This is a genomic window from Stenotrophomonas maltophilia group sp. Smal12 (assembly GCF_037079935.1).
In the GTDB taxonomy this organism is placed as follows: Bacteria; Pseudomonadota; Gammaproteobacteria; order Xanthomonadales; family Xanthomonadaceae; genus Stenotrophomonas; species Stenotrophomonas sepilia.
In genome coordinates, this window is record NZ_JBAWUK010000008.1 from 52,361 (window position 1) to 110,031 (window position 57,671).

Annotated in this window: 49 protein-coding genes and 1 riboswitch (1 of these 50 cut by a window edge); of the genes, 13 read left to right on the forward strand and 36 right to left on the reverse strand. The window is 67.4% G+C overall.

Annotated elements, in window-relative coordinates:
* Positions 1-175: 175 nt before the first annotated feature.
* The 7 genes from WDC87_RS05330 to rpmB all read right to left on the reverse strand — a co-directional run bounded on the left by WDC87_RS05330 (position 176) and on the right by rpmB (position 6,944).
* A complete protein-coding gene (locus WDC87_RS05330; protein WP_072167797.1) occupies positions 176-502 on the reverse strand; it encodes a low molecular weight protein tyrosine phosphatase family protein in 327 nt (108 codons plus the stop codon).
* 65 nt (positions 503-567) lie between these two features.
* Positions 568-2,760 carry a DNA helicase II gene (uvrD, locus tag WDC87_RS05335; protein WP_252744823.1) on the reverse strand — a complete coding sequence of 731 codons (2,193 nt, stop codon included), beginning with the start codon at positions 2,758-2,760 and terminating at the stop codon, positions 568-570.
* Positions 2,761-2,769: 9 nt separating this feature from the next.
* The gene (locus tag WDC87_RS05340; protein WP_252744824.1) at positions 2,770-4,191 is read right to left on the reverse strand and encodes an FAD/NAD(P)-binding protein; all 1,422 of its coding nucleotides are present in this window, start codon (positions 4,189-4,191) and stop codon (positions 2,770-2,772) included.
* A gap of 45 nt (positions 4,192-4,236) precedes the next feature.
* A complete protein-coding gene (gene cls, locus WDC87_RS05345; protein WP_014648869.1) occupies positions 4,237-5,655 on the reverse strand; it encodes a cardiolipin synthase in 1,419 nt (472 codons plus the stop codon).
* Positions 5,656-5,780: 125 nt separating this feature from the next.
* A complete protein-coding gene (locus WDC87_RS05350) occupies positions 5,781-6,029 on the reverse strand; it encodes a hypothetical protein (RefSeq protein ID WP_227837034.1) in 249 nt (82 codons plus the stop codon).
* A 500-nt stretch (positions 6,030-6,529) separates the two neighbouring features.
* Entirely contained in the window at positions 6,530-6,697 is a 168-nt protein-coding gene (rpmG, locus tag WDC87_RS05355; RefSeq protein WP_169411268.1) for a 50S ribosomal protein L33, read from the reverse strand.
* Between the two features lie 10 nt (positions 6,698-6,707).
* On the reverse strand, positions 6,708-6,944 hold the full coding sequence (gene rpmB, locus WDC87_RS05360; protein WP_005411638.1) for a 50S ribosomal protein L28: 237 nt from the start codon (positions 6,942-6,944) through the stop codon (positions 6,708-6,710).
* A 281-nt stretch (positions 6,945-7,225) separates the two neighbouring features.
* Between rpmB and WDC87_RS05365 the strand changes: the two genes are divergently transcribed.
* Positions 7,226-8,440 carry a glycosyltransferase gene (locus tag WDC87_RS05365; protein ID WP_088497396.1) on the forward strand — a complete coding sequence of 405 codons (1,215 nt, stop codon included), beginning with the start codon at positions 7,226-7,228 and terminating at the stop codon, positions 8,438-8,440.
* 13 nt (positions 8,441-8,453) lie between these two features.
* Here the strand turns inward: WDC87_RS05365 and dnaQ are convergent, their stop codons facing one another.
* Complete coding sequence (dnaQ, locus tag WDC87_RS05370) at positions 8,454-8,963, reverse strand: DNA polymerase III subunit epsilon (protein ID WP_005420353.1); 510 nt, start codon at positions 8,961-8,963, stop codon at positions 8,454-8,456.
* A gap of 165 nt (positions 8,964-9,128) precedes the next feature.
* A complete protein-coding gene (locus tag WDC87_RS05375; protein WP_111008164.1) occupies positions 9,129-10,022 on the reverse strand; it encodes a LysR family transcriptional regulator in 894 nt (297 codons plus the stop codon).
* A gap of 108 nt (positions 10,023-10,130) precedes the next feature.
* Here WDC87_RS05375 and WDC87_RS05380 point away from each other — a divergent pair, with 108 nt between their 5' ends.
* The 5 genes from WDC87_RS05380 (at position 10,131) to WDC87_RS05400 (ending at position 16,758) form a co-directional block, all read left to right on the forward strand.
* Positions 10,131-10,520: a RidA family protein gene (locus WDC87_RS05380; RefSeq protein WP_072167792.1), complete on the forward strand. Its 390-nt coding sequence runs from the start codon at positions 10,131-10,133 to the stop codon at positions 10,518-10,520.
* A 167-nt stretch (positions 10,521-10,687) separates the two neighbouring features.
* Complete coding sequence (locus WDC87_RS05385; protein ID WP_072167791.1) at positions 10,688-11,026, forward strand: hypothetical protein; 339 nt, start codon at positions 10,688-10,690, stop codon at positions 11,024-11,026.
* Between the two features lie 56 nt (positions 11,027-11,082).
* Positions 11,083-12,336 (forward strand): TolC family protein, encoded by a 1,254-nt coding sequence (locus tag WDC87_RS05390; RefSeq protein WP_111008165.1) that lies wholly within the window; start codon positions 11,083-11,085, stop codon positions 12,334-12,336.
* A complete protein-coding gene (locus tag WDC87_RS05395; RefSeq protein ID WP_111008166.1) occupies positions 12,333-13,538 on the forward strand; it encodes an efflux RND transporter periplasmic adaptor subunit in 1,206 nt (401 codons plus the stop codon). The genes WDC87_RS05390 and WDC87_RS05395 overlap by 4 nt, the downstream gene beginning before the upstream one ends.
* A gap of 10 nt (positions 13,539-13,548) precedes the next feature.
* On the forward strand, positions 13,549-16,758 hold the full coding sequence (locus tag WDC87_RS05400) for a CusA/CzcA family heavy metal efflux RND transporter (RefSeq protein WP_252745422.1): 3,210 nt from the start codon (positions 13,549-13,551) through the stop codon (positions 16,756-16,758).
* A 95-nt stretch (positions 16,759-16,853) separates the two neighbouring features.
* Here WDC87_RS05400 and WDC87_RS05405 read toward each other — a convergent pair whose 3' ends face one another.
* From WDC87_RS05405 to WDC87_RS05440, 8 genes are all read right to left on the reverse strand, one after another.
* Entirely contained in the window at positions 16,854-18,626 is a 1,773-nt protein-coding gene (locus WDC87_RS05405; RefSeq protein WP_252745421.1) for a DUF885 family protein, read from the reverse strand.
* 252 nt (positions 18,627-18,878) lie between these two features.
* The gene (locus WDC87_RS05410) at positions 18,879-19,226 is read right to left on the reverse strand and encodes a lipid-A-disaccharide synthase N-terminal domain-containing protein (protein ID WP_049415940.1); all 348 of its coding nucleotides are present in this window, start codon (positions 19,224-19,226) and stop codon (positions 18,879-18,881) included.
* Positions 19,226-19,948: a glycosyltransferase family 2 protein gene (locus WDC87_RS05415; RefSeq protein WP_005420380.1), complete on the reverse strand. Its 723-nt coding sequence runs from the start codon at positions 19,946-19,948 to the stop codon at positions 19,226-19,228. Before WDC87_RS05415 ends, WDC87_RS05410 begins: the two co-directional genes overlap by 1 nt.
* 89 nt (positions 19,949-20,037) lie before the next feature.
* Complete coding sequence (locus WDC87_RS05420; RefSeq protein ID WP_088496653.1) at positions 20,038-21,003, reverse strand: NAD-dependent epimerase/dehydratase family protein; 966 nt, start codon at positions 21,001-21,003, stop codon at positions 20,038-20,040.
* Positions 21,004-21,088: 85 nt separating this feature from the next.
* Positions 21,089-22,012 (reverse strand): ParB/RepB/Spo0J family partition protein, encoded by a 924-nt coding sequence (locus WDC87_RS05425; protein WP_049415931.1) that lies wholly within the window; start codon positions 22,010-22,012, stop codon positions 21,089-21,091.
* Positions 22,012-22,809: a ParA family protein gene (locus WDC87_RS05430; RefSeq protein WP_088496652.1), complete on the reverse strand. Its 798-nt coding sequence runs from the start codon at positions 22,807-22,809 to the stop codon at positions 22,012-22,014. The genes WDC87_RS05425 and WDC87_RS05430 overlap by 1 nt, the downstream gene beginning before the upstream one ends.
* A gap of 113 nt (positions 22,810-22,922) precedes the next feature.
* The gene (gene rsmG / locus WDC87_RS05435) at positions 22,923-23,561 is read right to left on the reverse strand and encodes a 16S rRNA (guanine(527)-N(7))-methyltransferase RsmG (RefSeq protein ID WP_012481632.1); all 639 of its coding nucleotides are present in this window, start codon (positions 23,559-23,561) and stop codon (positions 22,923-22,925) included.
* A 39-nt stretch (positions 23,562-23,600) separates the two neighbouring features.
* On the reverse strand, positions 23,601-24,200 hold the full coding sequence (locus tag WDC87_RS05440) for a 4'-phosphopantetheinyl transferase superfamily protein (protein WP_061480448.1): 600 nt from the start codon (positions 24,198-24,200) through the stop codon (positions 23,601-23,603).
* Positions 24,201-24,284: 84 nt separating this feature from the next.
* Here WDC87_RS05440 and WDC87_RS05445 point away from each other — a divergent pair, with 84 nt between their 5' ends.
* On the forward strand, positions 24,285-24,536 hold the full coding sequence (locus WDC87_RS05445; RefSeq protein WP_005411656.1) for a GlsB/YeaQ/YmgE family stress response membrane protein: 252 nt from the start codon (positions 24,285-24,287) through the stop codon (positions 24,534-24,536).
* A 72-nt stretch (positions 24,537-24,608) separates the two neighbouring features.
* Here WDC87_RS05445 and xth read toward each other — a convergent pair whose 3' ends face one another.
* From xth to WDC87_RS05480, 7 genes are all read right to left on the reverse strand, one after another.
* On the reverse strand, positions 24,609-25,376 hold the full coding sequence (gene xth / locus WDC87_RS05450) for an exodeoxyribonuclease III (RefSeq protein ID WP_151355349.1): 768 nt from the start codon (positions 25,374-25,376) through the stop codon (positions 24,609-24,611).
* 93 nt (positions 25,377-25,469) lie between these two features.
* On the reverse strand, positions 25,470-26,879 hold the full coding sequence (locus tag WDC87_RS05455; RefSeq protein WP_252745420.1) for a coniferyl aldehyde dehydrogenase: 1,410 nt from the start codon (positions 26,877-26,879) through the stop codon (positions 25,470-25,472).
* A gap of 127 nt (positions 26,880-27,006) precedes the next feature.
* On the reverse strand, positions 27,007-27,546 hold the full coding sequence (locus WDC87_RS05460) for a DUF3304 domain-containing protein (RefSeq protein ID WP_088496649.1): 540 nt from the start codon (positions 27,544-27,546) through the stop codon (positions 27,007-27,009).
* A gap of 54 nt (positions 27,547-27,600) precedes the next feature.
* On the reverse strand, positions 27,601-28,095 hold the full coding sequence (locus WDC87_RS05465) for a hypothetical protein (protein ID WP_252745419.1): 495 nt from the start codon (positions 28,093-28,095) through the stop codon (positions 27,601-27,603).
* 306 nt (positions 28,096-28,401) lie between these two features.
* Positions 28,402-28,647 carry a hypothetical protein gene (locus tag WDC87_RS05470; RefSeq protein ID WP_088496647.1) on the reverse strand — a complete coding sequence of 82 codons (246 nt, stop codon included), beginning with the start codon at positions 28,645-28,647 and terminating at the stop codon, positions 28,402-28,404.
* Positions 28,648-28,721: 74 nt separating this feature from the next.
* On the reverse strand, positions 28,722-30,383 hold the full coding sequence (locus WDC87_RS05475; protein ID WP_049412037.1) for an MFS transporter: 1,662 nt from the start codon (positions 30,381-30,383) through the stop codon (positions 28,722-28,724).
* A 127-nt stretch (positions 30,384-30,510) separates the two neighbouring features.
* A complete protein-coding gene (locus tag WDC87_RS05480) occupies positions 30,511-31,938 on the reverse strand; it encodes a DcaP family trimeric outer membrane transporter (RefSeq protein WP_057494015.1) in 1,428 nt (475 codons plus the stop codon).
* A 245-nt stretch (positions 31,939-32,183) separates the two neighbouring features.
* Between WDC87_RS05480 and acs the strand changes: the two genes are divergently transcribed.
* The gene (acs, locus tag WDC87_RS05485; RefSeq protein WP_252744796.1) at positions 32,184-34,127 is read left to right on the forward strand and encodes an acetate--CoA ligase; all 1,944 of its coding nucleotides are present in this window, start codon (positions 32,184-32,186) and stop codon (positions 34,125-34,127) included.
* Positions 34,128-34,207: 80 nt separating this feature from the next.
* A complete protein-coding gene (locus WDC87_RS05490; RefSeq protein ID WP_005420420.1) occupies positions 34,208-34,873 on the forward strand; it encodes a response regulator transcription factor in 666 nt (221 codons plus the stop codon).
* Between the two features lie 102 nt (positions 34,874-34,975).
* Here WDC87_RS05490 and WDC87_RS05495 read toward each other — a convergent pair whose 3' ends face one another.
* The 8 genes from WDC87_RS05495 to glyQ all read right to left on the reverse strand — a co-directional run bounded on the left by WDC87_RS05495 (position 34,976) and on the right by glyQ (position 51,393).
* Positions 34,976-35,431, reverse strand: coding sequence for a transposase (locus WDC87_RS05495; protein ID WP_252744795.1), 456 nt, complete (start codon positions 35,429-35,431; stop codon positions 34,976-34,978).
* A 147-nt stretch (positions 35,432-35,578) separates the two neighbouring features.
* Entirely contained in the window at positions 35,579-36,154 is a 576-nt protein-coding gene (locus WDC87_RS05500) for a manganese efflux pump MntP family protein (RefSeq protein WP_049449888.1), read from the reverse strand.
* Positions 36,155-36,243: 89 nt separating this feature from the next.
* A riboswitch (yybP-ykoY riboswitch) is annotated at positions 36,244-36,333 on the reverse strand.
* A 238-nt stretch (positions 36,334-36,571) separates the two neighbouring features.
* On the reverse strand, positions 36,572-40,030 hold the full coding sequence (locus WDC87_RS05505; RefSeq protein ID WP_252744794.1) for a PAS domain-containing hybrid sensor histidine kinase/response regulator: 3,459 nt from the start codon (positions 40,028-40,030) through the stop codon (positions 36,572-36,574).
* A 135-nt stretch (positions 40,031-40,165) separates the two neighbouring features.
* Entirely contained in the window at positions 40,166-42,313 is a 2,148-nt protein-coding gene (locus WDC87_RS05510) for a S46 family peptidase (RefSeq protein WP_252744793.1), read from the reverse strand.
* A gap of 179 nt (positions 42,314-42,492) precedes the next feature.
* Positions 42,493-46,350: a translocation/assembly module TamB domain-containing protein gene (locus WDC87_RS05515; RefSeq protein WP_252744792.1), complete on the reverse strand. Its 3,858-nt coding sequence runs from the start codon at positions 46,348-46,350 to the stop codon at positions 42,493-42,495.
* A complete protein-coding gene (locus WDC87_RS05520; protein WP_032954656.1) occupies positions 46,347-48,143 on the reverse strand; it encodes an autotransporter assembly complex family protein in 1,797 nt (598 codons plus the stop codon). Before WDC87_RS05520 ends, WDC87_RS05515 begins: the two co-directional genes overlap by 4 nt.
* Positions 48,144-48,318: 175 nt before the next feature.
* A complete protein-coding gene (glyS, locus tag WDC87_RS05525; protein WP_252744791.1) occupies positions 48,319-50,394 on the reverse strand; it encodes a glycine--tRNA ligase subunit beta in 2,076 nt (691 codons plus the stop codon).
* Between the two features lie 87 nt (positions 50,395-50,481).
* A complete protein-coding gene (gene glyQ / locus WDC87_RS05530) occupies positions 50,482-51,393 on the reverse strand; it encodes a glycine--tRNA ligase subunit alpha (RefSeq protein WP_049412007.1) in 912 nt (303 codons plus the stop codon).
* Between the two features lie 83 nt (positions 51,394-51,476).
* On the opposite strand from glyQ, the gene WDC87_RS05535 reads away from it, so the two are divergent.
* The 3 genes from WDC87_RS05535 to WDC87_RS05545 are packed head-to-tail and all read left to right on the forward strand — an operon-like array spanning position 51,477 to position 54,991.
* Complete coding sequence (locus tag WDC87_RS05535; RefSeq protein ID WP_252744790.1) at positions 51,477-53,312, forward strand: GspE/PulE family protein; 1,836 nt, start codon at positions 51,477-51,479, stop codon at positions 53,310-53,312.
* Positions 53,284-54,030: a glutamine amidotransferase gene (locus tag WDC87_RS05540; protein ID WP_072168856.1), complete on the forward strand. Its 747-nt coding sequence runs from the start codon at positions 53,284-53,286 to the stop codon at positions 54,028-54,030. The genes WDC87_RS05535 and WDC87_RS05540 overlap by 29 nt, the downstream gene beginning before the upstream one ends.
* A 49-nt stretch (positions 54,031-54,079) precedes the next feature.
* Positions 54,080-54,991 carry a BPSS1780 family membrane protein gene (locus WDC87_RS05545; protein ID WP_072168855.1) on the forward strand — a complete coding sequence of 304 codons (912 nt, stop codon included), beginning with the start codon at positions 54,080-54,082 and terminating at the stop codon, positions 54,989-54,991.
* 76 nt (positions 54,992-55,067) lie between these two features.
* Here the strand turns inward: WDC87_RS05545 and tatC are convergent, their stop codons facing one another.
* The 4 genes from tatC to WDC87_RS05565 form a co-directional block, all read right to left on the reverse strand.
* Entirely contained in the window at positions 55,068-55,817 is a 750-nt protein-coding gene (tatC, locus tag WDC87_RS05550) for a twin-arginine translocase subunit TatC (RefSeq protein ID WP_005420449.1), read from the reverse strand.
* On the reverse strand, positions 55,814-56,275 hold the full coding sequence (gene tatB, locus WDC87_RS05555) for a Sec-independent protein translocase protein TatB (RefSeq protein ID WP_072168854.1): 462 nt from the start codon (positions 56,273-56,275) through the stop codon (positions 55,814-55,816). The genes tatC and tatB overlap by 4 nt, the downstream gene beginning before the upstream one ends.
* 15 nt (positions 56,276-56,290) lie before the next feature.
* On the reverse strand, positions 56,291-56,518 hold the full coding sequence (tatA, locus tag WDC87_RS05560) for a Sec-independent protein translocase subunit TatA (protein WP_005420453.1): 228 nt from the start codon (positions 56,516-56,518) through the stop codon (positions 56,291-56,293).
* 75 nt (positions 56,519-56,593) lie between these two features.
* Complete coding sequence (locus tag WDC87_RS05565) at positions 56,594-57,487, reverse strand: YSC84-related protein (protein ID WP_061480672.1); 894 nt, start codon at positions 57,485-57,487, stop codon at positions 56,594-56,596.
* Between the two features lie 165 nt (positions 57,488-57,652).
* Between WDC87_RS05565 and hemH the strand changes: the two genes are divergently transcribed.
* Positions 57,653-57,671 carry the beginning of a ferrochelatase gene (gene hemH, locus WDC87_RS05570; protein ID WP_065177801.1) on the forward strand. 944 nt of this gene lie beyond the right edge of the window, so only the first 19 of its 963 coding nucleotides appear in the window; its start codon is at positions 57,653-57,655; its stop codon lies off the right edge, out of view.

A 57,671-nucleotide genomic window follows, 5' to 3' on the forward strand; every position in this document is an offset into this window, starting at 1 on the left:
CCCCCCCCCCCCCCCCCCCCCCCCCCCCCCCCCCCCCCCCCCCCCCCCCCCCCCCCCCCCCCCCCCCCCCCCCCCCCCCCCCCCCCCCCCCCCCCCCCCCCCCCCGTTTTAAACCCGAAAACCCCCAAACCCCATTTTGGGGCGTGGCGGGGGGCCGCGCCTCTACAACAGCCCGTCAGCGCAGGTACGGGGTCACCTTGCGCTTGAGCAGCTCCACCAGCACCGGGTCCATGTACTCGTAGTCATCCGGGATATCCAGGCAGATCACTCGCTTCTCCTTCAGCCACGGCTTGTAGCGGCTGGACAGCCGGTTGCGGTGCGCCTTCTCCATCACGAACACCAGGTCGGCCCACTGCAGCAGCTCGGGGCTGAGCACTTCCTCGGCGTCGGCCAGCAACCCGGCTGAGGCGGTCTCGATGCCCGGCCAATCGGCGAAGACCTGCTCGGCGGTGGGGCTGCGCAGGCGGTTCTGGCTGCAGAGGAAGAGCACGTTGCGGGTCATGAGCGCAGCCTAATCGGGGTCGGATCCCTTTTCCAACGGAAAGGGATCCGACCCCTCGGCGGTGATCAGATCACCGTCAGGTTGGCGTAGGCCATCACCAGCCACTTGCTGCCGGCGTCGGCGAATTCGACCTGCACGCGGGCGTGCGCGCCGCTGCCTTCGTAGTCGGTCACCATGCCTTCGCCGAACTTGGGATGGGTAACCAGCGCGCCGAGCTTGATCGGCGGCGCCTCGATCGAGGCATGACCCATCACTCGGCTGGCGCCCATCGAGGCCGGTCGCGAGACCTGCACCTTGGGGCGCACTTCGTGCAGCAGTTCACGCGGGATCTCGCGCAGGAAGCGCGACGGCAGGCTGTAGTTGTCCTGGCCGTGGATGCGGCGCGATTCGGCATAGCTCAGCACCAGCTTCTGGCGCGCGCGGGTGATGCCGACGTAGGCCAGGCGGCGCTCTTCTTCCAGACGCCCGCTTTCCTCCAGCGAACGTGCGCTGGGGAACAGGCCTTCTTCCAGGCCGGCCAGGAACACCAGCGGGAATTCCAGGCCCTTGGCCGAGTGCAGGGTCATCAGCTGCACACCATCCTCGCCGGCCTGCGCCTGGCCTTCACCGGCCTCCAGCGCGGCATAGGCCAGGAACGCGACCAGCTCGTCCATGTCCTCGCCCACTTCCTCGATGTCGTCGGCGCGGCGCACGAAGCGCGAGGCGACCGAGACCAGTTCGTCGAGGTTGTCGGTGCGCGATTCCGAGTCCAGCGCGTTGCGGCTTTCCTTGCTCCAGTGCTCGCGCAGCTGCGAGCGGGCCAGCGCGTGGTCCACGCGCTCGGCCAGGGTCATGTGCACGGTCTGCGCCTGCAGCTCGTTGACCAGCCCCAGGAAGCCGGCCAGCGCATTGCGCGCGCGTGCGGCCAGCGCGTTGCCCTGGGTGACCAGCATGGTCGCTTCCCACAACGAAATGCCCTGCGCGCGCGCCTCGCGGCGCACTTCGTCCAGCGTGCGGTCGCCGATGCCACGTGTCGGGGTGTTGACCGCGCGCTCGAAGGCGGCGTCATCGTTGCGGTTGGACAGCAGGCGCAGGTAGGCCAGCGCATCCTTGATTTCGGCGCGCTCGAAGAAGCGCATGCCGCCATACACGCGGTACGGCACCTGTTCGCTCAGCAGCGCTTCTTCCAGCGCGCGCGACTGCGCGTTGCTGCGGTAGAGCACGGCCACTTCGGTGTAGCTGCCACCGTCGCGCACCCACTGGCGGGCGCGCTCGACGATGTAGCGCGCCTCGTCCATCTCGTTGTACGCCGCATACAGGTCGATCGGCTCGCCGTCGCCGCTGTCGGTCCACAGCTGCTTGCCGATGCGATCCGGGTTGTGCGCGATCACCGCGTTGGCGGCGCCGAGGATGTTGGCGGTGGAGCGGTAGTTCTGCTCCAGGCGGATGGTCTGTGCGCCCGGGAAGTCGCGCAGGAAGCCCTGCACGTTCTCGACCTTGGCACCGCGCCAGCCGTAGATGGCCTGGTCATCGTCGCCGACCACGAACACGTGGCCGGAATCGCCGGCCAGCACGCGCACGAAGGCGTACTGGATGGCGTTGGTGTCCTGGAACTCGTCCACCAGGATTTCGCGGAAGCGCGCGCGGTAATGCGCCAGCAGGGCCGGGTTGTCGCGCAGCAGTTCATGCGCGCGCAGCAGCAGCTCGGCGAAGTCGACCAGGCCGGCGCGGTCGCAGCGTGCCTGGTACTCGATGTAGGCCTGGCGCATGGTTTCCAGCCACGCATCGTGCGGTTCGGGCTGGATGTGCTGCGGGCGGCGGCCTTCGTCCTTCTGCGCGTTGATCCACCACGCGATCTGCTTGGGCGGGTACTTGCCGTCGTCCAGCTCCAGCGCCTGCACCACGCGCTTGACCAGCCGCAGCTGGTCGTCCGAGTCCATCACCTGGAAGCCTTCTGGCAGCTTGGCGTCCTGCCAGTGCAGGCGCAGCAGGCGGTTGGCCAGTCCGTGGAAGGTACCGATCCACATGCCACGGCTGCCATGGGGCAGCTGGGCGTCGATGCGGTGGCGCATTTCGCCGGCCGCCTTGTTGGTGAAGGTCACCGCGAAAATGCCGTGGGTCGGCACGCCATCGACTTCATGCAGCCAGGCGATGCGGTGGGTGAGTACGCGGGTCTTGCCGGAACCGGCACCGGCCAGCACCAGGTGGTGGCCGGGGGGAGCGGAGACGGCTTCGCGCTGGGCCGGGTTCAGGCCATCAAGCAGGTGGGAGACATCCATGCCTCCATTTTACGGCATCGCCGTCGCGGCTCCTGCGACCACCTGGCTGGCCAGCGCCTGCGCCTGCTGACGCAGTTCAGGCACCGCCAGGCTTTCCCACAGGCTGCCGATGCGCAGGCTGCCGAGCACGCCCAGCCGTGCCTGCGGCTGGCCACCGGCAGCACGCAGGCGGTCGCCCGGCACCGTGCTGTCCAGGCCCAGCCCATGCGGGCCGGGGCGTGCCAGGCCCTCGGCCTGCAGCTGCTGCAGCAACGGATTGCGCAGCGCATTGGCGCGGGTTTCCACGCCGGTGGCGTTGACCACGCCGCCGATCGTCCAGTGCTGTTCATTGCCGTTGGCATCGCGACCCGACAGCCGCAGGGCATCGCCTTCGCGGCCGACGCGTTGCAGGCGGGACCGGTGAATGCGCAGTTGGCCGCTTTCGATCAGCGCCTGCAGCTGTGCGTCGACCTCTTCGGCGATGCGGTGGCGATGCACGTCCCAGTAGCGCACCACATGGCGCAGGAAGCGGCGCTGGTCGGCCGCGTCGAGGCTGCACCACAGCGCCTGTCCATGCGGACGGATGCGGTCCATCACGCCCTGCCACGGCAGCCCGTCGGCCTGCGCCTGGCGAGCGAACCCGCGCAATGCGCGCAGGCGCTGGCGCAGGCGCATCGGCAGCAGCGTGGCCGGGTCGAACGTGGGCAGGCCGCCATGCGCATGCGGCAGCGGCAGCAGGCCATGGCGCGAGATCACGTGCAGCGGGCCGGTGTGGCCGGCGGCAACCAGCGCCAGCACGGTGTCGGCCATGCTCAGGCCGGAGCCGACGATGGCCACGGCCTGCTCACCGGCCAGGGTACGCACGCCGTCGTAGTCCCAGGCCTCGATCACATCATCGGCGGGCAGTGCCTCGGCACCGGCCACCGGCAGCGGCCGCATGCTGTTGCCGGTGGCGAGCACCGCCTGCACGGCGTGCAGCGTCTGGGCATCGCCAAGTGTCAGCCGGTAGCCATGGTCATCCGGCTGCAGGCCCAGCACCGGCTGCGCGATCACCTGCAGCTGCGCCGGGCTGGCCGCAGCGGCCTCCTGCAGGCGCTGCTGCAGGTAGGCCGCAAAGTAGTGGCGGCATACGTAACGCTCGCCCAGCACCTCGCGCGCCTCGCCCGGGTAGGCGTTGGCGGCCATCAGGTAGTCGAGGAAATCGCCGGGCTGGTCGGCAAACGCACTCATCTTCGCCGCCGGCACGTTCAGCAGGTGCTCCGGCCACGGCGTGGCATAGGCGATGCCCTGGGCCAGCTGCGAAGCCGGTTCGAGAATGGCCAACGCCAGTGGCGCCTTGGCTTGGCGCAGTACCTGGATCGCCACCAGCACCCCGGCCGCACCACCACCGATGATTGCCAGGTCCAGTTCGCCATTACGCGATGAATCAGTCATGCGCCGATTGTAGGCCATCGGCGATGACGGGCCGGGTTGCCGAAGCGGGCGATTGCCGCCGCCTCACATCAACGCATCGGCCAGCCGTGCGATGCCTTCGCGGCTGCGCCGCCACGTGGGGCGGCTGCGCCACTGCTGCAGGTCCAGCTGCCGCGACTCACGCAGGTAGCCATCCTCGATCGCACACAGCTGCTGCACCAGCGCGCGGTCGTAGCAGACCAGGCCGATCTCGGCATTCAGCGCGAATGAGCGGATGTCCATGTTGATCGAGCCGAGCACGGCGATGTCCTCGTCCACGCTCATGTGCTTGGCATGCAGGAACTGCGGCTCGTACAGCGCGATGCGCACGCCACAGCGCAGCAGCTCGTCGTAGTAGGCCTCCTGCGCCCACGACGTCAGCCGCTGGTTGTTGCTGGCCGAGAGGATCAGCTGCACCTGCACGCCGGACAAGGCCGCAATGCGCAACGCACTGAGCGTGGCTTCGTCAGGCACGAAATACGGCGTGACCATCACCAGCCGTCGCCGTGCCAGGTGGATCAGCGCCGCCACCGCATCACGCGCGTTGCTGTACGGATAGGCCGGGCCGCTGGGCAGCAGCTGGGTGGCGATGTCGTCGCTGCACTCGGGCACATCGGCGATGACGTCCAGGCGCTGGCCGGTTTCCATGTACCAGTCGCTGGCGAAGACCGCTTCCAGGTGCGCCACTGCCGGGCCACGCACGCGCGCCACCAGCTCGCGGTTCGGGTGGCCGGGCACGAACTGCGGGCCGGCCAGGTTCTGCGAACCGACATAGGCCACTTCGTTGTCGATCACCGCGATCTTGCGATGGTTGCGCAGATCCATACGCCCGCTGCGGCGCCAGCGCAGGCCACCGGGCAGCATCGCGCGTACCTCGATGTCGCGCGCCTGCAGGCGCTTGCGATAGGCGCGCAGGCCGCGCTTGGCACCCACCGCATCCAGCAGCACGCGGCACTGCACGCCCCGTGCAGCCGCACGCTGCAGTGCCTCGACGATAGCCTCGCCGACCGCGTCGTCGAACATCAGGTAGTACAGCAGGTGCACCCGGTCTTCGGCCTGGTCGATGTCGGCGATCAGCGTGTGCAGCGATTCGTCGTAGTCGGTCAGCAGATCGACGGCGTTGCCGTGCACCGGCATGAAATCGCCCTGGCGCTGCACCAGCGGCACGATTTCGGCGCTGGCGGTGTCCGGCTGCGGTGTCCAGCGCAGGCGATGCTGCAGCGCCTGTTCCTCGCGGATGACCTGCGAGGCCTCGGCCTGGCGGCGGATGCGCTCGCGCGACAGCCACGGGTGGCCAAACAGCAGGTACAGCGGCAGGCCCAGCAGCGGCACGAAGCCGACCAGCAGCAGCCAGCTGCGCGCCGCCCCCGGCGTGGTGCGGGTGGGAATCCAGCACAGCGCGACCAGCCGGATCAGCCAGTCGATCAGCAGCAGGTAGGAACCCAGCAACCACTCGAACAGCATCGTGTCGCCCGTCGGAAGGTGATGGGCCATTCTGCCCAGCAGGATTAGTAGAGTCGAGCCATGCTCGACTGCCTTTCGGCCCGACCGCAGAGCAGCCGAGCGTGGGCTCGGCTCTACAGAATGGCTCAGTGCCGCACCGGCACCTCGCACAGCTGGCGTACCGAATCGGCATGGCGGCGGCCGTTGAGCGCCATGCAGGCGATCGCCTGCGCGGCCCGCTCCAGCTGTGCCTTTGGAAGCGGCGACGGCGCACCGTTGGCCAGTGCCAGATGGTGATCGCACAGCAGCAGCGCCATGCCCTCGATGCCTTGCAACATGCGCTGCAGGCGCAGCCAGCCCAGTTCCAGGTCCTGGCGGTGTGATGGGGTGTTCATGCAACCTCCTTCAACGGATCTGGCCACCGGTGAAGGTGGCGGACGATGCGTGGTTGCAATACCGGGGAACAAGCAACGGAAACCAAACCGGCGGGCACGCGGCCCCCACGCACCGCCCGCCATAAGGCAGAGCGGGTCGCCAGCCGCTGCACACGCAGAGACAGCGGCTGGCGAATTTACCGTTACTCGATTCCTCGGGATTGCAAGCCCGACCGCTGCAACCGCAGCGGCTCGCCATCATGGGCACGGCCACGCCCGTCGTTCCAATCGATTTGAACCGTGCGAGGCGCCGGAACCGGTAGGAACAATCACTTATCGCATTCAGCCCTTCGCTCCAGGCATGGTGCCATTGGCGACAGCGTGCGCAGGGACTGCCCAGTGCCGACCAACGGTCGGCACCCACCACGGCAATGCAGGAAGTTCCCACCACCCGAATGCCAGACATGAAAAAACCCGCCACAGAGGCGGGTTTCTTCGCGGGGATCAGCAATCCGTGCGGATTACTTGATCTTGCCTTCCTTGTACAGGACGTGCTTGCGCACGACCGGATCGTACTTCAGGAATTCCATCTTCCCCGGGGTGTTCTTCTTGTTCTTGTCCGTGGTGTAGAAGTGGCCGGTACCGGCCGAGGAAATCATACGGACCTTATCGCGCTTGCCTGCCATGATGCTTTACTCCTCAGACCTTTTCGCCGCGCGCACGCAGCTCAGCCAGAACGGAATCAATGCCGTTCTTGTCGATGGTGCGCAGTGCATGCGCGGAAACACGAAGCTTGACCCAGCGGTTCTCGCTGGCCACCCAGAAACGGCGCTCGTGCAGATTCGGCAGGAAACGACGACGGGTCTTGTTGTTGGCGTGCGAGACGTTGTTACCCGTCTGCACTCGCTTGCCGGAAACCTGGCATACGCGGGACATTGCGCACCTCGATAGTAGTAGTTGTCAGCCCGTAGCCCGGGAGACGGCGGCCTCGATGGTTGCCCACCACACGTCAAGAGAATCAAAGGGTTACGCTGGCGTTGGGCGGCCGGGGACGTGCTCCCGGGGACGCCGCCCGGTAGAAAACCGGACACAGCGAGCCGCGCATTATGCACCGGTTCAAGCACTTGCGCAAGTTACCCACAGGCGGGGACTGAACCGGCAGGACCGGGGGCACTCCGCCAACCGGCATACTGGCCCGGACCACTGCGGAGCTTCCCATGCGGCTGCTGGCCCTGACCTACGGAACCGAAGGCGACACACGTCCCCTGGCCATGCTCTGCCATGGGCTGATCGGCGCGGGCCACGAGGTGACGCTACTGGCCGATGGCGGCACCTTGGGCAGCGCGCAGGCCCTGGATGTGCCCCACGCGGCCCTTGAGGGTGACATCCATGACGACGTGGTCGCCCTGGTCTCGCGTGGCAACGGCGTTGCCGCCGCCAGTACCGGCCTGGCACGGATGGCGCTGCAGCATGTCAGCAGCTGGATGCGCCAAGCCGATGCCGCCGCCGAAGGCTGCGATGCGATTCTGACCGGTGGCCTGGCGGCCTTCGTCGGCATGAGCGTGGGCGAACGCCGCAGGATTCCCGTCATCGGCAGCGGCATGATTCCGCTGACCCCGACGCGGGCCTTCCGCTCTCCGTTCCTGCCACCGGGACGCTCGCCGGGCTGGTTGAACCGCGCCAGCTATGGGCTGGTCAACGGCCTGATCTGGCGCCAGTTCCGCCGGCCGATCAACGCGGCACGCCAGCAGTTGGGGCAATCGCCGCGCCGCGCGCTGTGGTCCGGCCTGCCGATGCTCTATGGCATCTCACCGCAGCTGCTGCCGCTACCGGCGGACTGGCCGGCCGACCACATGGTCTGTGGCCAATGGCGGCTTCCTGATGCGCCCTGGACGCCCCCGGCCGATCTACGGGTCTTCCTTGATGCCGGCCCGCCGCCGGTCTACCTGGGCTTCGGCAGCATGACCGGCTTTGATCGCGAACGCGTGCTGCCGGCCCTGCTGCAGGCGCTGGCGCCACGCCGGGTGCTGCTGTTTCCTGGCTGGGTGGGACTGCCTGCGATGCGCTTGCCCGATTCGGTCTTCGTACTGGGGCCGACCCCACACGAAGCGCTGTTCCCGCGTTGCGCACTCGCCATCCACCACGGTGGCAGCGGCACCACGCATTCGGCCTGCCGGGCCGGCATTCCCTCGCTGGTGATGCCGTTCGCTGCGGATCAGTTCTTCTGGGCCGATCGCCTGTGTCGGTTGGGCGTGGCACCGGCACCGTTGTCACCGAAGCGACTGGATGCAGCAACGCTGGCAGCAGCCATCACCTTCGCAGAAGCCGACGCAGTACGCGCACGCGCGGCGGCCCTGGGCGTGGCGATGAGCGATGAAGACGGGGTGGCCTGTGGCGTGGCGATGATCGAGCGCTGGTTACGGCCGATGTAACAGCGGGCAAGCCTCAGCGCAGGTGCGGAATCACCTGGGCCAGCAGATGGGCATCCTTGAGCGCACCGTGCAGGCCCCGGTTGCCGGGGATGCGCAGGCGCTGCAGCACATCGTCCAACTTGTTGCCCTGGCCGGGCCAGCGCCCGCGCGCCAGCTTCAGGCTGCAGGTGATGCGGCAGTGCTGGGCCAGCGTGCCGGGAATGCCGGCCAGGCGCAGCTCGTTGTCCAGGAAACCCACGTCGAAGGTGGCGTTGTGCGCGACCATCTCGCTGCCGCGCAGGAAGTCCAGCAGTTCAGCGGCCTTGCTGGAGAACAGCGGTTTGCCCACCAGCATTGCATCGCTGATGCCATGCACGCGCTGTGCGCCCCAGTCCACCTTGCGCTGCGGCTGCAGGTAGGTGTGGAACTGGCGGCCGCTGAGCTGGCCGTCGATCAGTTCGACGGCGCCGATTTCGATCACGCGGTGCCCCAGGCGGTGGGAGATGCCGGTGGTTTCGGTGTCCAGTGCGACGATGCGATTCATGCGTGGCGATGTTTCCTGTTGCGTGCCGCGATGATTTTCGCATGCCTGCAGCAGGAAGCCCTCCCTGTAGCCGAACCCGTGCTCGGCTCACGCGCGAAGCGCGGGCCTTGAGCGTTGGAGCGAGAAGCAGCCGAGCGTGGGCTCGGCTCTACAGGTGCGTGTGCATCACCCCAACGCTTCCACCACCCAATCGATGAACACCCGCAGCCGCTGGCTCATGTGCCGGTTCGGCGGGAACATCACATGCATCGGCATGGGTGGAAGCTGCCAGTCCTGCAGCAGCGGCAGCAATTCGCCGCGCGCCACGTGCGGCGCGGCCATGTAGCTGGGCAGCGCGACCACGCCCAGCCCCGCCAGCGCCGCCGCCAGATAGGCGTTGCCGTCGTCGAAACCGACCGTGTAGCGGCCCTGCACCTCGATGCGCTCATCGCCACGTTGCGCGCTGAACACGCGTGCGCGACCACTGCGCGGGCTGAGGAAGCCGACCATGTGGTGGTCCGGCCCTTCCAGCGCGCGCGGGTCGGTCGGCACGCCGAAACGCTTCACATAGCCGGGGCTGGCGTGGAAACCGATCGGCAGCGCCGCCAGCGGCCGCGCGACCAGTGCCGGGTCGGCCGGGGTGCCGCCGCGGATCACGCAGTCGACGTTGTCGGCGATGACGTCGACCTCGCGGTCACTGACGCCGATATCCAGCTGGATCTCCGGGTAGCGCGCCTGAAACTCCGGCAGCGCCGGTACCAGCCGCAGCCGCGCGTAAGGCCCCGGCACATCCACCCGCAGGCGGCCGCGCGGCTGGCTGGCTGCGTCACCCAGCCCGCCCTCCACCTCTTCCAGCTCGGCCAGCAGGCGGGCGATGCGCGGGTAGTAGGCCGCACCGTCGGCGGTGACGCTGACCCGGCGCGTGGTGCGGTTGAGCAGGCGCAGCCGCAGGTGTGCCTCCAGCTGCTGCACCAGCTGGGTGGCCGTGGTGCGGCTGATCTGCAGGGTCTGCGCCGCACGGGTGAAGCTGCCAGTCTCCACCACCCGGGCAAACGCCCGCATCGCCTCGAAACGGTCCATGGCTGGCCGTGATTGTTTGGAATTGGCAATCAATCTAGGCCGATCATCGCGGTTTATCCAGACACCGCTGGCGGGGAGGATGGCGTCCTCTCCCACGGGATCTTCCCCATGTCACAGCGTGATGTCGTTTTCCCCGCCGGCCGCCAGGCCCTGTACGAGCGCAACCGCTACTCGCCGGCGATCCGATCCAACGGTTTCCTGTTCGTCTCCGGCCAGGTCGGCAGCCGCGAGGACGGCTCGCCCGAGCCGGACTTCGAAATGCAGGTGCGCCGCGCCTTCGAGAATCTCAATGTGGTGTTGGCTGCCGCAGGCTGCACGTTCGATGACGTGATCGACGTGACCGTGTTCCTGGTCGATCCGGAGAAGAACTTCGAGAAGGCCTGGGCGATCGTGCCCGAGTACTGGGGCCAGGCGCCGCACCCGACCCTGACCGGCATCGGTGTGACCTGGCTGTACGGGTTCCAGTTCGAGATCAAGGTGATCGCGAAGCTGCCGTGACCCGGGTAGTGCCGGCCGCTGGCCGGCAACGCGGTGGGGTCAGAGCCCTTTCCGGAGGAAAGGGATCCGACCCCGCGCCCGGTCCACCTGAACGGGAGAATCCGACGGATTCCCGAAGCGGCCATTGATATTGTATCCGGCGAAAACCGCTTGCTAGCCTCCCTTCCATGCGCCGGATCACCCGCCAACTGCGTACGTACCTGATGCTGCTGCTGATGGCGGCATTCGTGGTCGTGCCGGTGGCCGACGTGCTGGCCTGCGCGGTCGAACCGCACGACACCACTGCGGTGCACGTGGAAAGCAACACCAACGATGCCGAGGGTGACAGTGACAGCAAGCACGCCGGTGCCTGCAGCCACAACCACTGCCACCACTCGAACCTGAGCCTGCCGGCCAGCAGCCTCGCCGCCTTCGGTGCGCCGCTGCCGGCGCGCTGGATGAATGCCGGCGACGCGGCGACCTATGCGGTCGCCCAGGATGAATTGACGCGTCCCCCCCGGGCGTGAGTTGAGCGCGTCCCGCGATTGCGGGCTCCCGTTTCACTCACAACCGGAATCCCCCTATGTCGATCCTGACACCTCGGTCGCTGCGTGCGGCCGGGCGGGTCGTCGCCGTGTTGCTGGGCCTGGCCCCGGCGGCATCGGTGATGGCGCAAGCCGCCCCTTCCTATGACACCCTGCTTGAACGCCTGGACCAGCTGCCCGGCACCCGCGTCGGCGCGGCGCTGGCCGAGGCCGCCGATGCGCGCGCCGACCAGGCCCGCGCACTACCCAACCCTTCACTCTCCTATTCCGCCGAGAACGCCTGGGGTACCGGCTCCTATGGCGGCATGGGCAGGGCCGATACTGTGCTCACCCTGTCCCAGCCACTGGAGATCTGGGGCCAGCGTGGCGCGCGCGTCCGTGCGGCCCGCGCCGAGGCACAGGCCGCCAACCTGCGTGGTGCCCAAAGCCGCAGCGATGTGGCCAGCCAGCTGGCGGTGGTCTACGCACAGGCGGAAAGTGCACTGCGCCGCTACACCCTGGCCGAAGAGGCACTGAGCCTCACCCGCGATGACGCCAACGCCGTCAACGCGATGGTCAAGCAGGGCCGCGAACCGCAACTGCGCGCGGTGCAGGCGCAGAGCGAAGTGGCCAACGCCAACGCCGCGCTGGATGAAGCGCAGGCCTTCCGCGATGCCGCGCTGGCCCGCCTGGCCGGTGCTGCACTGCTGGATGCGCCGGTGCAGTCGATCGACAACAGCCTGCTCGACCGTGCGCCGCCGCTGCCGCGCGGTGCCACCGATGTAGCACTGGCCGTGCGCATCGCCGAAGCCGAAGCCGATGCGGCGGGCAAACTGGTCGAGGTGGAGCGCAAGCGCGCCCTGCCCGACCTCAGCGTCACCGCCGCGCAGACACGCTTCCGCGAAGGCGGCGAGCGTGCCTACAACCTCGGCGTCAGCATCAGCATCCCGCTGTTCGACCGCAACCGCGGTGGCATCCGCGCCGCCAGTGCCGACCAGCGCGCGGCCGAGGCGCGCCTGGACCAGCAGCGCCGCGACAGCGAGGCGGCACGCCTCTCGGCCGTGGCCGGTTTGAAGGCCGCCGGCAGCCGAACCCGCGCCGCCGATGAAAGCGTGGTCGCCGCCGAAGAGGCGTATCGCCTGGCCCGCATCGGCTTCGACGCCGGACGCATCTCGCAGCTGGAACTGCGCAGCACGCGCAGCGCTCTTATCGCCGCCCGCGCCGCCGCCGTGGATGCGCGCCTGTCGCGCGTCGGCGCGGAAATCGATCTTGCCCGCCTTGAAGGGCGCGCACCCTTTGTGGAGGCCCCATGACTCTCTCCCGTACTTTTCCGCTGATCGGCGGCATGCTGCTGACTGTGCTGCTGGCCGGCTGCGCCGGCAACGCGCAGACGCCTGCCAATGAAGACCCCGCTGCGGCCAAGGCCGACACCGACGATGGCCATGGCCACGCCGCCAGCAGCAAGGAAGCCAAGGCAGAAATCGCGAAGGCGCCTGCTGACGCCGACGAAGGCGTGGTGCAGCTGACGCCCGAGCAGATCAAGGCGTCCGGTATCGAAGTGGTTGCCGTCGGCCGTGGCGGTGGCGGTTCCACCCGCCTCGCCGGTCGGGTGGAACCCTCGGTCGGTGCCCGTGCCTCGGTGGCCTCGACCGTGACCGGCCGCGTCGAGCGCGTGCTGGTCGCGCCGGGCACGGCGGTGAAACAGAACCAGGCGCTGGCCATCGTGGTCAGTGGCGAGGCAGCCGTGTTCCGCGCCAACGCGCTGGCCGCATCCGCCGAAGCCGAGGCCGCACGCCTTGCCTATGGCCGCGACAAGGCCCTGGTCGAGCAGGGCGTGGTCGCCCGCCAGGAGCTGGAAGCCTCGCGTGCGCGTTCGCTGGCGGCACAGGCCCAGGCCGCTGCCGCACAGGCACAGGCCGCCGCCAACGGCGCGCCCGACGCCAGTGGACGCGTGCGCATCACCAGCCCGGTGGCCGGCATCGTCGGCAACGTGCAGGTCACGCCGGGCGGTGTGGTCGCCGCCGGCAGTGCGGTGGCCGACGTCGCCGACCCGTCGATGAACGAGCTGGTGTTCACCGCACCGCCAGCGCTGGCTGCGCAGGTCATGCCCGGCATGACGCTGGAAGTGAGCGTGCCGGGTGGCAGCTTCACCGCTACCGTCACCGGTTCGGCCGCCGATGTACGGCAGCAGGGCGGCGTCGCAGTGATCCGCGCCACGCCGGTGGATGCGTCGCTGCCGCCAGCCGGTTCACCGGTATCGGCCGTGGTGGTCACCGAAGGCCAGGACGGCTCGCTCAGCGTGCCCGCCGATGCGGTGCAGAACGTTGATGGCAGCAGCGCGGTGTTCGTCGCCGTCGAAGGTGGCTTCAAGGCGCAGCCGGTACTGGCCGGGCGCCGTGCCGGTGACCGCATCGAGATCCTCGGTGGCCTGAGCGGCAACGAGCGCATCGTCGGTGCCAACGCCTTCCTGCTCAAGGCCGAGCTGGCCAAGGGCGAAGCCGAGCACGGCCACTGAGGAGGCGATCATGTTCAAGCTGATCATTGAAACAGCGGTGCGCCACCGCTGGCTGGTGGTGTTCATGGCGGCGCTGATCGCCGCCGTGGGCCTGTTCCAGCTGGGCAAGCTGCCGATCGACGCCGTGCCGGACATCACCAACCGCCAGGTGCAGATCAACACGGTGGCCCCAGCGCTGACCCCGGAGCAGATCGAACGGCAGGTGACCTATCCACTGGAAACCGCGCTGGCCGGCATTCCCGGCCTGGCCACCACGCGTTCGCTGTCACGCAATGGCTTCTCGCAGGTCACCGCGATCTTCACCGATGCCACCGACATCTACTTCGCCCGCCAGCAGGTGGCCGAACGCATGCGCGAGGCATCGGAAGACCTGCCCGATGGTGCATCACCGATGCTGTCGCCGGTCACCACCGGCCTTGGCGAGGTGCTGATGTGGACGGTGGACTTCACCGCGTTCGATCCGGCCAGGCTGGCCAAGCCCGGTGAAGCCGGCTGGCAGGCCGGCGAGGTCTACCGCACGCCGGAAGGCAACCTGCTGCGCACGTCGGAAGAGCGCGCGACCTACCTGCGCACCGTGCAGGACTGGATCATCGCGCCGCAGATGCGCTCCAGCCCCGGGCTGGCCGGTGTCGATACGGTCGGCGGCTACGTCAAGGAATACGGCGTGCATCCGGACAGCGCCAAACTGGCCGCGCATGGCCTCGGCCTGGCCGACCTGGTCACTGCCCTGCAGCGTTCCAACGTGCAGGCCGGCGCCGGCTTCGTGCAGCGGGCCGGCGAAGGCCTGGTGGTGCGTGCCGATGGCCTGGCGCTGACCACCGAGGATCTTGCACAGGCGCCGGTGGCCACCCGCAATGGCGTGGTGGTACGCGTGGCCGATGTGGCCACCGTGGAACTGAGCCGCGCGCCGCGCCTGGGTGCAGCCAGCCGCAACGGCCACGAGGCCGTGCTGGGCACCGCGCTGATGATTGCCGGTGGCAACAGCCGCACCGTGGCGCAGGCCGCGGCCGCGCGTCTGGAACAGGTGAACACCTCGCTGCCGGCCGACATCGTGGCCGCACCGGTGCTGGACCGCAGTGTGCTGGTCAATTCCACCATCAAGACCGTGGCCCGGAACCTCACCGAGGGCGCGCTGCTGGTGGTGGTGGTGCTGTTCCTGCTGCTGGGCAACCTGCGCGCGGCCACCATCACCGCGCTGGTGATTCCGCTGTCGTTCCTGTTCGCGGTGATCGGCATGAACCGCTTCGGCATCAGCGGCAACCTGATGAGCCTGGGTGCACTGGACTTCGGCATCCTGGTGGACGGTGCGGTGATCGTGGTCGAGTCGACGCTGCTGATGCTGGGCCAGCGCCGCGCCGAACTGGGCCGGACGCTGACCGCGATGGAACGGCTGCGCGTGGCCGCCGATTCCGCGCTGAAGATGGCGCGCCCGGCGGCGTTCGGCCAGCTGATCATCCTGCTGGTGTTCGCGCCGATCCTCACCCTGGAAGGTGTGGAGGGCAAGACGTTCCACCCGATGGCGGCGACCTTCATGCTGGCCCTGGTCGGTGCCTTCCTGTTCTCCTTCACTTTCGTGCCGGCGATGACGGCGCTGCTGGTGCGCGAGCCGAAGCTGAAGGACGGCGATGCACATACGGACGACGGCGAGCACGAGACCAGGCTGATACGCGTGCTGCGTGCGCGCATCGAGCCGGTGATCCGCAAGGCCGTGGCGCATCCGCGCACGGTAGTGGCCAGTGCGGTGATGATGGTGGTGGTGGGCATCGGCTCGTTCTCGCTGCTGGGCCGCGAGTTCATGCCGACGCTGGATGAAGGCAACGTGGCGATGCAGGCGTTGCGCGTGCCGTCGACGTCGCTGGAGCAATCACTGGCCATGCAACTGGCGTTGGAAAAGGTGATTGCCACGCAGCCGGAAGTGGAAACCGTGTTCTCGCGTACCGGTACCGCCGAGGCGGCGATCGATCCGATGCCGACCAACATCTCCGACAGCGTGATCGTGCTGAAGCCACGCAAGGACTGGCCCGATCCGAAGTTGGCCAAGGACGCGCTGGTGGCCCGTTTCGAAAAGCTGGCCGGGCAGCAGCTGGGCAACAGTTTCGAGTTCAGCCAGCCGATCGAGCTGCGCTTCAACGAGCTGATTTCCGGCGTGCGTACCGACCTGGCCGTAATGATCTTCGGCGATGACTTCGGCCAGCTGCAGAAGGTGGCCGACCAGGTGGCGCTGAAGCTGCGTGCGGTGGAGGGCGCGGCCGACGTGCGGGTGGAGCAGATCTCCGGCCTGCCCACGCTGAACGTGGCGATCGATCATGTGGCGGCGGCGCAGTACGGGCTGACTGCAGCGGATGTGAGTGATGCACTGTCCACCGGCATCGGCGGTACCGCCGCCGGCAAGATCTTCGAAGGCGACCGCCGCTTCAACGTGGTGGTGCGCCTGGACGATGCCGCGCGCAACGATCCGGACCAGCTGGCCTCGCTGCCGATCGCCACGCCGTCGGGGCTGGTGATTCCGCTGTCGTCGGTTGCCCGCATCACGGTCAGCGAAGGGCCGAACCAGATCAGCCGCAACAACGGCAGCCGCCGCGTGGTGGTGCAGGCCAACGTGCGTGGCCGCGACCTGGGCGGCTTCGTCGGCGAAGCGCAGGCCGCGGTAGCCGACGTGGCACTGCCGCCGGGTGCCTACCTGACCTGGGGTGGCCAGTTCGAGAACCTGCAGCGCGCGGAAAAGCGGCTGGCGACGGTGGTACCGGTAGTGTTCCTGCTGATCGGCAGCCTGCTGTTCATGGCCCTGCGCAGCGGCAAGGAAGCCATTCTGGTGTTCAGCTGCGTGCCGTTGGCGCTGGTCGGCGGCATCCTCGCACTGCTGCTGCGGGGCATGCCGTTCTCGGTATCGGCAGCGGTCGGCTTCATCGCCGTGTCCGGCGTGGCGACCTTGAATGGCCTGGTGCTGATGCAGGCGATCCGCGAACGTCTGGATGCCGGCGACCTGCCGCTGCAGGCGGCGATCAACGGTGCCTCCAGCCGCATCCGAGCGGTGCTGACCACGGCGCTGGTGGCGATCGTCGGCTTCATTCCGATGGCGATCGCCAGCGGTTCCGGTGCGGAGGTGCAGAAGCCGCTGGCGACGGTCGTGATCGGTGGCCTGGTCACCGCCACCGTGCTGACCCTGCTGGTGCTGCCGACCTTCGCAGCACGGGTGGCCAAGCGGCGGGCGGTAGGCTGAGGTGAGAGGGGGTCGGAGCCCTTTCCACAGGAAAGGGATCCGACCCCGTTACCGGGTCGGATTGCCGGCCAGCGGCCGGCACTACCCGGTACCGGTCAGGCCTTCTTGCGCTCGGCGATGTAGGCCTGGATCTGCTGTTCCAGCACCGGCAGCGGCACCGAGCCCTGCTTGAGCAGGGTGTCGTGGAAGCCCTTGATGTCGAACTTGTCGCCCAGCTCCTTCTCGGCCTGCGCACGCAGGCGCACGATGGCGATTTCGCCCAGCTTGTAGCTCAGCGCCTGGCCCGGCCAGGAAATATAGCGGTCCACTTCGGTGGTCACTTCATGCTCGCTCAGCGCGGTGTGGTCACGCAGGTAGGCCAGCGCCTGCTCGCGGGTCCAGCCCTTGCTGTGCACGCCGGTGTCGATCACCAGGCGCGCGGCGCGCCACATCTCGTAGGTCAGGCGGCCGAAATCCTCGTACGGGGTTTCGTAGATGCCCATCTCCACGCCCAGCTTCTCGCAGTACAGCGCCCAGCCTTCGCCATAGGCGGAGATGTAGGCGTTGCGGCGGAACTCGGGCAGGTTCTTCTGCTCGGCGGCGATCGCGCCCTGCAGCGAATGGCCCGGATCGGATTCATGCAGGGTCAGTGCCGGCAGGTTGTACAGCGGGCGCGACGGCAGGTTGTAGGTGTTGAGCCAGTAGGTGCCCATGCCACCGCGGCCGGCGGTCCAGAACGGTGCGATGTCCGGCGGCACCGGCACGATGGTGAAGCGCGCGCGCGGCAACGTCATGTACTTGCCCAGCTGGCCATCGGCGCGCTTGGAGATCCACGCGGCGCGCGACAGCAGCTCTTCCGGCGTCTTCGCATAGAACTGCGGATCGGTACGCAGGAAGGTCAGGAACTCGGCGAAGCTGCCCTTGAACTTCACCTGCTTGATGATGGCGTTCATCTCGCCCTGGATGCGTGCGACTTCCTCCAGGCCGATGCGATGGATCTCGTCCGGCGACAGGTCCAGCGTGGTGTACTCGTGGATCTGCTGCCTGTAGTAGGCCTTGCCATCGGGCATCGCTTCGGCGGCCAGGGTGGTGCGCGCCTGCGGCACGTACTCGTTGACGAAGAAGGTGCGCAGCTGCTGGAACGCCGGCACCACCTTGCCGCTGATCGCTTCACGCGCCTGCGCCTGCAGCCTGGCCTGTTCGGCGGCCGGGATGCTGTTGGGCAGCTTCTTGAACGGCGCGTACAGCGGCGATTCGGTCGGGTCCTTCAGCTCGGCGACGGTGGCGATGGACACTTCGCGGCCATCCAGCACCGCGCGCGGCACGCTGAAGCCGCGCTTCAGGCCGGCGCGCATGTTCTCGGTCTGCTGGCCGAAGTAACGCGGCACGTCGTTCAGCCGTGCGATGTAGTTCTGGTAGTCCTGCACGGTCTTCATCTCGCGCCGGGCCATGAAGGACAGGTTGGACCAGAACGAGGAATCGGCGTTGAACGGCATTTCGTAGCCGCGCAGGCGCGTCTCTTCGGCCAGGTTGAACACCTGGTCGTGGTAGATCGCGTAGTTGACCTGGTTGTCCGGCGACAGGGTCTTCGGGTCGATCTTCTTCAGCGCGGCCAGGGTCTCGTCCCACACCTTCAGGCGTGCCTGCTGCGCGGCCGGGCCGACGTCGGGCATGCGGGTGGCGTTGGCGGGCGCGTCTTCGTCCTCGCTGGCTTCACCACCTCCCTGCTGGCGCCACTTCCATTCCTTCTCGTACAGCGCGCGGAAGGCGGCATCCGCGGGCGATTCGGTGGCCACGCTGGCGGGCGCGGCGGCGGCGGGCGGCGCGGCCAGGGCCACGGCGGGAGCGGACAGGGCGATCAGCAGGGCAACGGCAAGACGGGTTTTCACGAGCACAGGTTCCCGGGAAGGCAGGCCCCGATGATGGCACCGCCCACGGCTCATGGCATGGGACGAAGGTCCTGCCTGCAGCTTAGGCAGGACCGGGAACCGGCCGCAGGCCGGGGCCCCAGCGCCGAAGGCGCGTGGTAGAGCCGACTGCTAGTCGGCTGCTCTTCGGCCAGACGTGGCAAAGCCCGCGCTCCGCGCGAAAGTCGACTGACAGTCGACTCTACCCACGGCAGACCGCATCCCGGCGCAGCCTCAGTGGCTGGCCCTGTCGCGCTTCCAGCCGCGGTGCTTGATATCCAGGTGCAGGCTGTACAGGGCGGTAAACGCCGGGAACAGGTTCTGCAGCACGCCCACCGAGTCCTGCTTGGCCGAGAACAGGAAGTAGCTCAGCGTCATCAGGCTGCCGATCACGCTCATGTACCAGAACAGGCGCGGGATGACCGGCTTGCCGGCACGCTTGGAGGCAATGAACTGGACCAGCCAGCGGCCGCCGAACATCAGTGCGCCGGTGTAGCCGATCAGCTTCCAGCCGGTCACATGCAGGCCGGTCCAGTACAGCCAGGTCAAGGGCTGATCCAGCCAGTGCAGCTCCAGATCCATCAGCGCTCCTCCACCGCGGTGCGCTTGCTTCGGGTGATCAGCCAGGCCACGCCACGCAGGTCGCGGATGCCGACCAGCGCGCGGCCGAGGTTGTTGTACTTGGACACGCCGGCGGTACGGTGGCGGTGATTGACCGGCACGCTGGTGGTCTTCCAGCCGGCACGCTGCATCAGCGCCGGCAGGTAACGGTGCATGTGGTCGAAGTACGGCAGGTCGAGGAACGCGCTGCGTTCGAACAGCTTGATGCCGCAACCGGTGTCGGGCGTGTCGTCGCGCAGCATGCGCGCACGGATGGCGTTGGCCCACTTGCTGGCCCAGCGCTTGCTGCCGCTGTCCTGGCGGTTGACGCGCCAGCCGGCGAACAGCTTCACCTGCGCCTCGGCGGCGTCGCGTGCGGCGAGCAGCTTGGGAATATCGGCCGGATCGTTCTGGCCATCGCCATCCAGGGTGGCGATCCACGGCGCCCGAGCATGCTTGACGCCGGTCCGCACGGCGGTGCTCTGCCCGCTCTGGTTCACGTGGTGCAGCACCCGCAGTTCCGGCGTGGTCGCCTTCAGTCCCTGCAACACGGCCAGGGTGTCATCGCGCGAGTGATCGTCGATGTAGACGATCTCGAACGGCAGCCGGCCACGCAGCGCAGCGGTGATTTCGGCGACCAGCGGGGCAACATTGTCGCGCTCGTTGAACACCGGGACGACAACGGAAAGCTCGGGTTGGCTCATAAGGCACTCGGCCAAAGGGGGACAAAGACCGCGCATTCTCCGAAACCGAGGTTATCCGAAGATGAACCCGGCGGCGTGAGGATCCGTCCTCAGGCGCGATCACCAAAATACTCGCGGCACCACTGCACCACAGGCGGCAGGCCTTGTTCGATCGGGGTCACCGCATCGAAGCCGAAAGCGTCATGTGCGCGCCGGGTATCGGCCATCGTGCGCACCATGTCGCCGGGCTGCATGGGCTTGTAGACCTTCTGCGCGGGGCGGCCGGCGGCCTGCTCGATCACGCTGATGAAGCGCTCCAGCTCGACCGGCGTATGGTTGCCGAGGTTGAACACCCGGTGCGGCACCGGACCGTCGGCCGGATGCGCGAGGGCGCCGAGGATACCGGAGACGATGTCGGAGACATGTGTGAAATCGCGCTGCATGCGGCCTTCGTTGAACACGTCGATCGGCCGACCGGCCAGCACCGCGCGCGAGAACAGCAGCGGTGCCATGTCCGGCCGGCCCCACGGGCCATACACGGTGAAGAAGCGCAGCCCGGTGGCATGCAGGCCGTACAGCTGCGCGTAAGTGTAGGCCATCAGCTCGTTGGCGGCCTTGGTCGCCGCGTACAGCGAGCGCGGCTGGTCCACGCGCTGGTCTTCGGAGAACGGCGGCGTGGCCGAATCGCCGTAGACCGAACTGCTGGAGGCGTACACCAGGTGCTGCACGCCACGGTGGCGGCACAGCTCGAGCATGTTGACGAAGCCGACCAGGTTGCTGTCGACGTAGGCATGCGGGTTTTCCAGCGAATAGCGCACGCCGGCCTGCGCGGCCAGGTGGATCACCGCGGTCGGCTGCACCTCGTCGAACAGCGCGGCCAGGCCTTCGCGGTCGGTCAGGTCCAAGGTGCGCAGGTCAAGCGCCGGACACAGCGCGGCCACGCGGTCACGCTTGATCTGCGGGTCGTAGTAATCGTTGAAGTTGTCCAGACCGACCACGGCCCGGCCGGCCTCCAGCAGCGCGCGGGCGGTGTAGGCACCGATGAAGCCGGCAGCGCCGGTGAGCAGGATGGTCATCGCGGGTCTCGATCAAAGCACCCCGCTGCCATCGGCGTGGCCGACGTCGCGGGGATGCGTCGGCCGGCGTGATGTGGCGCCGGGCTCAGCCCTGGCGCGTGCGCAGTTTTTCCAGCACGCCGTCCAGGGTGTCCAGGTCGGTGTAGTGGATGATCAGCTTGCCCTTGCCGCCACGGCCGTGGCTGATCGCCACCTTGGCGCCGAGCGCTTCGGACAGCTCGGTTTCCAGCGAGGCGATGTCGGCCTGCTGCACCTTCGGCGTGGCCACCGGACGGCTGCTCGGCACCTTGCCGGCGGCGAAGGCCTGCGCGCGCCGCTCGACCTCGCGCACCGACCAGCCTTCGTCGGCCGCTTCCTGGGCCAGCTTGCCGGCCAGTTCGGGGGCCAGGGTCAGCAGCGCACGGGCATGCCCCATTTCCAGGCGGCGGGTTTCCAGCAGCAGGCGGATCGCCACCGGCAGTTCCAGCAGGCGCAGCAGGTTGGACACCGCCGCGCGCGAGCGGCCGACGGCCTCGGCGGCCTCGGCATGGGTGAGGGTGAACTCGCTGATCAGGCGCTGCAGCGCTTCGGCTTCTTCCAGCGGGTTGAGGTCTTCGCGCTGGATGTTCTCGATCAGCGCCATCGCGATGACGGTGCGGTCTTCCAGCTCGCGCACCACCACCGGCACTTCGTCCAGCCCGGCCAGCTGCGATGCGCGCCAGCGGCGTTCACCGGCGACGATTTCGTAGTTGCCCGCCGGCAGCTGGCGCACCAGGATCGGCTGGATCACGCCCTGCGACTTGATCGAGTCGGCCAGCTCGGACAGCTTGCCCTCGTCCATTTCGCGGCGCGGCTGGTATTTGCCCGGCTGCAGCTGGCCGACCGGCAACTTGCGCAGCACTTCCCCCGGCAGCGGCTCGATCACCGCCGTGGTGGCCTGCACCTGGCTGACCGCGCCCTTCGGGCCCAGCAGCGCGTCCAGGCCACGGCCGAGGCCTCGCTTCTTGGCTGCCGGCTTGCTGCTGGTCATCAGACGGTCTCCACGGCCTTGGTGGCCTTGTTGCGTTCGTTGTTGCGGCGGATGATCTCGCCGGCCAGGCCCAGGTAGGCCACGCCACCGCGCGAGGCGCGGTCGTAGCCGACGATGCTCTGGCCATGGCTGGGTGCCTCGGCCAGGCGCACGTTGCGCGGCACGATGGTGCGGAACACGCGATCGCCGAAGTGCTCGGTGAGCTCGGCCGACACCGCGTTGGCCAGGTTGTTGCGCACATCGAACATGGTGCGCAGCACGCCTTCGATCTCCAGCGCCGGATTGAGGTCGGCACGCAGCGCTTCGATGGTTTCCACCAGCGCGCTCAGGCCTTCCAGGGCGTAGTACTCGCACTGCATCGGCACGATCACCGAATCGGCGGCGGCCAGCGCGTTGAGCGTCAGCAGCGACAGCGCCGGCGGGCAGTCGATCAGGATGTAGTCGTACTCGTCGCGGATCGGTGCCAGCGCGCGCTTCAGCCGCTGCTCGCGCTCGCTCTGCGCCATCAGCTGGATCTCGGCGGCGGTCAGGTCGATGTTGCCGGGCAACAGGTCGTAGCCTTCGGCGGTCTGCACGCGTACATCGGCGGCGCTGGACTCGCCCAGCAGCAGATCGTAGGTGGAGGCGGCCAGCTCACGCTTGTCCACGCCGCTGCCCATGGTCGCGTTGCCCTGCGAATCGAGGTCGACCAGCAGCACACGCTTGGGTGCATTGGCCAGGGAAGCGGCCAGGTTGACGGCGGTCGTGGTCTTGCCGACGCCACCCTTCTGGTTGGCGATGGCGATGATGCGGGCCATGCGGGTGTGCCTCGTCGACGGATGGTTGGGACCGGTCATTATGCGTACAACCGGCCCCTTGCGGAAATCGTGGATCGCCAACCCGTTGTTCCACAAAGGGCTGGCGGCGGGAATCAGGGACCTGTAACGGTGACCAGGTGGCGTTCGCCGGCCAGGCCGGGCACGCTCAGCGGGGTCACCTCGCGCACCTGCCAGCCCGCCGGCAGTTCCGCGATCTCCTCATGCGGGTAGACGCCCTTCATGGCCAGCAGCACGCCACCGGGGCGCAGCAGATGGCCACCGACGCGGACGATGCCGGCCAGGGTATCCATTGCGCGCGCGGTCAGCTGGTCGTAACGGCCGGCCTCGTCCAGCGCCTCGGCGCGCGATTCGGCCACGCGGGCATTGCCCAGGCCGAGCTGGCGCACGGCCTCGCGCATGAAGCGCGCCTTCTTGCCATTGCTCTCGACCAGGGTCACCTGCAGGCCCGGGCAGGCGATGGCCAGCGGGATGCCGGGCAGCCCGGGCCCGGTGCCGAGGTCGGCCAGGCTGCCATCGGCCACGAACGGCTGCATCGCCAGCGAGTCGAGCAGGTGGCGGGTGACCATCTCCTGCGGGTCGCGGATGGCGGTGAGGTTGTAGGTGCCGTTCCAGCGGTGCAGCAGGGCCAGGTAGCGCAGCAGCGGCGGCGCCAGCGCGGCATCCAGGCCCATGCTGGCCAGGCCCTGTTCCAGCGTGGCAGCCACGCTGGCGGGAAGTGGGTGTTCGCTCATGCCGGCATTATCGCCGGTTTTGCGCGCTGATTCCCCGCCTCAGTGCGGATACCAGGCCAACGCCGCCCGGAACTGACCGGTGGCCTGCCATTCGTGCAGGTGCCAGCGCGCGGCCTCGCCCAGTTCCGGGTCGCACCAGCGCAGGTGCAGGGCGCCATCGGCCCCCGGCGCCAGCTGCAGGCGGTGCAGGCCGAACGAGATACCCTGGCCGTGCGCCTTCAGCATCGCTTCCTTGGCGCACCACACGCGGAAGAACCAGTGTTCGCGGTCGGCCTGGTCCAGGCTTTCCAGCCACGCCACCTCCTCCGGGTGGAAGAAGCGCTGCACGATCTCCAGCAGGCGGGCGCGCGGCCGCAGCAGTTCCAGGTCCACGCCCAGCCGCACGCCTTCGCCCAGCGCCACCAGCAGCACCTCGCCGCTGTGGCTCCAGCCAGTGCCGTAGTGGGCCAATGCGCCGCTCAGTTCCGGCCGGCCCTTGTCATCGCGGACCAGCGGCAGCGTCTCCGGATCGGCCCCGAGGGCCTGCGCCAGCACCTGCCGTGCCTGCGGTTCGCCGCGATGGCCGGGCACGTGCGGGCGCCGCCAGACCGTCACCGGACCAAAGCGCCACGGGCCGTCGAGGGTGGCTGGCAGGCTCATGCGCACGCGCCCGTCACACGATTGCACGACGGGTTCACGGCCGTGCGCGTCAACTGGTCACCGTTCCCCACCGGAGGTTCGATCATGGGCATCATCATCTGGCTGATCGTCGGCGGCATCGTAGGCTGGCTGGCCAGCATCATCATGAAGCGCGATGCCCAGCAGGGCATCATCCTCAACATCGTGGTCGGCATCGTCGGCGCGCTGATTTCCGGCTGGCTGTTCGGCGGCGGCATCAACGAAGCGATCACCATTCGAACCTTCCTGTTCTCGCTGATCGGTGCAGTGATCCTGCTGGCGATCGTCAATCTGTTCACCCGCAAGAGCATACGCTGACACGGCGGTAGCGCCGGCCGCTGGCCGGCGGGCCTTTCAGAACGGGCCCGGCAATCGCCGGGCCTAGTTCATTCAACCGATCTGTACCCACGCCGGCGCATGGTCGCTCGGGCGTTCCCAGGTGCGCGGCTCGCGGTCGATGCCCGAGGCCACCGCACCGCTCTTCAGCGCATCGGAGACCAGGGTCAGGTCGATGCGCAGGCCCAGGTTGCGACGGAAGCCGGCGGCGCGGTAATCCCACCAGCTGAAGGTACCCGCCTCGTCGTTGTGCAGGCGGAAGCCATCGTGCAGGCCCAGCTGCAGCAGCTTGGTGAGCGCGCCGCGCTCGGCGGTGGAGGTCAGGATGTGGTTGTCGTTCCACACCTCCGGGTCGTGCACGTCGCGGGCGTCCGGGGCGATGTTGAAGTCGCCCATCACGATCAGCTTCGGGTGGCGCTGCAGCTCCTGCGCGACCCACGCATGCACCGCTTCCAGCCAGCGCAGCTTGTACTCGTACTTGTCGGTACCGATGTCCTGGCCGTTGACCACGTACAGGTTGATCACCCGCAGGTCGCCGAAGGTACCGGCGATGACGCGCTTCTGTTCGTCCTCGAAGCCGGGAATGCCGATCTGCACGTCCTGTGCAGGCTCACGCGACAGCAGCGCCACGCCGTTGTAGGTCTTCTGGCCGGCGAACACGCTGCGGTAGCCGGCGGCGATCAGCGCAGAGTCGGGGAACTTGTGGTCCTCCAGCTTGGTTTCCTGGATACCGACGATGTCCGGGCCGAACGCCTTGAGCCACTGCTCCAGGTGCGGCAGGCGGACATTGAGCGAATTGACGTTCCACGAGGCGATTTTCATGCGGGCATTCTACCCGGGTGGCCGGGATGGGGCTCGGCTCTACAGAAGAATCGGGCCGGGCCCTGATTCAGCAGAGCCACGCCCTGCCTGGGTTCACCGCAGCAGCAGCTTCAACAAACCCGCAATCTTCGAATACGGCGGCCGCAGCCGGTCGCTGGCCGCCCAGCGCGATTGCCACAGCACCGCCAGCCGCTTGCTCATCGCATCGAACCCGGCCCGGCCGTGGTAGGCGCCCATGCCGCTGGCCCCCACCCCGCCAAACGGCAGGCCATCGGCGGCGAAGTGCAGCAACGTGTCATTTACCGTCACGCCACCGGCCACCACCTGGCCGAGGATGCGCTCCACCGTGGCCGTGTCATGGCTGAAGGGATACAGCGCCAGCGGCCGGTCGCGGGACAGCACGTCGGCCAGCGCGGCATCCAGATCCGGATAGGCCCGCACCGGCAGGATCGGCCCGAAGATTTCCTCGCGCATCAGGTCCAGATCGTCGGGCGGGTCCAGCACCACGGTCGGCACCAGCAGACGCTCGCGGTCGGCGCGCGCCTCATCCACCTGCGCCAACGGAATCACCGGCACGCCACGTTCGCGCGCCTGCACCAGATAGCCCTGCAGGCGCTGGTACTGGCCCTCGTTGATGATGCGCGTGTAGTCGTCGGCATTGCTGAAGTCGCCATAGCGTTCGCGCACCTGCTGCTGCAGCGCCTGTACGAACTCGCGCTGGCGGACCGTATCGATCAGCACATAATCCGGCGCGATGCAGGTCTGGCCCGCGTTGAACCACTTGCCGGTGGCCAGCCGCGCGGCGGCTTTGTCCAGCGGAAAATCGCGGCAGACGATGGCCGGCGACTTGCCGCCCAGCTCCAGCGTGACCGGCACCAGATGCTCGGCGGCGGCGGCCATCACCTTGCGGCCCACGGCCGTCGAGCCGGTGAACAGCAGATGGTCCAGCGGCAGCGAGGACACCGCCGCGGCCACATCCGCCCCGCCCTGCACCACCGCCACCCGATCGGGCGGGAACACGCTGGCCAGCAGATCGGCCAGGAACGCGCTGGTGCGCGGCGTGTGTTCCGAAGGCTTCAGCAGTACGTGGTTGCCCGCAGCGATGGCGGTGACCAGCGGCACCAGCGCCAGCGTGACCGGGTAATTCCACGGTGAGATCACCCCGACCACACCCAGTGGCGTCGGCCGCAGCTGCGCGCGCGCCGGCCACAGCTTCCAGCCGGCCCGTACGCGCTGCGGCTTCGACCAGCGCCGCAGGTGGCGGCGCAGGTGGTCGATGGCCGACAGCACGCTCATGCCATCGGCCAGCTTCGATTCGGTGTGGGCGCGGTGGCCGAAGTCCTCGGCGATGGCCGTGGCCATTTCGTCCAGGCGTGGCTTCAGCGCTTCGCGGAGGCGGCGCAGGTCGGCTTCACGCTGGTCCAGCGAAGGGCGCTGCGACTGCCAGGCACTGCGCAGGGAGTGCAGGATGGCGGGAAGGTCGGTTGGGGCGGTGGTGGTCATGGGCCGATTGTAGGGTCGAGCCGTGCCCGGCTCGCATGCCAACCTTCACGCCGTGGCACGGGGTCTCATTCGGACACCTCCCGACCGCCTTGCATGCGTTCACCCCCTCATGCAAACCCGTCCATCACTACGTCTTCTGCTGGTCGGTAGGTTGTGCCGGGCAAGACTGGGGTTCTGGCAACTCAAGCGGAATCTTGATCGGGTACTCGGGGCTGCCGTAGGCATAACAGGAGGTGGTGACCTGAATCTCATCGCAGGGCAGGAAATGTACGGTGATGCCGCAGACGTCCTGGCCGGTGTAATCCGGGACGGAGACGACTTTGCTATGCCTGCGCTTCTGCGCCAGGATTTTCTTCTCCCACTCCAGAAATTTTGGCCAGTCTCTGGTTCCAGGAAAATCTCTCGAGCTTCCGGCACCCGTTTCCCAGTCAACCCGCACCGTCAGCCCAGAATGCCAGCGTTCTGGTGCGCTGTAGCAGCACCCTCCACCGCCGCCTTGATATCGGCCAATGCTGTCAACGGCTGAACGGCCATCGACACTGAACCGGTTGATCGCCCAGTGGGTGTGGTTGACACCATAGATCGCACTCGCATCCACAGCATAGGCAGATAGGAGCAGAGGTGGGCCGGCAAGAAATGCCAGCACCACGCGCTTCAGAACAAACATCATTGAAACCCCATAATGTATAGCCCTCATACTTTGTCCGAGGGAACGAATGCGCTACTCAGGCGCAAACTCCAGCCGCCAATCACGCAGGAACTTGACCTCCCGCGCGATCAGTGCTGATCCTGCTGCGGACGCGTCGGATAACTGTTCGCCCGACATTGGAATCCTCTTCAGGGGGACATTCCGATCACCTACGAAGAAGTGGGGCGTAAAGCAGTAAGGCTCATCGCCCGATTCCGTGGGCTGCTTCACCAACGTCGCAAACACGGCATTCGTCGGCATGCTCGGTTTGGCGCCTGAGCACCACGGATGCGACGAGACGATGTCCTGAATCCGCGCACCAGCCCGACGGAACTCCGTGGGACTGAAAACCTTGCCGAGAGAGACTCGATGCACCCGATAGGTGTCGACTTCCGGTTGCGCCTCGACAAGCCATCCTGAGTTGTCATGCGATGTGCAACTGCAATCGCAGGTCACCAGTGTTGCGCTTGGTACGGCGTCGTTCCAGGACAGCCAGACCGTCTCTGTCTCGCATAGTTGCTTGATCACGGGCGATCTTTCCTCGACTCGCAGGCTTCCCTGCCGTGTCGCGTCGTCGGCAGCTACATGCGTTTCTGCGCCAGCCGCTGACGCTGAGACAGTGATGATCGCTGCCAGAAGTACCCTGCGCATTCCCCGATCCGATTCGATGAATCACACATGCTATGGGGCGTACGGATGAACAAAGGGAGTTCGGGCCATTTGCGTCAGACGTTGGCAGTTCTTGCTAGAAGTCCCCGTCTTCCGTGTGGCTGGATACGTCATCCCGCACCGGTACGATCAAATACTGGGCTGATATGTAGATTCGTACTTGTTTCATTGCCGCACGACGTCAGCGCGCTGAAGGTAGTATCCCACCTCCAATAACATGCGTAGATGCGACGCGTATTTGCATTTCTGACCGGATGTCTTCTCGTGGCCGGAGCTTCCGATGCCAGCGAGCAGTCCATTGATGTCGCGGCAGTCGGCCTGAACGCCGAGCGCGGACACATCGACGGCATTGAGCGCTGTCTGTTCGCGTCTGCGGAACTCTGTGCCGCGCGTTGCGCGGTCGCCGAGCATGGCTCGGCGCTACAGGGAAAAGAAAAGGCCGCGGTCTGCACCGCGGCCTTTCCTTCATCCGGTGAACATCATTCCTACTTGGTGATATCCACGTTCTTGGTCTCGCGCAGGAACAGGCCGCCGATCACCACCGACATCAGTGCGATCGCAATCGGGTACCACAGGCCGTAGTACAGGTTGCCGGTACCGGCCACCAGCGCGAACGAGATCGCCGGCAGGAAGCCACCGAACCAGCCGTTGCCGATGTGGTACGGCAGCGACATCGAGGTGTAGCGGATGCGGGTCGGGAACAGTTCCACCAGGTAGGCGGCGATCGGGCCGTAGACCATGGTCACGTACAGCACCAGCAGCCACAGCATGAAGATGGTGCCGGCGATGTTGATGCGCGCACCATCGGCCTTGGCCGGGTAGCCGGCGGTGGTCAGCGCGGTCTTCAGCTCCGCGCCGAACGCATCGGCCTTGGCCTTGCCTTCTTCCTTGGTCAGGCCAGCGGCCTCATACGAGGTGACGCTGGCACTGCCCACGTTCACCATCGCCAGCGAACCGGCGGCGGCGGGCTGCACGTCGTACGGCACACCGGCCTTGGTCAGCGCGGCGGTGGCCACGTCGCAGGAGCTGGTGAACTTGCGCAGGCCCACCGGATCGAACTGGAACGAGCAGGTGGCCGGGTCGGCGACGACCAGTGCCGGGGAGCTGCTGCGCGCTTCTTCGATGGCCGGGTTGGCGAAGTGGGTCAGGCCCTTGAAGATCGGGATGTAGGTGATGGCCGCCAGCAGGCAGCCGGCCAGGATGATCTTCTTGCGGCCGATGCGGTCGGACAGCCAGCCGAAGAAGATGAAGAACGGCGTGCCCAGTGCCAGCGCTGCGGCGATCAGCAGGTAGGAGGTGGTGGCATCGACCTTCAGCATGCTGCTGAGGAAGAACAGCGCGTAGAACTGTCCGCCGTACCAGACCACGGCCTGGCCAGCCGCCGCACCGAGCAGGACCAGCAACATCAGCTTCAGGTTGCCGCCCTTCAGGCTGTCGCGGAACGGGGTCTTGGAACCCTTGCCTTCAGCCTTCATCTGCTGGAACAGCGGCGATTCGCTCAGCTGCAGGCGGATCCATACCGAAATGCCCAGCAGCAGGATCGACACCAGGAACGGGATGCGCCAGCCCCAGGCCTCGAACGCCTCGTTGCCCAGGGTCATGCGGCAGGCCAGGATGATCAGCAGCGACAGGAACAGGCCCAGCGTGGCGGTGCACTGGATGAAGCTGGTGTACAGGCCGCGCTTGTCGTCCGGCGCGTGCTCGGCCACATAGGTGGCGGCACCGCCGTACTCGCCGCCCATCGCCAGGCCCTGGGCCAGGCGCAGGATGATCAGGATCACCGGTGCGGCAAACCCGATCGAGGCGTAGTTGGGCAGCACGCCGACCAGGAAGGTCGAGATGCCCATGATCAGGATGGTGACCAGGAAGGTGTACTTGCGGCCGATGCGGTCGCCGAGGCTGCCGAAGAAGGCAGCGCCGAACGGGCGCACGAAGAAGCCGGCGGCGAACGCCAGCAGGGCGAAGATCATGCCCGTGGTTTCATTGACGCCACTGAAGAACTGCTTGGCGATGATGGCCGCGAGCGAGCCGTACAGGAAGAAGTCATACCACTCGAAGACCGTGCCGAGGCTCGAGGCGAAGATGACCTTCTTGTGGCCCTTGGTCAGGGTGCCCGCTTTATGTGCGGTGCTGGGTGTACTGGACATGGGACGCTTCCCCTCCGAAGCAATCGTTGTTGGTGGGTGCCGACCGTTGGTCGGCACTCAATTCGGTAGATGCCGACCTTGGCCGGCACCCCATCTCGGTAGGTGCCGGCCGCCGGCCGGCACGCTCTTAGAAGCTGTACTTCGTAGTGAACTGCAACCGGGTGATGTCACCCTTGTTGCCGTTCTCCACTTCGCGACGGCCATACATCAGCTCGGCGCCGATATCGACCTTGGGCAGCGGCGAATAGAAGATGTTGCCGCGGATGCTCTGCACGCTCTTGGTCACCAGCGGGCCGAGGATGCTGTCGTTGTCGTAGTCGCTGCGCGCGTAGATCAGGTTGGTGCGCAGCTTCGGCGAGAACGCATGCCGCCAGCCGACATAGCCGGCCAGCACGCCGGTCGGGTTGAGTTCGTCGCGGGCCACGTCATAGGCGCTGTCGGCAGTGATGCCCAGGCCGATGTAGCGGGCGATGCCTTCGCCACCGGTCAGCTGGTAATGCAGCGAATCGCTGTCACCCATCACCCACTTGCCACCCAGGGTCAGGCCGCCGGCCACCTTGTCGGCCTTCGCGCCGGTCGCCTGGTTGTCGACCTTCAACTGGCGGACGATGCCGCCGACACCGAAGGTGCCCCAGTCGCCCTTCCAACCATAGCGCAGGGTCAGGTCGGGCAGGCTGCCACGGTCGGAGTTGGCGCTGGCGTTGGTCCAGGCGCCGGTGACCGGGTTGCGGGTGCCGGTGAGGGTGGTGGTTTCCGGGTTTTCCAGCGCGACGCTGAAGCCACCCTGGGTGTAGCGCACCTGCGCCTGGCGCACGAAGATCACGCCGTCGGTGGGGCCGACGAAGTCGACCGCTTCGGGTAGTGCGGCCGCGTCCATGAAGTTGGACCAGGTCTGGCCGGCCAGCCAGTTGTTCCAGTACATGTAGGCGTGGCGCAGGGTCACGCCGTAGGTATTGGTGGCGGTCTGGTTGCCCAGTGAGTTGCCGAAGAAGTCCATCTCGAAGAACGCACCGGCCTTGTTGCCCGATTCGCTGACGTTGTCGATGCCCAGGTTGAAGCGCGAGAACTTGGCATGGGCGTTGAAATCGGTGCCCGACCGCTTGCCGCTGCCGCCAGCGCCTTCCACCGGGGTCTGGCCCGGCAGGTACAGCGAGCGGCCGGTGGCGTCGTCGGCCAGCTGGCCATCGCTGGTCTGGGTGGCCAAGAAGTCGGCCTTGATGAAGCCGCCGATCTTGACCGTGGTGCCCGGTGCCGCGCCCGGGGTGAGGGTGGTGACCTGGATCGGCTGCTTGCCGGCCGGCACCTGTGCGACCGGCTTCTGCCCGGCCTGCACCGTGCGGACTTCGGTCACCGCCTGCTGGGTCTGGCTGATCTGGGTCTGTTGTTGTTGCTGCGAAGACAGCAGCAGCTGGACCTGGCGTTCCAGTTCGGCAACGCGTGCTTCCAGTGCCTTCTCTTTGGCGGTCTCTGCGAACGCCATGCCCGGTGCGACCAAGGCGACCAGCAGGCAGGCCGCCAAAGGTGTGCGCACGGCTTTCAACGTACGGTGGCTCATGTTGCCCTCTCTCCCAAGTGGCAAGGTGATGCCGCGCGTGGGGCACGGTCGAGCCGAGACTGCGGGGCGATTATGTATAGCGGCTATTCGCCATTGGTCGAACCCGGCCCTGCAGGGCGCTCACTTTCGACCATGGTCTAACCAGGGTGGTGACGCGGCCGGGGGTGGATGGGGCAAACTGAGGGGGATCGGTCGTTGCGATGCTGCGACCGCACATACAAAGTCAACGTGCAAGTGAGGGTGCCATGGCTGATATCTACCCCGTCGATCCGCAGTTCGCCGCCAAGGCACGCATCGACAAGAAGACCTATGAACAGCAGTACCAGGCGTCGGTAACCGACCCGGATGGATTCTGGGGCAAGGCCGCCGAGCGCCTGCAATGGATGCGCAAGCCGACGAAGATCAAGAACGTCAGCTACGACCTGTCCGACTTCCACATCAAGTGGTTCGAGGATGGTGAGCTCAATGCCAGCGTGAACTGCCTGGATCGCCAGCTCGAGACGCGCGGCGACAAGACCGCCCTGCTGTTCGAGCCGGACGGCCCGGATGCACCGGCCCAGCACGTGACCTATCGCGAGCTGTATGAGCGCACCTGCCGCCTCGGCAATGCGCTGCGCAACCTCGGGGTCAAAAAGGGCGACCGCGTCACCATCTACCTGCCGATGATCATCGATGCTGCGGTGGCCATGCTGGCCTGCGCGCGCATCGGTGCGATCCACTCGGTGGTGTTTGGTGGCTTCGCGCCGAACTCGATCGCCGACCGCGTCAGCGACTGCCAGAGCAAGCTGATCATCACCGCCGACGAAGGCTTGCGCGGTGGCCGCAGGATTCCGCTGAAGGCCAACGTTGATGCCGCGCTGAAGCTGCCGGGCACGAACACGGTTGAAACCGTGCTGGTGGTGCGCCACACCGGCGGCGCGGTGGACATGCAGGCCCCGCGCGACCGCTGGTTCCACGATGTGGTGGACAGCCAGCCGTCCACCTGCGAACCGGAACGCATGAACGCGGAAGACCCGCTGTTCATCCTCTACACCTCCGGCTCCACCGGCAAGCCGAAGGGCGTGCTGCACACCACCGGCGGCTATCTGCTGTATGCGGCCTGCACCCATGAAGCGGTGTTCGACCTGCGCGAGGACGACATCTACTGGTGCACCGCCGACGTCGGCTGGGTCACCGGCCACAGCTACATCGTGTACGGGCCACTGGCCAACGGTGCGACCTCGCTGATGTTCGAAGGCGTGCCGAACTATCCGGACACCTCGCGCTTCTGGAACGTCATCGACAAGCACAAGGTGAGCATCTTCTACACCGCCCCGACCGCCATCCGTGCGCTGATGCGCGAAGGCGAGGAGCCGGTGAAGAAGACCTCGCGCGCGTCGCTGCGCCTGCTCGGCAGCGTCGGCGAGCCGATCAACCCGGAAGCCTGGCGCTGGTACTACGAAGTGGTCGGCGACAGCCGCTGCCCGATCGTCGATACCTGGTGGCAGACCGAGACCGGCGGCATCCTGATCTCGCCGCTGGCCGGTGCGATGGACCTCAAGCCGGGGTCGGCCACCCTGCCCTTCTTCGGCGTGCAGCCGGCGCTGGTCAATGCCGATGGCGAGATCCAGGACGGCCCGACCGAGGGCAACCTGATCATCCGTGACTCCTGGCCGGGCCAGATGCGCACGGTGTACGGCGACCACCAGCGTTTCATCGATACGTATTTCCGCACCTACCCCGGCAGCTACTTCACCGGCGACGGTTGCCGCCGCGACGAGGACGGCTATTACTGGATCACCGGCCGCGTCGACGATGTGATCAATGTGTCCGGCCACCGCATCGGCACCGCCGAAGTGGAAAGCGCGCTGGTCTCGCATCCGAAGGTGGCCGAAGCGGCGGTCGTGGGCTTCCCGCACGACGTCAAGGGCCAGGGCATCTACGCCTACGTCACCTTGGTGGCCGAAGAGGCGCCGAGCGATGAGCTGCACAAGGAACTGATCGCCTGGGTGCGCAAGGAGATCGGCCCGATCGCCACACCGGACCACCTGCAGTGGGCGCCGGGCCTGCCGAAGACCCGCTCGGGCAAGATCATGCGCCGCATCCTGCGCAAGATCGCCGAAAACGCACCGGACCAGCTCGGCGACACCTCGACCCTGGCCGATCCATCGGTGGTGGCGTCGCTGGTGGACGAGCGCAAGGTGCGATGACGTACGACCCGGGGTCGGATCCCTTTGCTCAAGGAAAGGGCTCTGACCCCATCTGCTTTCCCCCACGGTTCCCCCCGACCATGACCACCCTCCTGATTGCCGATGACCACCCGCTGTTCCGCGAAGCCCTGCGCGGCGCCGTGCAGCGGGTCATCCCGGGCGTGCAGCTGTTCGAGGCCGACAGCGTGGAAGCGCTGTACGCGCTGGCCGACCAGCACAACGACGCCGACCTGGTCCTGATGGATCTCAACATGCCCGGTGCGCAGGGCTTCAACGCACTGGTGCACATGCGCTCACTGCACCCCCAGCTGCCAGTGGTGGTGGTGTCCGCGCGCGAAGAAGCCACGGTGATGCGCCGCGCGCTCGACCACGGTGCGCTGGGCTTCATCCCGAAGTCTGCGGATTCGGACACCATCGGCCATGCGCTGGGCACCATCCTCGATGGCGAGACTTGGGCACCGCCGGAAGCGCACAACGTGCCGCCCACCGGCAGCGAAGAACGCGAAGTCGGCCAGCGCCTGCGCGAGCTGACCCCGCAGCAGTTCCGCGTCCTGCAGATGCTCGGCGCCGGCCGCTTGAACAAGCAGATCGCCTACGACCTCAACGTCTCCGAAGCGACGATCAAGGCCCACGTCACCGCCATCCTGCGCAAGCTCGGCGTGACCAACCGCACCCAGGCCGTGCTGATGGCCGGCAAGCTGGCGATCGACGACGACGCCATCGTGCTGCCGCCGGAAGAAGACTGAAGGTGACGGACTGCGGAGCCGAGCATGGGCTCGGCCCTACAGACGTCATGATGCCCCTGTAGAGCCGAGCCCACGCTCGGCTGCTCTTTGCCTCAATACCAATCACTCCTCAAGCAACCATCGACTCCACACATAGGGGTATTCCCCGATGCGCGTGGCCAGCCCAGCACGCACGGGATTGGCCGCGATGTACATCGCCTGCGTGCGCAGGCACTCATCGCCGCGCAGCGCATGATCGTAGTATCCCGGCTGCCAGATCGGCGCGTTCGCCTCAGTGCGCCTGCCGATGGAACGCCCGCTCCGTGATTTGAGGATCTGCATGCAGCCGGCGAGCGTGCCGGTACGGAGTTCGAACAGCCAGTGCAGATGATCCGGCATCACCACCCAGGCGAGGGAGGAGGTCCGCCCCGTCCGCTCTACGGTGCGCAGGGCTTCGATCAGCAGATCGACGTTGGCCTTGTCACTGAACCAGGGACGACGCGCATGCGTCACCGTGGTAAGTGCATAGACATTGCCGGTATGCGACCAACGACCATAACGGAGTGCGGGACTGGCCATGCGAAGAGGCTATGGCACGCATGCCAGTCTCTCCATCAGTGCAACACCGCAATGCTTGTCAGCCAACACCCTGATGTAGAGCCGAGCCCATGCTCGGCTGCCATGCAAAGCAGCCGAGCGTGGGCTCGGCTCTACAGGTTTCCCTGCTCACCCCACGCCGTGCAGGTGTTCGTACAGGATCGTCGCGCCGATGATCACCAGGATCACGCCACCGATGATCTCGGCACGCTTGCCGACCATGCTGCCCAGCACGCGGCCGAGCATGATGCCGGCGGTGACCATGGTCAGCGTGCACAGGCCGATGACCGCGGCCATCACGCCGATATGCACGTCCATGAAGGCCAGGCCGATGCCCACCGCCATCGCATCGATGCTGGTGGCGAAACCGGTCAACGCCAGCTTCCAGAAGCCGTGGTGCTGCGAGGGGTCTTCGTCTTCGTCAGCACTGTCCGGGCGCAGGCCGTTGTAGATCATGTGGATGCCCAGCGCGCCGAGCAGGCCGAACGCGATCCAGTGGTCGAAGGCTTCGACATACTGCAGGGCGGCGCGGCCGAGCAGCCAGCCGATGATGGGCGTGATCGCCTCGATGACGCCGAAGATGATGCCGGCACGCAAGGCATCGCGGAACACCGGCTTGCGCATGGCCGCGCCCTTGCCGATCGCGGCGGCAAAGGCATCGGTGGACATGGCAAAGCCGATCAGGAGGATCGAGATGGGGGACATTGGCGACTGCTGAAGGTCGGGCTAGGACGGACGCACGGCCGGCGCTCGCGCCCAACCTGACGTTGCGCGCGCGGGCCGCTGGTCTCGCCAACCATCATGGTTGTCCACGCCACGGCGCACTGGCCGAGTATGTTGACGTGGACGATTCCTGCGAAGGAATCCGGCTACTCCCCAAGGGGACGCGAAGCTTAGCATCGCGATCCACGCGTGGCGCATTTCCATCGAAACGCGCAGGCAGGGCTGGTTTGTATAGCGATGGCTATATCAGCACGTCGCTGCGCGCGGGCTCGGCTCTACAGAGGGCCCCCGCAACTGGATTTTTGTAGAGCCGAGCCAATGCTCGGCTGCTGTTCGGCCGGCCCACGGAACACCATGTCCCGCGCAGCAGCCGAGTGCGGACTCGGCTCTACATTGCCATCAGGCATCGCTGTTGCCGGCGTCGCGCAGCGCGCCGAGGAAGGCGCGCAGCGAGGCCGGCTTGATCGGCTTGGTCAGCACGCGGTAGCCACGCTCGCGTGCCATCCGCTTCAGTTCGTCGCGGCCATCGGCGGTCAGCAGCGCACCCGGCAGCGGATAGCCGGCCGCCTCGCGCAGCGCCACCAGCGCATCGAGGCCATCCATGCGATCGTGCAGGTGGTAGTCCACCAGCATCACCTGCGGACGCTCGGCAATCTTCTCCAGCGCCTGGTCGACGGTGGCGGCAGTGATCACCTGCACCTGCCAGCGGCCGAGCAGCGCGCGCATGCCGTCGAGGATTTCCTCGTCGTTGTCCACGCACAACACCCGCAGGCCCGCCAGCGAATCGCTGCGCACCGGTGCGGGCACGGCCTGCACCGGCGTGGCCAACTCGGTATACCCGGGTAGTGGCGCCACCCGCGGCAGGATGATCGAGAACATCGAGCCCTTGCCGACGCGGCTGCGTGCGTTCAACCGATGATCAAGCAGGCGCGAGATGCGCTGGCAGATCGACAGGCCCAGGCCCAACCCCTGCTCGCCCCAGTCGAACGGCTGCTGGTAGCGGTGGAACTCGTCGAAGATCTGCCGCATGTGGTGTTCGGGAATGCCCGGGCCGGTGTCCCACACCTGCAGTTCCACCTCGTCGCCGCGCTGGCGCACGGCCAGCACGATGCGCCCCTGGCGTGTGTAGCGCAGCGCATTGGCCAGGAAGTTCTGCAGTACGCGGCGCAGCAGGCGGCGGTCACTGCGCACCCAGGCCGGACGCGTGAACAGGTCCAGGCGCAGACCGCGACCCGCAGCGACCGGCGTGTACTGCGCCGCCAGCTCGCGCATCAACGCACTCACGTCGAATTCGCCGATCACCGGGTGCAGGCCACCGGCATCCAGCCGCGACACGTCCAGCAGGCCATCAAGCAGTTCTTCGGCCGCGCGCAGCGCCGCGTCCACGCGCTCGGCCAGATGCTTCTGCTCGTCGCTGACGTGATCACTGTCGCGCAGTGCCGAAGCGAACAGGCGTGCTGCGTTCAGCGGCTGCAGCACGTCGTGGCTGATCGCCGCCAGGAAGCGCGTCTTCGACTGCTGCGCAACCTCGGCCTCATGCGAGCGCTCGGCCACGCGCTGTTCCAGCGTCTCGTTGGCTTCAAGCAGTGCCCTTTCAGCGTGCTTGTAGTCGGTGATGTCGTTGTAGCTGGTCACGTAACCGCCGCCGGGCAGCGCCTGGCCACGCATCTCGATCACCTTGCCGTCGCTGCGGGTGCGCTCGAACACGTGCGGCGAGCCGGCGCGCATGTAACCGATGCGGCGGTTGATCTGCACTTCGATATCGCCCTCGCCCAGCTCGCCGCGCTCGGCGTTGTAGCGGATCAGGTCGGCCACCGGGCGGCCCACGTAGAGCATGCCGTCGGGGTAACCGAACATGTCCTGGTAGCGGCGGTTCCACGCGGTCAGGCGCATGTCCGGATCGACCACGCTGACCCCGGCGCTGATGTTCTCCAGCGTGGTCGACAGGATCTCGCGGTTGAAGCGCAGTTCCTGCCCGGCTTCGTCCAGTACCGCCACCACTTCACCCAGGTCCATGCCCGAGCCACGCAGCAGGCTGGTCAGCAGCAGGCGTGCGGACGCCGCGCCGATCGACGCGGCCAGCAGGCGTTCGGTGAACTGCACCCACGGGCGGTCTGCAGGCGCGGAGGATTGCAGTTCACGGCCCAGTGACTGCGCCTGCTCGAAGAACGAACGCCGCGCATGGCGCTCGCCGACCACGCGCGAGGCCAGCGCCAGCAGGTCGCCCACATGCACGTGGCCGGGCCAGCCGCCGGCCACCGACGGGCGCTCGGCATACGGGTCGAGGAACGGTGCCGCACGCAGGCGCTCGTCGACGCCGGGCCGCCAGCGCGCGGACACCAGCATCATCGTCGCCGCATTGACCAGCAGCGACCAGAACGTGCCGTGGGTCAGCGGATCCCAGCCGGACATGCCGAACAGCTGCTGCGGACGCAGCCACTCGATGCCGAACGGGCCGTGCTGCACCCAGGCGGCGTCGACCCAGCCGGCCATGGTCATCGCCGGCAGCAGCAGGGTGTACAGCCAGGTGGCGAAGCCCAGCAGCATGCCCACTTCGACGCCGCGCCGGCTGGCACCGCGCCAGTACAGGCCGCCGATCAGGCCGGGCGCGAACTGCGCCACCGCTGCGAACGCCATCAGGCCGTACGAGGCCAGCGTGCTGTCGTTGCTGCTGGTGCGGTAGTAGCTGTAGGCCATCAGCGCCAGCAGCAGGATCGCCAGGCGGCGGATCCACAGCACGCGCGAGGCGACGTCGGCGGCTTCCTGGTGGTCACCGCTCCGACGCAGCAGCACCGGCATCACCAGGTCGTTGCTGACCATGGTCGCCAGCGCGATGGACGAGACGATGACCATGCCGGTGGCCGCCGAGAAGCCGCCCACGTAGGCGATCAGCGCCAGCGCATTGCGGCCTTCGGCCAACGGCAGCGCCAGCACCATCGAATCGTCGGCGACGCTGCCGCCGGTGCCGAACAGGGTGACGCCGGCGGTGGCGATCGGCAGCACCATGCCCGAGATCAGCACCAGGTAACCGCCGAACATCCAGCGCGCGCGGCGCACGTCGCGCACATCGCCGCACTCGACCACGGCCACGTGGAACTGGCGCGGCAGGCAGATGATGGCGAGGAAGCTGAGCAGGGTCTGCGAGATGAAGCCGACCGGCGGCAGGCCGGTGAACAGCGTATGCACCGACTCGACCACCGCGTCGGTGCGGTTGCTCAGCCACAGGTAGGCGAACACGCCCACCGCCAGCATCGCCAGCAGCTTGATCACCGATTCGAAGGCGATCGCCAGCATCATGCCGTGGTGGTGCTCGGTGGCATCGACCTGGCGGGTGCCGAACAGGGTGGCGAACAGCGCCATCAGCAGCGCCACGTACAGCGCCGGGTCGGTGAAGAAGCCGGTGGGGCCGGTGTTGCCGGTCAGTACCTGCAGGCTCATCGCCACCGCTTTGTACTGCAACGCCAGGTACGGAATGATGCCGATCAGCGCGATGATCGCCACCAGCGCCGCCAGCCGCCGCGAGCGACCGAAGCGCGAGGAGATGAAATCGGCGATGGAGACCACGTTCTGGCTGCGTGCGATCAGCGCCAGGCGCTCGATGATGCGCCAGCCGAACAACAGCAGCAGCAGCGGGCCGATGTAGATCGGCAGGTAGCCCACGCCATTGCGCACGGCGGTACCCACCGCGCCGTAGAACGTCCACGAGGAGCAGTACACGGCCAGCGCCAGGCTGTAGACCACCGGCCGCAGCCACGGCCGGTCGGGGTACATCGGCCGACGGTCGCCCCACCACGCCACGCCGAACAGCAGCGCGGCATAGGCAACCGAGACCAGCAGCAGGATCCAGCTGGAGACCACGCGTGCGTTTCCGTGGGAAGAACCCGCAGTGTAGGCCAGGCGTGGCCGGGGGTGCGGGCGCGTTGGGGGCAACCACCCCCACCCAGGTGGGGGCCTACGCGGTGCGGGCCACGACCGTGGGTCGTGGCCGGCTTCTTACTGGGCCGGCACGCCCATTTCCTTCAGCAGTTCCGGCGCCGGGTAGACCTTGGCCAGCAGCCAGCGCAGGTAGCGCATGTCCACGTGCACGGCGCGCTTGTAGCGCGGGTCGAACCACCAGCTGGCACTGACCGACTCCCAGTTGCTGTCGAAGTTCAGGCCGATCAGTTCGCCCTTCGCATTGAGCACCGGCGAGCCGGAGTTGCCGCCGGTGGTGTCCAGGTTGGTCAGGAAGTTGACCGTCTGGGTGTTCAGTGCCGGATCGGCGGTGCTGCCGAAGTCACCTTTGGCGATCGCGGCCAGCAGCGGCTTGGGTGCGTCGAACGGATAGGCGTTGGTGTTCTTCTCGACGATGCCGGCCACGGTGGTCACCGGCGAGTAGGTCACGCCGTCGCGCGGGTGCAGCGCCTCGACCTTGCCGTAGCTGATGCGCAGGGTGCGGTTGGCATCCGGGTACACGGCGCGGCCCTGCTTGGCACGCCAGGCGAACAGCGCCTGCACGTACGCCGGGCGCAGGCGCAGCTGCTCGCCTTCGCGGGTCTTGCTCTCGTTCTCGATGCGCAGCTGCGCGGCCACCAGCGGGCCGGCCACAGCGATCAGCGGATCGGCGGCCAGCGCCTTGCCTTCGCGTGCGGCGGCGAAGCGCGACAGGCGCTGCGCCTCGTCACCCAGCTGGGTGCCCGCATACAGGGTGTCCAGCGCCTTGGCCAGCTGCTGCGGGGTACGGCCGAAGGCGGCGTCGAACTCGGCCACGCGCTGCGCGTCCGGCAGCTGCTGGTAACGGGTCAGCAGGGTGGTCAGCAGGGCCTTCTCGACCTCCGGTGCGTAGCGGCGCTGGACCTGCTTGAGCACGCCTTCGATCATCGCCTGGTCGCGCTGCTGGTAACCGCTCTCGCGCTGCGCGTCCGGTTTGGCCGATTCGATGCGCAGGCGCTCCAGCAGCAGCGCCGAGCGCAGCAACTGGCTCTGTGCGGCCATCTGGTCCAGCAGCAGGTCACGCTCGCCCACCGCCGCGCCCTGTGACAGGTTGGCCAGCAGCGCCTTGATGTCGCCCTGGTACCTGCGATCGGTGGCGGCCAGCATGGCTGTCTCGTCGGCGGCACGCTGGGCCTTGGCATCGCTGCGCAGCAGGCCTTCCAGCTCACCGGCGGCGCGCTTGCGGTTGTTCTTCAGCGACTGCAGCTGCGAAGCGTAACGGGTACGTGCCTGCGCGTCCTTGGCGGTTGCCGCCTCGATGGTGTCGATCATCTGCTGGAACACCGAAACGCGGCGCGGCAGCACGGTGTCGATCTGGCCGGCGAATTCTGCCGCGGTACGGTGGCGGTAGGTGATGCCCGGATAACCGGCCAGCATCGCGTAGTCGCCCTCCTTCGGGCCCTCCACCGACATCTGCAGGTGTGCCGGCGCCTGGTAGGGCACGTTGTCCTTGCTGTAGGGCGCCGGCTTGCCGTCCTTGCCGACATAGGCGCGCAGCAGGGTGAAGTCGCCGGTGTGGCGCGGCCACATGAAATTGTCGATCTCATCGCCATAGTTGCCGATCGCACGCGGCGGCGCGTACACCAGGCGCACGTCGCTCAGTTCCAGCTGGGCGATGCGGTAGAAGTCGGTGCCGTAGTACATGTTGGCCACCGAGCAGCGCACGCTGCCATCCTTCTCGCACTCGGCCACGATCTGCTTGCTGGCCGCATCGACGGCATCGAAGTAGGCACGGCCGGTCTTGCCGCGGGCCTGCGCCAGCACCTGGTCGGTCACCTTGTCGAAGCCGACGGTGACCAGCACGCGGAAGTCCGGGTTGGCCGGGCGCTCGTCGGCACGGTCCCTGGCGATGAAGCCACCGTTGATCAGGTCGTGCTCTGGGGAGCTGTTGTACTGGATCACGCCCATCGCCACGTGGTGATTGGTCAGCAGCAGGCCGTCGCTGGACACGAACGAGCCGGTGCCGCCGCCCGCGCGCACCACCGCGCTCAGCGGCGGCGCGGTGACGTTGGCCAGGTCGGCCGGATTGCCCTTGAAGCCAGCGGCCTGCAGCGGCTTGTCCAGGTCCGGCAGCTGGGTCGGCATCCACATGCCTTCATCGGCGTGGGCACCAGCGGCAAGGGTCAGGCCCAGGGCCAGGGCGGTGGGAAGGGCTTTGCGTGGCGACATGAGGCAATCCGGTACGACAGAACAGCCCGGGACCATAGCCGCTGGGGCCGGATGGGGCAACGGCCAATGGTTGGGGACCTGACGGGGAGAGCCGAGCCCATGCTCGGCTGCTCTTCCTTCAACCCGCGCTGCGCGCAGAAGCCGAGCATGGCTCGGCTCTACAGGGATGCCACGGCGGGTTACTTCTCCCGCCGCCAGTTGATCGAACCACGGTTTTCCACCGTGCTCGATTCCACTTCCACATCAAACCCGCGGCGCAGCAGGTACTTCAGCGTGATCACCGAACCGGCGCCCACCAGCGACACGCCGTAACCCACGTAAAGCTTGGGCGAGATGTACTTGCCGACGCCGATCACCGAACCACCCAGCGCGCGCGACTGACTCACGCCTGCATCATCCAGGCCCAGCTTGGCACCCAGCTGCGAGGCGAGCAGGCCACTGCCAGCCGAGAGCGCCGCCGAGGCCGCGTTGACCTGCTGCGCCTGGTCGCTGCTGGCGCCGGTCAGGCTGCGTCCCAGCACCAGATAGGCCAGTGCCTCGGACTGCGACATCGCCGGATCGGACCACACGTCGGCACGCGGTTGCTGGGCACGCCCGGTCACGTCGATGCCGGCGGTGACATCACCGATGCGGCGCTCGGCGCGGATGTTGATGCGTGGGTCGGACACCGCGTTGTAGTTCCAGTTGAGGTTGCCGCGGGTGATGGTCAGGTCCTGACCATACGCCTTGTAGCGGCCGCTCACTTCCAGGCCGCCATTGGCGGTCATTTCGCGGCCGGGCTTGGCCCAGACCTGCATCTTGCCGGTCAGCGCGCCCTTCAGGCCGAAGCCGGTCATCTTGACCTTGTCGCCCAGGCTGACGGTCAGGTCCATGTCCAGCGGCGAGGTGCGCGACTCTTCCGGATCGGCCGGGTCGAGCACCACCACGTCTTCGGACACCGAGGTGCCGCGGTCCAGGCGTTCCAGGTCGATGTCGGCCTCGGGCACGTGCACGGTGCCGCGCAGCTCCATCGCCGCCTTGGCCAGGGTGAAGTCGAGGTTGGGGTTGGCGACGATGCGCAGTTCGCTGGTGTTGGACAGCAGCACGTTCTCGCCATGGATCTTCAGCTGCAGCGGCTGCGCATCGCCGAACCACGACAGGCCACCGTCCACGTACAGCGTGCCCTGGCCCGAGTTGGCCTGCGCGGTGATCTTTGCCGAACCATCGGGCTGGGCCACGAAGCTGCCCTTGCCCTGGTCGAAGGTCAGGCCGAGCGCCGGGAATTCACCCTTGAAGTTGCTCAGCTGTGCGTCGCCACCCAGCGACGGCTGGCCTCGCGTCCCGCGCAGGCTGACGTGGCCTTCGATCAGGCCGGTCGGTCGCACGATGTCCGGCGAGAACAGCTCCAGCCAGTACAGCCGCGACATGTTGAGGTAGAGCTCACCATTCAGCGGCGCACTGGCTTCCCAGCCGGTCTGCATCCTGGCGTCGACGAAGCCATTGCCCTGGAAGCCCATGCCCAGGTAGCCCTTGATGCTGGCCGGGGTCATGTCGAGCTTCAGCGAGAACTGGTCATAGCGCACCAGCTCGCCGCGGGTGGTATCGCCCACAGTGTTGCGGTTCTCGCCCAGGCGCACGCCGCCTTCCTTCGAGCGCACTTCCACATGGCCTTCCCAAGCGTTGCCGCGCGGGCGGATCTGCGCGTCCAGGCTGACATCGCCGCGAAGGTAGATGCGCCGGCCGGACTGCGGCGGCAACCACGGCTGCACCAGCGCCAGTGGCAGCGCGTCGCTGCGCACCACCAGGCCTTCGCGCGGCCAGTTGGCCTGTGCGCACAGCGCGCCGCTGCTGGCCGCGGCCAGGCAGGCTTCGGACAGCGTGTAGGTGCTGCCGTTGATCGCGAACGCCGCCGGTGCACGCAGCGCCCAGGCATCACCCTTCACCGGTGCGATGCGCAGCGACGCCAGCTCGCCACGCCACTGCGTGCCCTGCTGGCGCACGCTGCCCTGCAGCTCGACCGCACCCATCTCGTTGCGGGTCTGCGCAGCCAGGCGCAGGTTGGACACACTGCCCTGCGCGTCGATGTTCAGCCGCTCCAGCAGCATGCCCGCGTTGACCTGCTGGCCCTGCACCGCCAGCGTGCCGCTGTCGCCGCGCCACGGCAGGCGGCCCTTGATGCTCACGCTCTCGGCGCCGTAGCCATCCCAGTTGAGGTTGTTGCCGACCAGGTCGGCGGTGATGTCCGGCGCATCGCGCGGGCCCTTCACCTGTACCTGGCCACGCAGGCCGCCATCGGCGCCGGGCAGCAGGTCGCTCAACTGCAATGGCTCGAAACGCGCATCGATGTCGAGGCGGTCGCCGACCTTGCCCGACGCGGTCACCCGGCTGCTGCCCAACGCCAGTTTCAGGTCACCCTGGCCCTGCGCGCCCTGCAGCGCGAACTTGCCCTGTGCGTCGAGATTGCGCTGGCGCAGCATGCCCTTCAGCGAGGGCAGGTCCACCGTGGCTTCCAGCGTACCGGCGGTGCCCGGTGCGGCATTGGCCGGCGGCGGCAGCTGGCGGCCCTTGGAGGCCAGGTTGCCGGACAGGCGGCCATTCCAGCCTGGCACGAAATAGCCGGGGTCGAAGTCCTTCAGCGTGGCCTTGGCGTCCCAGTCCAGCTTCGGCGCCCACGCCACCTGGCCTTCCACCTGCAGCTGCCCACCCGGCGTCTGCGCCTGCAGCTGGTGGATCGACGCGGCCTGGTCGTTGCCACGCACATCGAAGTGCAGCTGCGCCTTCTGCTTTTCGCGTTCGACCTCGGCGCGGCCGATCGCCGCCCAGGCCTTCAGGGTACCGGCCAGGCCGAAGCGTGCTTCCTTCAGAGTGACCGGCACCGGCGCGCTGCCGGCGGTGTTCGGATCAGGCGCCGGTACATAGGTCAGGTCACGCGCGACCACCGAGAAGTTGAGCTTCTGCTGGTCTTCCTGGCTGAAATCGGCGGTACCCTCCAGGCGGGCTTCGCCACCGAGACCCTTCAGCAGCAGCGGCGAAACCTTCAGCACCTGGTCCTGCAATGACACCACGGACGGTGCCAGTTCCAGTTCCTGCTCGCCCTGCTTCACCCTGCCACGCAGGCTGGCATTGCCGCCCTTGCCAGCAGCAGTGAAATCCAGCGACAACGGCGTGATCGCCGAGCTCGCCAATGCCGGCGACAGAAGCGCCAGATCGAGCTCGTCGCTGCGCACGCTGGCATTCCACGTCGGGTCGGTGCGGCCATCGAACACCAGCATCGCGTGCAGCGGCTTCGGTGCACGCCCGGCCACCGCCACTTCCATGTGCGACAGGTCACCGCGGGCGACCAGGCCGACGGTAGCGGCCGTGCGCCCACGCGGTGCCGGCAACACCGCCGTCACCGTCACGTCGGTGTCGTAGTCCTTGGCCGGGATGTAATGGCCTTGGGCAGTGAAGTTGCCCATGTCACTGTCGACCACCAGCTTGTGCGCCTGGAACTCGCCGTTGGCGATCTCGATGCCGCCGCGCACGCGGCTGATGTCGATCACCGGTTCGTTGGCCTGGCTGATGCGGAAGCCATCGATGGCGATGGCATCGGCCTGGATCGCCAGCGGCATCTCGATCTGCGGCAGGGAATCGGGCCAGGACGGCAGCTTGAACGGCTCATCGCTCTTGGCCAGGTTCAACGTCGCGTTGGTCAGCTCCAGCTTGTCCAGCAGCAGCTTGCGGCCCAGCAGCGGGCGCAGGTCTGGCTCCAGGTGCGCACGCTCGGCGTGGAAATGGATGTCGTCATAGCGGAAGTCGACGTTGTACAGGGTCAGCGGTCCGGCCACCGGACCCTCCACCTTGTCCCAGGTGAAGCTGGCACCCACCGGCAGCCGCGCCACCACCTGGGCCAGCAGTACGTCACGGCCGGCCACGGTCTGCAGCAGCCAGTACACCGCCAGCAGGGCCAGCAGCACCAGGCCGATCACGCCGGCACCGGACCATGCCCAGAAGCGGCGACGGCGATAGAAGCGCACGCGTGGCGGCAGGGTGTTCGGGGTCGGTGCGGACGCGCTCACAGGTCCGCTCCGATGTTCAGGTACAGCTGGAACTGCGAATCCGGGTTGTTCAGGCCGTGCGCCACGTCGATGCGCACCGGGCCCACCGGCGATTTCCAGCGCACGCCGAAGCCGACGCCGGTATGCAGGTCGATGGTGTTGTCGAAGGCACTGCCGGTATCGACGAACACCGCCGCACCCCAGGGGCCACCGTTGAAGTAGTGCTCGTACTCGGCCGAGCCGATCACCAGGTTCTTGGCACCCAGCGCGTACTTGTCCGGCTTCGGCGTACGCGGGCCGACCTCACGGTAGGCGTAGCCGCGGATGCTGCGGTCACCACCGGCGAAATAGCGCAGGCTCGGCGGCATCGCCACCAGATCGCTGGTCCAGGTGGTGCCGCCCTCGCCGCGCAGGATCAGGCGATTGCTTTCACCCACCGGGATGTACCAGCGCAACACGGCGTTGGCCTGCACGAAGCTGGTATCCGAGCCGGCGCCTTCCACGCCGGCACGCACCGTTGCAGCGCCGCTGATGCCCTTGCGCGGGAACATCTCGTCGTCGACGTTGACGTAGTCGGCAACCATCTGCGGGTACACCAGCGTCGAGGTGTTGTAGACCGCGTCGGTGAATTCGGTGCCGGAGGCATAGCGCCAGCGCTCGCGCAGCGCGTTGATCGAGGCGATCGCGGTCCAGTGTTCGTTGATCTCGCCGCTGCGGCTGGCGATCAGCTTGAAGTTGCGCAGGTCGATGTAGTCGGTCTGCTCGTCGTACGCGCTGGCGGCGAAGGTGTACCAGCCATCAAGCCAGTTGAAGGCCGGAATGCGGTAACTGGTGACCAGGCTCTTGCGCTTCTGCGCATAGTCCAGCTGCGTGTTCATCTTGTGGCCGCGGTTGTTCAGGAACCGCCGCTCGATGCCACCGCGCACACCCGGGCCGCTCTCGCTGCCGTAGCTCAGGCCTGCGGTGTAGATGGTGCGCTTGGCCCGGGTCAGCTTCACGTCCACCGGCACTTCGCCGTTCTCGTCGGCCTGGTCCGGGCGCGGCTGGATGTCGATCACGCTGAAGTAGTCCAGCTTGGTCAGCGACTCGCGCAGCCGGTCCAGCTTGCCCTCGTGGTAGTAGCTGCCCTGGTCCCAGTACACCAGTGGATCGAACAGCTTGTCGACGAAGTAATCCTGCTCGAAGCGCACCGGGCCCATGTTGTAGCGGCGGCCGCTGTCCCAGGTCAGGTCGATGTCGGCGGCGTTGTCGGCGCGGGTGATCTGCACCTGGCGCTGGGTGTAGTCGGCATCGAAGTAGCCACGCTCGGCCAGGCGCCGGGTGATGGTGATCTTGCTGGCTTCGTACTGGGTGTGCTCGAAGCGCTGGCCCTTGCGCGGCTTGAAGGCGGCCAGGTCGTCCTGCAGGTACTGGTCGTACATCGCCGGGCCGGTGATGTCGATGTGCTCGCGGCGCACGGTCACCGGGGCGCCCTTGTCGACGTGGATCAGCACGCGCACGTGCTCGTCCTCACGCGGCGCCTCGACCTTGATCACCGGGTTGTAGTAGCCGAACGGCTCCAGCGCCTGGCGGGTCTGCCGCTCGGCCTGCGACAGCAGGTACTCCAGGCGCGATTCGCCCTGCTCCTTGCCGATCGTGTCGTACAGCGACAGCGATTCCTGGATGTTCTCGATGATTGCGGCGTCGTCGCCCTTGTCCAATCCCTTGATGTCCACCTTGTCGATGGTGCCGCGCGCATGGACCACGGAAGTGGCGGCCAGCGACAGGACCATCAGCGGCAGGGCGTATTTCTTTGGCTGCATGCGGCACAGCATACCGACCGGAGGTGACGATGCGAAATGCATCACGTCATTGCGGATCGGTTGTTAAGTGGCGGTCAAAATACACCGCAAAGTGTCGATTGTCGCAACCGACCAATCAGGATGCCGGCATCGTCCACGATGTCGGCAATGACCCCGATAGACAACGCCGGCACTACCGATACGGGCGTCAGCTCGACAGATGCTCGATCGCCGCCACCTTGCCCAGGCGCTCGCCCAGCATCGTCAGCAGCGCCAGGCGGTTGCCACGCAGTGCCGGATCTTCCGCGTTGACCATCACGCCATCGAAGAACGCGTCGACCTGCGGACGCAGGCGCGCCAGGCGTGCCAGCACCGCCACATAATCCTTCTGGTGCAGGCTGGCGCCGGTGTCATCGATGGCGGCGGTCACCGCTTCGGCCAGCGCGCGCTCGGCATCTTCCTGCAGCAGTGCCGCGTCGATCTGCGCCGGAATCTCGCCCTCGGCCTTGCGCAGGATGTTGCGGATGCGCTTGTTGGCCGCGGCCAGCGCCTCTGCCTCCGGCAACGCGGCGAAGGTGCCGATCGCATCCAGGCGGCGATCGAAGTCGTACAGCGAGGCCGGCTTCAACTCGGCCACCGCGTTGAAGTGCGTGGCCGGCACGCCCTTGTCGCCGTAGTAGCCCTTCAGGCGGTCGAGGATGAAGTCGTACAGCTCGCCGATATCGGCCTGCACGTTGCGCGCGGCCAGGCCGGCATTGGCGCTGGCCATCAGCGCGCGCAGGTCCAGTTCGAAGCCGCTTTCGATGATCGTGCGGGCCAGGCCCAGCGCATTGCGGCGCAGCGCGAACGGATCCTTGTTGCCGGTCGGCTTCAGGCCTGCAGCGAAACCACCGACCAGCGTATCCACGCGTTCGGCGATGGCCAGCACCTTGCCCAGCGGCGACAGCGCGATGTCGTCACCACCGAAGCGTGGCTGGTAGGCCTCGTCGATGGCCAGTGCTACGTCGGCCGATTCACCACCGGCGACGGCGTAGTGGCGGCCGGCGATGCCCTGCAATTCCGGGAATTCGTTGACCATGCGCGACTGCAGGTCGTTCTTGGCCAGCTCGGCAGCCCGCCTGGCCTGCGCCGGATCGGCACCGACCTGGGCTGCGATCACTTCGGCCAGTGCGGCCACGCGCGCCACCTTGTCGGCCACGCTGCCCAGCTTGGCCTGGTAGGTCACCGTCTTCAGGCCGTCGCCCATCGACACCAGGCCCTGCTTCAGGTCCTCGTCGAAGAAGAACTTGGCATCGGCGAAGCGCGGGCGGATCACCCGCTCGTAGCCCTTGGCCACTTCGGCCACGTCCTTCGATTCGATGTTGGCAATGCCGATGAACTTCTCGGTCAGCGTGCCGGCGGCATCCAGCACCGGGAAGAACTTCTGGTTGATCTCCATCGTTTCGATCAGTGCTTCCTGCGGCACTGCCAGGAAGGCGCGTTCGAAGCTGCACAGCACCGCCGACGGCCATTCGACCAGGTTCACCACCTGCTCCAGGTTGTCTTCAGTGATGCGGGCGCTGCCACCGGCCCCGGCTGCAGCGGCCTCGACCTCGGTGACGATGCGCGCGCGGCGCTCGCTCGGGTCGACCAGCACGAACGCGGCGCGCAGCGCTTCAACGTAGTCCTGCGGCTGCGCCAGCGACACGACCTGGTCGTGGTGGAAACGATGGCCACGGCTGGCGCGGCCGGCCTGCAGGCCGAACAGTTCGGCCTCGACCACGTTGGCGCCGTGCAGCAGCACCAGCCAATGCGCCGGGCGGGCGAAGCCCCAGGCGTGGTCGCCCCAGCGCATCGGCTTGGGAATCGGCATCGCCGCGATCGCCTCGCGCAGGATGTCCGGCAACAGGCTGGCGGTGCTCGCGCCCGGGGTCACCGCGCGGTGCACGAAGCGCTCACCCTTGTTGTCGGTGGTCTTCTCCAGCGCAGTCCAGTCGATCCCGGCCTTGGCGGCGAAGCCCTGCAGGGCCTTGGTCGGCTGGCCTTCGGCATCCAGCGCGATGTTCAGGTACGGGCCCAGCACTTCGCTGTGCTGTTCCGGCTGTTCCAGGCCGACGCCCGGCAGCAGCACGGCCAGCCGGCGCGGGGTCGACAGCGGGCGGGCATCGCCCAGCTCCAGCGCGACGCCACGCTTGCGCAGGCCTTCGACAACACCGTCGAAGAACGCCTGGGCCAGGCCCGGCAGCGCCTTGACCGGCAGCTCCTCGGTGCCCAGTTCGATCAGCAGGGGGAACAATTGGCTCATCGGTTCGATCCTGTGGTGGGGGCGCAGCGCGCAACGCGTCCGGCGCCCCGGGTAGTTGATGAAAAGCGCGACGGTGCAGGAAGGCGGTCAGGCCTTCTTCGCACCCGGGAAGCCCAGCTTCTCGCGCTGCTCGTAATACGCCTTGGCCACCGCCTGGGCCAGCGCGCGCACGCGCAGGATGTAGCGCTGGCGCTCGGTCACGCTGATCGCGCGGCGCGCATCGAGCAGGTTGAAGGTGTGGCTGGCCTTCATCACCTGCTCGTAGGCCGGCAGCGGCAGGCCCACTTCCACCAGCTTCTGCGCTTCACGCTCGCAGGCATCGAAGCGGTGGAACATTTCGTCCACGTCGGCGTATTCGAAGTTGTAGGTGCTCTGCTCCACCTCGTTCTGGTGGTAGACGTCGCCGTAGGTCACCGGCTGGCCGTCCGGGCCGTAGGTCCAGACCAGGTCATAGACGTTGTCGCAGTTCTGCAGGTACATGCACAGGCGCTCGAGACCATAGGTGATCTCGCCCAGCACCGGGCGGCATTCCAGGCCACCGGCCTGCTGGAAGTAGGTGAACTGGGTCACTTCCATGCCGTTGAGCCAGACTTCCCAGCCCAGGCCCCACGCGCCCAGCGTCGGCGATTCCCAGTTGTCCTCGACGAAGCGCAGGTCGTGCACCAGCGGATCGATGCCCAGTGCCTTCAGCGAATCCAGGTACAGCTGCTGGATGTTGTCCGGCGCCGGCTTCATCGCCACCTGGTACTGGTAGTAGCGCTGCAGGCGGTTCGGGTTCTCACCGTAACGGCCATCGGTCGGGCGCCGCGACGGCTGCACGTAGGCCGCATTCCAGCTTTCCGGACCGATCGCACGCAGGAAGGTGGCCGGGTGGAAGGTACCGGCGCCCACCTCCAGGTCGAGCGGCTGGATGAGCACGCAGCCCTGCTGGGCCCAGAACTGGTTCAGGGTCTGGATCAGGCCCTGGAAGGTGATCGGAACGGTCGGGGTCGCGGACATGCGTACGAGTCTTGGCCGGCAAGGGGGTGCGCTAGTATAACGGCCGACCTGCGGGGCATTCCGTACCCGGGAGGAGCAGGCAGATGGAACATCGGCTGCCGGCAGGCACGCCCGGCGAGGCGGGCGGCGTCCCGCTGCCCTGGGGACGGCTGCATTTCGAGCAGATTGCCGCGGCTCTGGTCGCCGATGACCTGGTGGCCGAGCAGGACCGCGAGCGCATGCGGTTTTCCGCACAGGGCGCGCGCAATGCCAGTGAAGTGCACCCGCTGGTGCTGCTGTCCAACCTCAAGCTGGCCACCCGCGACGGCGGCGAACTGACCCTGGAACGCCTGACCGAATGGCTGGCCCAACGCACCGGCAACCGCTACCTGCGCATCGATCCGACCCGCGTCGACGTCGCTGCGGTCACCGCGCTGGTCTCCCACGCCTATGCCCGTCGCCACCGCTTCCTGCCGCTGGCAGTGGATGCCGAACGGGTACTGGTGGCCACCAGCGAGCCGCTGGTGCAGGAATGGCGCCGCGACCTGCAGCACCTGACCCGCCGCCGCATCGAGCTGGCGGTGGTCAATCCGCTCGACCTGCACCGCTACATCATGGAGTTCTACGGGGTGACCCGTTCGGTGCGTGGCGCGCGTGGCGACGTCCGCGGCGAGGCCAACACCACCTTGCCCAGCTTCGAGCAGCTGGTCGAGCTGGGCCGCACCGGCGACGTCAATGCCGACGACCAGCACATCGTGCACATCGTCGACTGGCTGCTGCAGTACGCCTATGAGCAGCGCGCCTCGGACATCCACCTGGAACCGCGCCGCGAGATGGGACGCATGCGCTTCCGCATCGATGGTGTGCTGCACAAGGTGTTCGAGGTGCCGCCGGCAGTGATGACCGCGGTGGTCAGCCGCATCAAGGTACTCGGCCGCATGGACCTGGCCGAGCGCAGGCGCGCGCAGGACGGCCGCATCAAGACCCGCTCGCCGGGTGGCCGCGAGGTCGAGATGCGCCTGTCTACCATGCCCACCGCCTTCGGTGAGAAGTGCGTGATGCGCATCTTCGACCCCGATGCCGCCTTCAAGAGCATCGACCAGCTCGGCTTCAGCCCGCAGGAGGCCGCTGGCTGGAATGCACTGGTCGAGCGCCCGCACGGCATCGTGCTGGTCACCGGCCCGACCGGCTCGGGCAAGACCACCACCCTGTATTCCACGCTGAAGCGGCTGGCCACGCCGGACGTGAACGTGTGCACGGTGGAGGACCCGATCGAGATGATCGCCCCCGAGTTCAACCAGATGCAGGTGCAGGCCAACATCGACCTGGACTTCGCCAGCGGCGTGCGCACCCTGCTGCGGCAGGACCCGGACATCATCATGATCGGCGAGATCCGCGACCTGGAAACCGCGCAGATGGCGGTGCAGGCCTCGCTGACCGGCCATCTGGTGCTGTCCACCCTGCACACCAACGATGCACCGTCGGCGGTCACCCGCCTGCTCGACCTGGGCGTGCCGCACTACCTGCTGGCCAGCACCCTCAACGGCATCCTCGCCCAGCGCCTGGTGCGTACCCTGTGCCCGCACTGCAAGCAGCCGCACACCCTTGGTGCTGCCGACTGGGCGGTGCTCGCTGATAGCCAGGCTGCATATCCAGATGCCGCCACGCCCTGTCGTCCGGTCGGTTGCCTGGAGTGCCGGCGCACCGGATTCCTCGGCCGCATCGGCCTGTATGAGTTGCTGCCATTGGGCTCGCGGCTGCGCGGGCAGATCCGCGCCGACATGGATCTGGCCGGTTTCACCCGTGCCGCGCGCGCTGAAGGGCTGCGAACCCTGCGCCAGGCCGGGCTTGAAAAGGTGGCGCAGGGGCTGACTACAATCGAGGAAGTCCTGTCAGTGCTGCCGCCCCCGGATGAACCCAGCCCCCTTCCTGATCCTTGAAACCGGCCGCCCGGTACCGTCGCTGCGCCGCTACGGGCGCTTTCCGCACTGGATCCGCGTCGCCGCCGGGCTGGAAGAGCACGAGACGGTGGTGGTCGATGTCGAACACGGTGGCGCCCTGCCCGATCCGCACGGTTTTGCCGGCGTACTGGTGACCGGCTCGGCCGCCTTCGTTACTGACCACGCCGACTGGAGCGAGCGCAGCGCGGCGTGGCTGCGCCAGACCGTCCACGCCGGCCTGCCGGTGTTCGGCATCTGCTACGGCCACCAGCTGCTGGCGCATGCGCTGGGCGGTGAGGTGGCCTACAACCCGGCCGGGCGCGAGTCCGGCACGATCGAGCTGGAGCTGCAGCCACAGGCGGCACAGGATCCGCTGTTCCAGGGCCTGCCGCAGCACTTTGCCGCCCACGCCACCCACCTGCAGACCGTGCTGCGCGCGCCCGACGGTGCCGAGGTGCTGGCACGCTCGCCGCTGGATGGCTGCCACGCGTTCCGCTGGGGGCGCCAGGCCTGGGGCGTGCAGTTCCACCCCGAATTCGCCACCCACCACATGCGCGGCTACGTGCGCGCCCGCGCCGACTGCATCGGCCGCCACGGCGGCTGTGCGCGCAGCATCGAGCGCGCAGTCAGCGCCGCACCGCTGGCCCGCCAGCTGCTGCGCCGCTTCGTCCGACAGGCGCGGCTGTCTTCAGCCCAGCCGGCGGCAAAACAGGGATAATCAGCGGCACGGGCAACCGCCCGTCCCCTCCTGTCCTTCCCGGATGTCCATGAAAGAGATTCGCAAGCTGCCGGCCTCGGCGGGCGCCCAGTGGTTGCTGGATACGTTCTCGCTGTATCGGCGTGCGCCGCTGCAGCTGGCCAGGATCGGCCTGGCCTGGCTGCTGGTGAGCTGGGTGGTCACCCTGTTGTCGACGCTGATTCCCGGCGCCGCCGGCATGGCCGTGCAGCTGATGACCCTGGCCATCTCGCCGATCATGTTCGGCGGCATGCTCTACGCCGTGGGTGAGATCGACGAAGGCCGCCCGGGCCTGTCCTCGCACCTGCTGCAGCCGATCCGCGACCACCGTGTCAGCCACCTGCTGGTGCCGCTGGCGATCCAGGTGCTGGCGGTGCTGCTGCTGGGCGCGTTGCTGTTCATGATGATCGGCCGCGAAGGCTTCACCGCCTTCAGCGAGGTCATGACCAAGATGGAAGAGATCAGCCGCAGTGGCCAGCAGATCAAGCCGGACGATGCCGCGGCGCTGGTCGCCAACCTGCCGGCCAAGCGCATCGCACTGTGGATGCTGCTGGTGTTCCTGAGCGCGGTGGCGCTCTCGCTGGCGATGTTCACCCAGCCGGCGCTGGTGGTGTTCGACAAGCAGAGCGGCATGCACGCGCTGCGCCTGAGCCTGCAGGGCTGCATCGAGAACATCGGCGCGATGATCGTGTTCGCCGTGCTCGGCCTGATCGCCGCGTTCTGCATCTACATCCTGTTCGTGATCGTGATCCAGATCGCGATGCTGATCGGAGGCCCGCTGGCCGCCGCCTTCATCGCCCAGCTGGTGCTGACCACGGTGCTGATGCCGCTGTATGTCGGCGCGGTCTACGCCGCGTGGAAGCAGATGTTCGTGCACCGTGGCAGCCGCGCAGCACCGCCGGTCCCGACCACCCCGGCCTCAAGCGACATCTTCCACGCCTGACGAAAAAGGGGACGGAGGGGATTAAGTCGTTTGTGCCACTGTGCCGATAACGACTTAATCCCCTCCGTCCCCTTTTTTAGGCGGCGGGTTTCTTCACCGCCGACGATGGCACCAGCCAGCGTGCGGCGTGGATGCCCAGCTCGTAGAGCAGGCACATCGGGATCGCCAGCATCAGCTGCGAAACCACGTCCGGCGGGGTCAGCACCGCCGCCAGCACGAAGATGCCGACGATCGCGTAACCACGTCCTTCCTTGAACTGCTGCGGCGTCACCCAGCCCAGCAGGACCAGGATCACCATCGCCACCGGCAGTTCGAAACTGCCACCGAAGGCGAAGAAGATCGCCAGCACGAAATCCAGGTAGGCATTCGCATCCGGGGTGATCGCGATCACGTCCGGGCTGAAGGTGGTCAGGAAATGGAACACCGCCGGCAGCACCAGGAAGTAGGCGAAGGCACAGCCGGTGTAGAACAGCAGTACCGAAGACACCAGCAGCGGCACCGCCAGGCGCTTCTCACGCGCGTAAAGCCCCGGGGCGACGAAGGCCCACAGCTGGTACAGCAGCCACGGCACCGCCACGAACAGGGCCACGAAGAAGGTCAGCTTCAATGGCGCGAAGAAGGCACCGGCCGGATTGGTCGCGATCATCGTCTGCCCGTTGGGCAGCTGCGAGACCAGCGGTTCGGCCAGCGCGTTGTACAGCTTCTGGGTAAATGGCAGCAGCGCCAGCAGCACCACGCCCAGGCCCAGCAATGCGCGCACCAGGCGGCCGCGCAGCTCCACCAGATGTTCGACCAGCGAGCTTTCGCCGAAATCCTGTTCACTCATGGCTGGCGCTCCGGGCTGCTCTGCGGCGGCGGCGCACCGGCTTCAGGGGGTGTCGCCGGCGTCGGCTCGGGAGCAACGCTCTCCTGTGCCGGCGCATCGGCATCGGGCGCAGCGCTCATATGCGGCGGCAGATCCGCAGGCGCCGGTGCGCGAACCTCCTGCGCCAGCGTATCGCCCTGCTGCTGCGCCTGTTGCGCTTCGCGACGGATCGCTTCACCGCTGGCGCGCAGCTGGTTCTCGGTGTCCTGCATGCCTTGGCGCACGTCCTGCATCTGCCGCTTGATGTCCTCGGCCTGCAGTTCGCGCTCCAGTTCCTGTTTCACCGAATCCCACTGATTGCGGGCACGGCGCACCCACAGGCCGGCGAAGCGGGCCGCCTTGGGCAGGCGCTCGGGACCGAGCACCACCAGGGCGACCACCGCGATCACCAGCAGTTCGCTGAAGCCGATATCGAACACCGCAACCGCTCCGGATCAGCGAGCGTTACGGTCGTGCTCGTCCTGCGCGGTGCGCGAGGCGTCCTGGCTACGCGACTCATCGCCCAGCTGCGCGTTCGGCTTGTCTTCGTCGCGCATGCCCTTCTTGAATTCCTTGACCGCCGAGCCGAGGTCCTTGGCGCCACTGGTCAGGCGCTTGGTGCCGAACACCAGCAGGACGATGGCCAGCACGACCAACCAATGCCAGATGCTGAAACTGCCCATAAAGACGCTCGTTACGTTAGTGATCAGGCTGTCGAGCATAGCGCACCGGGTGTCAGCCGGCGCGCGTGACGAAAGTCAGTTTCCGCCCAGCGTTTCCGTGCGGATTTCGCCGTCGTTGACCGGCTGGAAGCCCTGCTGCTGCGGCGGCGGGTTCTGCGGCACGTTCTGCAGCGGCGCGGTGGTGGCTTCGGTTGGGGCGGCCGGCGCGGCCTGAACAGGCGCCGGCGCAACCGCCGGGGTCGCCGCCGGACGCGGTGCACTGCCACCGTTGCCGTTGCGGTTGTTGCGGGCGGCGTAGGTGGCCTCTTCCAGACGATCACGGAAGGCGACCACGTCCATCGACGGCGCACCGGCGGCGCGACCTTCGAAGATCATGCGCGGCGTGGTGTTGCTGCCGTAGGCGTCAAGGTTGGCGGCATCGTCGATCTGCAGCACCGCACCATCCAGCGCGACGCCCGCGAACAGCCCACGGGCACGCGACCAGGACCAGATCTCGGCCTTCAGCTGGCCGTCGGTGGCGGCGGCGGCATTGCGGCCGACCGGACCGGCGGCAACGCCGGCATCGGCGCCGAGCGTGAACTTGCCGTTGACCAGATTGTCCAGGCTGCGGTCGTTGCGGAACACCAGCACCACATCCGAAGATTGCACGCCGGCCTGGAAGCCGATGCTGCCACCGGTGAGCTTCACGAACACCGGGTTGGACCATGCGCCATTGGGCATGCGCACCGACATCAGGCCGTGGCCACGGCGACCGCCAATGACTAGACCGGCCTTGATCGTGTCGGGAATGACGATGACCGCGCGGCCTTCGTCGAGCAATTTATCCGGAATGCCCTGTTCAGGAATTTCCTGGATTTCAGCCAGCACGCGCACGGCGTTGCGGGCGCGCTGGTCTTCCTGCGGTCCGGCCATGGCCTGGCTGGACAGCAGGCTGGCGGCGATCAGCAGGGCTTGGATCGGGCGACGCATGGCAGGCTCCAGAAGTCAGTCCATAGGAAGATATAGCAAGTGACTGAAATTAGTGGTGTTGCCATGAATCCCCAATGAGCGTTCCCTGCCCGCATTGATGCGCGCTATGCCTGCAATCCGAACCCTGCATCCCGGTGCGGCGCCGGATAGGCGACAATATCGCCCATGCTCGACGCACCCGATA

Coding starts and splice junctions, on each gene's coding strand:
- WDC87_RS05330 (WP_072167797.1), bottom strand. CDS start 502: ATGACCCGCAACGTGCTCTTCCTCTGCAGCCAGAACCGCCTGCGCAGC.
- uvrD (WP_252744823.1), bottom strand. CDS start 2,760: ATGGATGTCTCCCACCTGCTTGATGGCCTGAACCCGGCCCAGCGCGAA.
- WDC87_RS05340 (WP_252744824.1), bottom strand. CDS start 4,191: ATGGCCTACAATCGGCGCATGACTGATTCATCGCGTAATGGCGAACTG.
- cls (WP_014648869.1), bottom strand. CDS start 5,655: ATGCTGTTCGAGTGGTTGCTGGGTTCCTACCTGCTGCTGATCGACTGG.
- WDC87_RS05350 (WP_227837034.1), bottom strand. CDS start 6,029: ATGAACACCCCATCACACCGCCAGGACCTGGAACTGGGCTGGCTGCGC.
- rpmB (WP_005411638.1), bottom strand. CDS start 6,944: ATGTCCCGCGTATGCCAGGTTTCCGGCAAGCGAGTGCAGACGGGTAAC.
- WDC87_RS05365 (WP_088497396.1), top strand. CDS start 7,226: ATGCGGCTGCTGGCCCTGACCTACGGAACCGAAGGCGACACACGTCCC.
- dnaQ (WP_005420353.1), bottom strand. CDS start 8,963: ATGAATCGCATCGTCGCACTGGACACCGAAACCACCGGCATCTCCCAC.
- WDC87_RS05375 (WP_111008164.1), bottom strand. CDS start 10,022: ATGGACCGTTTCGAGGCGATGCGGGCGTTTGCCCGGGTGGTGGAGACT.
- WDC87_RS05380 (WP_072167792.1), top strand. CDS start 10,131: ATGTCACAGCGTGATGTCGTTTTCCCCGCCGGCCGCCAGGCCCTGTAC.
- WDC87_RS05385 (WP_072167791.1), top strand. CDS start 10,688: ATGCGCCGGATCACCCGCCAACTGCGTACGTACCTGATGCTGCTGCTG.
- WDC87_RS05390 (WP_111008165.1), top strand. CDS start 11,083: ATGTCGATCCTGACACCTCGGTCGCTGCGTGCGGCCGGGCGGGTCGTC.
- WDC87_RS05395 (WP_111008166.1), top strand. CDS start 12,333: ATGACTCTCTCCCGTACTTTTCCGCTGATCGGCGGCATGCTGCTGACT.
- WDC87_RS05400 (WP_252745422.1), top strand. CDS start 13,549: ATGTTCAAGCTGATCATTGAAACAGCGGTGCGCCACCGCTGGCTGGTG.
- WDC87_RS05410 (WP_049415940.1), bottom strand. CDS start 19,226: ATGGATCTGGAGCTGCACTGGCTGGATCAGCCCTTGACCTGGCTGTAC.
- WDC87_RS05415 (WP_005420380.1), bottom strand. CDS start 19,948: ATGAGCCAACCCGAGCTTTCCGTTGTCGTCCCGGTGTTCAACGAGCGC.
- WDC87_RS05420 (WP_088496653.1), bottom strand. CDS start 21,003: ATGACCATCCTGCTCACCGGCGCTGCCGGCTTCATCGGTGCCTACACC.
- WDC87_RS05425 (WP_049415931.1), bottom strand. CDS start 22,012: ATGACCAGCAGCAAGCCGGCAGCCAAGAAGCGAGGCCTCGGCCGTGGC.
- WDC87_RS05430 (WP_088496652.1), bottom strand. CDS start 22,809: ATGGCCCGCATCATCGCCATCGCCAACCAGAAGGGTGGCGTCGGCAAG.
- rsmG (WP_012481632.1), bottom strand. CDS start 23,561: ATGAGCGAACACCCACTTCCCGCCAGCGTGGCTGCCACGCTGGAACAG.
- WDC87_RS05440 (WP_061480448.1), bottom strand. CDS start 24,200: ATGAGCCTGCCAGCCACCCTCGACGGCCCGTGGCGCTTTGGTCCGGTG.
- WDC87_RS05445 (WP_005411656.1), top strand. CDS start 24,285: ATGGGCATCATCATCTGGCTGATCGTCGGCGGCATCGTAGGCTGGCTG.
- xth (WP_151355349.1), bottom strand. CDS start 25,376: ATGAAAATCGCCTCGTGGAACGTCAATTCGCTCAATGTCCGCCTGCCG.
- WDC87_RS05455 (WP_252745420.1), bottom strand. CDS start 26,879: ATGACCACCACCGCCCCAACCGACCTTCCCGCCATCCTGCACTCCCTG.
- WDC87_RS05460 (WP_088496649.1), bottom strand. CDS start 27,546: ATGTTTGTTCTGAAGCGCGTGGTGCTGGCATTTCTTGCCGGCCCACCT.
- WDC87_RS05470 (WP_088496647.1), bottom strand. CDS start 28,647: ATGCTCGGCGACCGCGCAACGCGCGGCACAGAGTTCCGCAGACGCGAA.
- WDC87_RS05475 (WP_049412037.1), bottom strand. CDS start 30,383: ATGTCCAGTACACCCAGCACCGCACATAAAGCGGGCACCCTGACCAAG.
- WDC87_RS05480 (WP_057494015.1), bottom strand. CDS start 31,938: ATGAGCCACCGTACGTTGAAAGCCGTGCGCACACCTTTGGCGGCCTGC.
- acs (WP_252744796.1), top strand. CDS start 32,184: ATGGCTGATATCTACCCCGTCGATCCGCAGTTCGCCGCCAAGGCACGC.
- WDC87_RS05490 (WP_005420420.1), top strand. CDS start 34,208: ATGACCACCCTCCTGATTGCCGATGACCACCCGCTGTTCCGCGAAGCC.
- WDC87_RS05495 (WP_252744795.1), bottom strand. CDS start 35,431: ATGGCCAGTCCCGCACTCCGTTATGGTCGTTGGTCGCATACCGGCAAT.
- WDC87_RS05500 (WP_049449888.1), bottom strand. CDS start 36,154: ATGTCCCCCATCTCGATCCTCCTGATCGGCTTTGCCATGTCCACCGAT.
- WDC87_RS05510 (WP_252744793.1), bottom strand. CDS start 42,313: ATGTCGCCACGCAAAGCCCTTCCCACCGCCCTGGCCCTGGGCCTGACC.
- WDC87_RS05520 (WP_032954656.1), bottom strand. CDS start 48,143: ATGCTGTGCCGCATGCAGCCAAAGAAATACGCCCTGCCGCTGATGGTC.
- glyS (WP_252744791.1), bottom strand. CDS start 50,394: ATGAGCCAATTGTTCCCCCTGCTGATCGAACTGGGCACCGAGGAGCTG.
- glyQ (WP_049412007.1), bottom strand. CDS start 51,393: ATGTCCGCGACCCCGACCGTTCCGATCACCTTCCAGGGCCTGATCCAG.
- WDC87_RS05535 (WP_252744790.1), top strand. CDS start 51,477: ATGGAACATCGGCTGCCGGCAGGCACGCCCGGCGAGGCGGGCGGCGTC.
- WDC87_RS05540 (WP_072168856.1), top strand. CDS start 53,284: ATGAACCCAGCCCCCTTCCTGATCCTTGAAACCGGCCGCCCGGTACCG.
- WDC87_RS05545 (WP_072168855.1), top strand. CDS start 54,080: ATGAAAGAGATTCGCAAGCTGCCGGCCTCGGCGGGCGCCCAGTGGTTG.
- tatC (WP_005420449.1), bottom strand. CDS start 55,817: ATGAGTGAACAGGATTTCGGCGAAAGCTCGCTGGTCGAACATCTGGTG.
- tatA (WP_005420453.1), bottom strand. CDS start 56,518: ATGGGCAGTTTCAGCATCTGGCATTGGTTGGTCGTGCTGGCCATCGTC.
- WDC87_RS05565 (WP_061480672.1), bottom strand. CDS start 57,487: ATGCGTCGCCCGATCCAAGCCCTGCTGATCGCCGCCAGCCTGCTGTCC.